The following is a 45,161-nucleotide window of genomic DNA, read 5'->3' as shown; positions in this document are numbered from 1 at the left end:
AAAGCGTAATTCATGCTGAAAATCAGCACGAAGAGGCAGGTATTACGTTGACATCACGGGAGCGTCCATATATGTCAGGATATGTCATTGCAGAACTATAGATATATCCATTGTAACAGAATCAGTTTGTTACTATATGTCTAACGATGTGGCGTCAGTTAATATCTGAACTAAAGGCTTAAGATTACCATTGTACCCATGGATATTTGCCTCAACCCATTTGTCTTTTTTGATGTTTGGCCACTCTACATTTAATCCTAAAAAGAAGAATAATTCCTCAAAGAAAAAACGCTGAGTTCTTCCGTTACCTTCACGAAATGGATGGATAATATTGAGTTCACAAAAGATATCAGCAATGACTGTTATTAACTCTTCTGTCGAATTAATATTTAGAAGCAATGGGAGTCTAGAAAATTGTTTTGTGGCTTCTTGCTCAATGCGCTGACATGTACAAAATCGAGTCAAACCTTTTGATATATCTACCGTTCTTATTTCCCCGGCCCATTCAAACACATCTTGAAAAAGGTGTTGGTGTAGCGCTTTTAGGTGAGTTAAATTGAATGAATTTATGGATGATATAGCGGAAGAATATTCGCTATATCTAACAGCGGTAAATGCTAATTCTGCATCTTCTAAAGTAGTCTCATCTAGAATATTTAATTTGTTTTTCAGTACATCGGAGTTGGGGTAACAATAATTATCCTGACTTACACCGTACTTATCGCGCATACTTTAATTGTAGTTCTTTGAGAGACTTGCCTTCATTTTCTTTTTTTAAGGATAAGCCTTCATAGCGAGAGCTTGTCTCGAAATTGCTCATCTTAGGAGTGAAAACTCGAGCTTGTTGCTCTTTAGTTTTTAAAATTGAATTGGCCATATTGTCCCCCCAGAATTTGCGTGAATTATAGCTTATTCTAAGTGTATATTCTATATGATGACATTATTAACGCAGTCCATTACCTACTTGTGTTTGAAGGAATTTAAGTCAAAACTATTAGGGATGATGGCGCGAAGGAGAATAAAAAATAGAAGAATAAAGCCATTTTAAAACATTGGTACCAAGTGCTTTTTACGCCAGCCTTTTTTCCTTCTTTGAGGTGTTTTCCTGTAATTGCTTCGAAATCGCGGATAAAGCCCTGATTACTTAACGCCAATCCTTTATTTGTGGCTTTTCTGATGTCTTCCAGTAATTTACCTTCGATCTGATTTTTAAGTACGTTTCGGTAGTTTTCTTGTCGCTCTTTTATTCTCTGACTCTATTTACTATTAGTTTTTTCACCAAAGTTTCACCTGCAATAAATTATGGTTGCTTATAAATTAGCGACATATTAAGAGGGGAACGCAATATGAGGAAAAAGATAATCAAATGGTCAGCAATAATTCTAACCAGCTTTGCAGCAATAGCCGCCACTTACTACTTTGCTGTTGCTAAACTGCCACAACAAACTATGACCCAAGCTGAGATTGTAGATAAGTATCAGTATTTTAATACTTTCAGCAATTTTAAGGTGTTAAGTGAGATCGGAAATACTCGTAGCTTTTCATTTAGAGCATTTGACGGTGAGTTGATTCATGGGCAAATACAGCTTCCTGAACAAAAACGCGACTCATATCCTGTACTTGTTGGTTTACATGCAATGGGTAGAAGTTATCCAAGGTGGTTCAAAGATGAGTTAAAGGGGCGAGCCACGGTAACAAAGGTTGATAAGCTAACAAAAATGGCATTATCAAAAGGTTATGCAGTGGTGGCCATTGACGCAAGATTTCATGGTAAGCGTAAAATTGAAGGTAAATCATTAAGGAGAATCTGGAACAATTTACATTATTTTGGAGATAAATTTGATTACCAGCAGATGATTGTAAATTCGGTAATAGACAATAGAACACTGCTTGATTGGATTGCAACACAACCAGAGCTCGATGCAAACCGAATAACATTAGCAGGCTACAGTATGGGAGGCCAAGTCGCTTTGTTAATGGGAGCCGTCGACAACAGAGTTAAACAAATCATCAGTGTTGTGCCCCCATTTATTGATAACAAAGTAGCGATTGTCTCACCGCTTAATCTTGTATCGAAGATCAATGCCGCGCGAGTACTGGTCATTTATGGCGAACATGATGACGTAGCTAGCCCAGAACAGAACCAACTCATATTCGACAACATTACTTCTACCCACAAGCAAATAGTGTCGTTTGAAGAAGACCATATATTGCCGATTGAATATGTTGAAGTAGTGGGTAATTGGCTAAAAACAGAAGAGTTATGATAAGTAAAAGAAAATAAAAGGGGGCAGGTTCGTTGAAAAACGGATTGGTTTGTTTTGAATTCTTTTGAAGAAGCATTGGTTTTATCTCTGCTTATCTCTGTTTATCTTTGGTAGCTCGGCCAATTATCAGAAATCATTTGATCTGAACAGTGATAAAATATCGGCACGTCCCCTAGGTAATCATTTATGCAACTGTTAAAAACGGCTTTTCATTCCGATGTCTCTCCTGAAGATATTTCTCCTACTAGTGAGCTAAAGCTCATTGAACGTCACGCGGCGCGAGCTATTGTGGTTAAGGGCGAGGATATTTTATTGCTTTTTACCCAGCGTTATCATGATTACAGCTTGCCTGGTGGTGGCATTGACGATGGTGAAGATGAAGTGGCGGGTTTAATTCGTGAGCTTCAGGAAGAAACAGGGGCGCAGGGGGTACGCAATGTAAAAGCTTTTGCTCGTTATGATGAATATCGTCCGTGGTATAAAGCTGATGCAGATATTATTCATATGATTTCATACTGTTATGTGTGTGAGATTGATGATGAGTTGGGCGACACTGCCTTTGAGTCACATGAAGTGAATAATGGCATGACACCTCTATGGGTGAATATTCATGAAGCAATTGCGCACAACGAAGATGTGATGGCGAACAGTGATAAAAAAGGTCTTTCGATTGAACGTGAAACGTTTTTACTGAAGAAAGTTGTTGAGACTTTGCTAGGGGTTAGCGAGTTAGTTGAGGTGGAATAGTGGGGGAATTTTCATAGTAACTGTCAGTGCTGTATCTAGATGATTTCTACTTAATACATTTATGCTAAGTTATTACCCAATTCTAACTGTTTGGATTAATCCCAATGGCATCTGGTACACATCAATATCAACAAGATCCCCGTAATGAGAATATTTTAATCAATATAAATGGTGAGTTATTCCCTCGCAGCGAAGCCAAAATTTCGGTGTTTGATAGTGGATTTATATTGGGTGATGGCGTGTGGGAAGGCATTCGGTTACACAATGGTCATCTGGCGTTTATCGAGCAACATATGCGTAGGCTTTATGATGGAGCCAAAGCCTTAGACATGGATATTGGACTAACGAAAGAGCAGTTAGTCGAACGAATTCAACACACTTGTGATGCTAATCAGATGTTTGATGGGGTTCATATTCGTTTAATGGTGACCAGAGGCATTAAAAGTACGCCTTATCAAGATCCAAGAGTGACCATTTCGGGCGCAACCATTGTGATTATTGCCGAACATAAATCGGCCATTGAACAGATAGATAATACAGGCATATCACTTTTCACCAGCCATGTAAGAAGAGGTTACCCTGATGTACAAGATCCCAAGCTTAATACTCACTCAAAACTAAATTGTATTTTTGCTTGTATTCAGGCCGCTAAGGCTCACGCTGACGAAGCCTTGATGCTTGATCCCCATGGTTTTGTGGCAACCTGTAATTCAACTCACTTTTTTATCGCACGAGATGGTGAAGTATGGACCTCTTCTGGTGACTTTTGTTTAGATGGGATCACTCGCCGTAACGTCATTAACCTATGCAAAAACAATGATATAAAAGTATTTGAGCGTAACTTCACTCTGGCCGATGTATACGGAGCTGACGAGGCGTTTATTACTGGTACTTTTGCCGGTTTGTCTGCTGTTGCTCAGGTAGATGGACGTATAATAGGTACGGGTGAAAAACCTATGTTAGCGCGACTTCAGCAGCTTTACATTCAGCTGGTCGAAACCGAAACCCAAGGCAGTGCTATATGACCCAAAGAGAGACCCATAGGATTGCTATGTGGTCTGGTCCTCGGAATATTTCTACGGCGATGATGCGTAGTTGGGAAAATCGCAGTGACTCACAAGTAGTCGATGAGCCATTTTACGGATTTTATCTGAATAAAACCCGCAGCCCACACCCGTGTTTTGATGAAGTGTTACAGAGTCAAAGCAGCAGTTATGAGCAAGTGGCGAATGAACTTGTCAACGGTGAGTGTTCAAGCAACGTGCAGTATCAAAAACATATGACACATCATATGTTAGCCGGTTTCGATTTAACCTGGGCAAAAGATCTGCAACATTGTTTTTTGATCCGTGATCCCGCTCAGGTGGTTAATTCTTATACTAATAGCCGTGGTGTCTGTTCGGTCGAAGATATAGGCATTAAAAGGCAGTTTGAGTTGTATCAAGAAATTAGTCAGGCTTCCGGTCAAGATATCCCTATTGTCGATTCTAATGATGTGCTTAAAAACCCTGAAAGAACGTTAAGATTGTTGTGCGAAAAGTTAGGTGTGCCATTTATGCCCAAAATGTTGAACTGGCCAAAAGGCGGCCGCACCAGTGATGGGGTTTGGGCAAAACATTGGTATGACAGTGTCGAAAACTCTACTGGTTTTGCGCCTTATACAGAGAAACAATTGCAGCTTAATGATGAGCAGCTTTCGGTGGTCAACCAAGTTCAGCCTTTTTATCAGCAACTCTATAATAAAAGAATTATTGCTTAGTTTTACTTATCAACTAAATGGGTGAGGCCGACGCAAAAGCCGACCTCACCAAGTTTAGCTATTCTTGACCTTTGTAACGACGTTCAACTTTTGCTAACACAGCTGGGTTGTCGATTTCCAAAATCACCACTTGATGCAAAATAATGATTCCTTTTACATCAGATGAAGCATCAATGGTTAACGTTGGGGGATTGTGCTCACGAGATTTTTCACCCCACCAACTGCTGTTATCTTGTGATTCAAATTCGATATCGCCTTCTACAACCGAGCCTTTTAGTAAGCTAATGCTGCCATTTTTAGTGGTAATATCATCACCGACTGTGGTGGACGTTAGGCTAATGTCACCATTTACAGTTGTGACATCTTCATCAACCTTTGAATTTTCACCAAATGTTATGTTGCCATTAACTGTGCTGACATCACGTTGTGCTGATAAAGAGTTTTGAGTTTGAATATCGCCATTGACGGTTGATAAATCGTTTACAGTGACGTTATTACCTATTTCGATATTACCGTTTACTGCACTAACATCACGGGCAGTGACATTGTCTTGAATGGTGATATTGCCATTGACCGATGAAAGGTCACCCACTCGTTTGTTTTCGGCAATGTCTACTCCGCCAAATACACTGCTGTATTCAATGCCGTCACTGTCATTCTTATCGTTTCCACCTACATGAATGATACAGCCAGATGTACTGACGGTTAATGCAGCTAGTAGTACCGCGGTTGTTAATTTTGAGCGTGTCATAGTTGTCCTTTATGCGTAATGTGTTATTTATTCTGGTTTCTAATTTTGGGATTGCTTAACAAGTTTGGTCTTTGGTTCAGCCACTTACTCCAGCACTTGCTCTTGCACTAGCACTTTGCTTTTGCACGTCATGTGCCAAACATGTAAGTGTTTGATAATTATGGTTATGTTGGTTTTTCTTAATGGTTAGTCGCAAATAAATGGCAAAAAGTTAGTTAAAATAACAAATAATTGGTTAATTACTTTGAGCTTGTTAAGACTGTTCTGGCATACCTTGTTTGAAACTACAGTAAGTTTACCTTAATACTGCTTTATTGTTCAGGACGTTATGCGGACAATCGGGATTATATTTACTGTTCACCTAGCAACAAAGTTACTTGAATTTTGTTTTTACATAGGCCATCTTGCTAAGCTCGTTTTAGCTTCACTTCATAGTAGTTCGAGACCTTTAAATGCTTACAACAGAACAAAAAAAATCTTACCAACAAAATGGATATTTAGTGCTTGAGCAGTGTTTTTCTGCCGAGCAGATGAGTGCGCTAAAAGATTCTGCGAATAACATAGTTGCCGAGTTTGATCCTAATTCTACTCGTGCCGTCTTTTCTACTGAGGATCATAGTAAAACCCGTGATGATTACTTTTTATCCTCAGGGGATAAAGTGCGGTGTTTTTTTGAAGAAGATGCCTTTGATCAAGCAGGTGAGCTTAAACAAGATAAGTCACTGAGTATTAATAAAATTGGCCATGCTCTACATCAATTAATACCGGAATTTAAAGACTTTAGTCATAGCGATAAAATTAGAGACATTGCATTAGATTTGGGTTTGGCCAGACCACAAATTCACCAATCCATGTACATTTTTAAACAACCTAAAATTGGCGGGGTTATTCGCTGGCATCAGGATGCCAGTTATTTCTTTACTACACCTCTTTCAGTTGTGACATTTTGGCTAGCAGTGGAAGATGCAACGTTACAAAATGGTTGTTTGCAGGTGCAGTCGGGGGGAGCGGATATCCCCTTAAAAGAGCAGTTTTTACGTTATCCCGATGACAGTACAGAATTAAAAACTTTACACCATATGCCTTGGCCTAATGATGACAGTGCTAAACCTTTAGAAGTTAACAAAGGCACCTTGGTGGTATTTAATGGACTGCTACCCCACTTTAGTGCGCCTAATTTGTCGGATAAGTCGCGCCATGCCTTTACCTTACATATTACTTGTGCGGATACCCTGTATGCTAAAGAAAATTGGCTACAAGCAACGCCAAGCCTACTTTAGCCAGATTTAAAGTAATACGCGTTTACCGCTGGCCGCTGATTCAAAGGCGGCCTGCACCACGTGGATATCACGCAGTCCTTCTTCTCCCGGCACTAATATTGGCCCTTGATTTAGAATAGCCAGTGCATCGTCGTCCATTTGTATGGCTTGTTGTAGCCCTTTGATAGGTGGGAAGCGTTTTCCATCACTTGTTAACCCAGTCACTCCACTATATTCAGACATGGGGGTTAATTGATACCAGCCTTTTTCACAATCGAGTTTAATCTGGTTAAAGCTCTTCACCATACTGGTGGCGCACTCTGCTATTAACCCTTCAGGAAACTCAAGGGTAAAATAAGTGGTTTCATCTACTTCTTTAAATATATGTGGATGTGATTTGTCATGTCTTGCTGTTATCGCTATTGGTTCAAGCCCAGTTAAAAATCTGGCACCATTTAACGGGTAGACACCCATATCGTACATGGCTCCACCGCCCATTGCCTTTTGCATCCGCCAGTTGTCGGCGGGCCTGCCATTACCTCCATAACCTGCTTGACTGATAATACTTTGGACTTTGCCATAGGGCTTTGCGTGTTTAAATTCCATCAATGCCCGTGTATTGGGTTCGTGTTGCATGCGATAGCCCACTGTCAGCTGCACTTTGTTTTTATTGCAAACATCGATTATTTGTTGGCATTGTTGGGTGGTCATCGCCATAGGTTTTTCACACCACACATGTTTGCCTGCGTTGGCCCCTATCTCACAATATTTAAGGTGCAATGAAGTAGGTACAACAACGTAAATAACGTCTATATCTGGGTTGTTGGCGATTTCGTGCATGTTGTCGTAGGAATACACATTTTTATCTGGGATCGAATAACGTTGCTGCCATTCTGGAATTTTACTGGGGGTTCCGGTGACAATACCACGCAGTTTACAGTGCTGAGTGAGCTCTAATGCAGGGGCTAACAAACCCTTGCTGTAATAACCTAATCCAACCAGTGCGACACCGATCTTCTTTTTAGGGTTACTCTGGACATTAAATGCCAAGCCAGCTGTTAGGCTGGTAGCTAACCCTGCACCTGCAAATTGTAGAAAGTGTCTACGTGATAATTTTGACATGACAACACCTTTGTTAATTGGCTTATCGTTTCGGCATATGAAATATCCTTATGCCCTATGTTTTGTTTCTGTTATCAGTGTTATTTAATGTAGTATTTGAGTCAAATTATATAGCCCTGCTATTTTAATAGAGTTGAGTGCAAGAACAGTGTTTCAATTAGAAAAATTTAGTTTAAAGGACCAAGTATCTGAGCAAGAGTGGCAAACGCGAGTTGATTTAGCTGCATGTTATCGGCTGGTGGCTGATCACGGATGGGGAGATTTAATTTATACCCATTTGTCGGCAAGAGTGCCTAATACTGAGCATTATTTGGTGAATGCATTTGGCTTAACCTTTGACGAAGTGACCGCTTCTAATTTAGTCAAAGTGGATTTGTTAGGTAATGTTTTAGATGGTTCGCCTTACCAAATAAACCCTGCGGGTTTTACCATTCATAGTGCCATTCACGAAGTGCGACATGATGCCCAATGTGTGATTCATTTGCATACCAAAGCAACCATTGCTGTGGCCACAGTACAAGGTGGATTAAAACCTTGGAGTCAATATGCGATGTTTTCATTGTCGTCGTTAAGTTATCACGGTTATGAAGGGTTGGCGGTTGATGAGAATGAAAAGGCGCGCTTGCAATCTGATCTTGGGCAGACCAATCACATGTTGCTACATAATCATGGTGGGCTCACTTTAGGGGCAACTGTGGGTGATGCGTTTATGCGTTTTTACGATTTACAAAGAGCGTGTGAGATTCAAATGGAATTAATGCAAAGTGGTCAAGACGTAATCGAAATTCCCCAAGAAATTGTTGATGGTATTTATGCACAAGCCAATATAGTGCATAGCGGTAAAACAGGTGGTCAGAAGGCTTGGCCAGCCATGTTAAGACGCGCTTACAAACTTGACCCCACTTTTTGTGAATAATCCAATTTTAGCGATTTAGCTTTCCAGAATTTAAGAATAGGAAATAAAAATGAAAATTAACCGTGTTGAAATTTTCGACATTCATTGCCCGAAACGCACCATGTGGAATCCGATTTTTGTACGAATTCATACAGATGAAGGCGTGTCAGGCGTTGGCGAAGCAGGTTTAGCCTACGATTTAGGCCATAGTGCTGCTGCGCATATGATTAAAGAAATTGCCGAAGCCATGTTGATTGGTTTTAACCCTATGAATACCGAGTTATTGTGGTCGCGTATGTTGCGAGAAAGCTTTTGGGGACTAGGTGGAGGGCCGGTTTTATATGCGGCTATGAGTGCGATTGATACCGCCTTGTGGGACATTAAAGGCAAAATATTTGGCGTGCCTGTTTATCAACTACTTGGCGGTAAAACCAACGGTAAATTACGCACTTATGCTAGCCAATTGCAGTTTGATTGGGACAAAGACATCACAAAATTAACTCATCCAGAACAATACGCAGAAGCGGCACTTAAGGCGGTAGCGGAAGGTTATGATGCGGTTAAGGTTGATCCCATAGTGTACGATGCGGATGGTAATGGTTCTTTTGACCGCACTAAATTATTTACTAAACCGCAAATGCGCTTATTTGGTGATCGCTTACGGGCTATTCGCACGGCCGTAGGGCCAGATGTAGATATTATATTTGAGTCGCACTCGTTAATGGGCGCAGCCTCGGCGATTCAAATGGGTGAAGTGGTGGAAGAAGTAGGTTGCATGATGTACGAAGAGCCAGTGAACTACTTGAATTCTGCTGTGCATAAAAAAGTGGCTGAAAATGTACGAGTACCCATTGCGGGTGGCGAACGACTTTATCATCGCTGGGATGTGCGCCCTTACTTTGAAGATCAAAGTATTGATGTTTTGCAACCCGATGTGGGGCTATGCGGCGGATTTACCGAAACTAAAAAAGTCTGTGATTACGCTGATGTATACGATATTCGAGTGCAAGCCCATGTATGTGGGGGCCCGGTGGCGACTGCTGCTAGTTTACATTTAGAAACGGCTATCCCTAATTTCTTAATTCATGAGCATCATACTTATGCGATTAAAGATTGGAATAGAGAGTTATGTATTCAAGATCCTCAGCCGGTTAATGGGTTTTTTGAAGTATCAGAAGAGCCGGGCATTGGTATTGAGCTAAACGATGAATTGGTTTATCGCTCACCGAATATGCAAGTGAAGTAATCAATTAAGACTCATTTGGTCGCTATTTTGGACAAAAAAAAACGGTATTGATAGTTATCAATACCGTTGTTGTGATATTTGCACTTAACGATTATGCGAAAAGGCAATACTGCATCACAAACTTAACTACCTTAAGCTGCGTTAGCTTGTGTTGTTTCTTTTTCGTTCACTAGCTCTAGACTGTCATCTAACAAATCCATATCAAAAGTAAACTCGTCAACACGGATAGCCAACTTACGTTTGTCGTTGTATTCAATGACTAGCGCGACTTCTTGTGCGGTTAGTTCACCAGCTTCTTGTAATTTACCTACCGCATGTTCGAAAGAAACATAGGGAACCACTGGTACTTTACGCAAGGCTTTATGGATTTTCTTAAGCTGAGGCATGACCGCATGTTTTGCTTTAAATGCCTGCTCGTTGATGTCGTTGCCATCCCCCGGGATGACTTTAACCAAATGGGTTAACTGAGCTTTAATGCTAGTGTCTTGCATTGACGCATCTGACAACTCACGTTTTAAGTCGTCTGAAATACCTTTAACGGCAGTGGTGTAGGTGTTAGTTAACACACGCATTAGGCCACGTACCGCTGTGTTGGGGAAATTAACGATAAATTCGTTGAGTGCGGTTTCGCCTTTATTCAAACACCATTGAATAGCGTATTCGAAGTAGGGTAATGCCTCATTACGGTTTTTAACACGTTGCTCATAAAAACGTACCACAGCCATAGCTGCATACATGTAGCTCATTACGTCACCAAGACGTGCAGATAACATTTCCGCTTTTTTCAAATCACCACCTAACACTAACAATGACAAGTCAGCCATTGGCGCTAGTTTGGCAGAAAGTGCATTCATACGTTTTTCGTACTTACGCACTTCTGGAAATGCAGACTCTGCACCACGTGTGAAAGGTAAGTAACTTTTAGATAAGCTACGGAATGCGTTTTTCACACTAAAGGCAACAGTTTTACCTAACACTTTATTGAATCGTGCATCAGCGTCTTTTTCAGTGCTGTGAATCAGATCAACCATTTCCTTCAAGTGCGGATGACAACGCATAGTCCCTTGGCCAAATATCATCAAACTACGTGTCAGGATATTTGCCCCTTCCACAGTAATCGCGATAGGTAAGGCAACATAGGCACTTGCTAAGGTGTTTTGTGGTCCACGTTGAATGGCTTTACCTGCTTGGATATCCATTGCAGAATTCACTACATCACGACCTAATTCAGTCATATGATATTTGGCAATAGCCGTTACCACACCAGGCTTAAGACCTAAATTAAGACCTTCAGTCGTCAATACACGCATGGCTTCAAGTACAAAGGTTTTACCTGCAATATCAGCCATCTCTTCTTGAATACCTTCAAAGCGGCCAATAGGTACACCAAACTGTTCACGCACAAATGAATATTCAGCAGTCGATTTAAATGATGTTTGCGCAGAGGCCACGCCCATAGCGGGAAGTGAAATACCACGGCCAGCACCTAAACAGGCTACTAACATCTGCCAACCACGGCCGATGTTATCTTGTCCGCCGATAACAAAGTCCATAGGAATAAATACGTCTTGTCCGCGTGTTGTGCCGTTATAAAACTTCACACCCATTGGGTCATGACGATTACCTAACTCAACACCAGGGTGTGATTTAGGGATAAGGGCACAAGTAATACCTAGTTCGACTTGATCGCCCAATAAACCATCAACATCAAATACTTTAAAGGCCAAGCCTAATACAGTGGCAATAGGTGCAAGTGTAATATAACGCTTGTCCCAAGAGACTCTAAGGCCAATGACTTCTTTACCTTCCCACATGCCTTTAGTGACGATGCCTGCGTCTGGAATAGCGCCAGCATCAGAACCAGCTTCTGGGCTAGTTAAGGCAAAACATGGGATATCCTGGCCCACAGCTAAGCGTGGTAGGTAGTGATCTTGTTGTTCAGGCGTACCGTAATGCATCAATAACTCACCTGGACCTAATGAATTAGGCACCATAACGGTTACTGCTAACGCACCACTTTTAGCTGCCAATGTAGCAACTATGGTGGAGTTGGCATAAGGCGTAAATTCTAAACCGCCAAATTTCTTAGGGATAATTAATGCAAAAAATTTGTTAACAGACAGAAAGTCTAAAATGTTTTGAGGAAGATGTTTGGCTGTTTGTAAGTCAAAGTCATCTACCATTGCCAGTACTTGTGCTACTGGACCGTCTAAAAACGCCTGCTCGTCAGCACTAAGCTTGGCACCAGGAACAGCGCGCAATGCATGCATATCAGGTTTGCCCTGATAAATAGATGATTCTAACCACACATCACCAGCTTCTAATGCTTCTTGCTCAGTAATTGAAATAGGGGGTAATACTTTTTTAAGACTTGTTCTAATACTCATAGTTAGCTCATCCTCTCATCTGACCAGTTGGGATTTATAATACTTCTTTTCACAAAAAGATCAAAATTCTTTGCTATGTTTATTAATTAATATCCAATAACAGACTACTCTTAAAGTTAAAAAGTACATATTTTTCAATGATGTATTGTAATATTTGTTGGGTATGAGAAATGTTGCTTTAAATTTGTTATTTCGAGGGTTTGGTAGCATTTATTGTATTATTTTGTGATCTCAAAGGAGATTCGAAAGGTCAGTTAGTAACATTTTGGCATTGATTTTATGCCTAACATGCTATTCTGTGAGGGTTGTTTTTTGCAGTTAGTCGTCATAATTACTGAAGGTGAATGTATTGAATTTATGTGGTTGGATAAATAAATGAATAATACTTGGTTAGACTTTTCAGTTAATCGTCCGAAAACAGTGCTTATTATTGGTTTTATGCTGATCATTGCGACTACTTTTGGTGCAAAGAACCTTTATTTTCGTGGTGATTACAAAGTGTTTTTTGAGGAAACAAATCCCCAACGAATGGCATTTGAGCAAATGCAAAAAACCTTCAGCAAAAATGATGGTGCGAGCATCATCATTGCCCCCAAGTCAGGCAACGTTTTTAATTTACAAACCTTGTCTTTGATTCACGAAATGACTGAAGACGCTGAACAAACACCATTATCTATACGTATCGATTCCTTAACTAACTTTCAGCATACCTGGGCTGAAGATGATGACATGATTGTTGAAGACCTAGTCTATGACTTGGCTGATCTTGATGAGAACAGATTTGAATATATCCGCACAATAGCCTTAAACGAACCTAATTTGCTCAACCGTATTATATCGCCTAAAGGTGATGTTGCGGTTATTAATGTGTCTGTTAACTTGCCCGATGGTGACCAAACGGCTGAAGTGGATGAGATTACAGCATCGATTAAAGCGCTAACTGATAAATATAAAACAAAATATCCAGAACATGATTTTTATCATACTGGCGTAGTCTTGATGAATTTTTCGTTTGCGGATTTTGCCAAAAAGGATTTCAGCACTATTGTACCCCTGATGTTTTTGACCGTTTTCCTAATAATGTGGTTATTGTTAAAAACCGCGGTAGGCACTTTTTCGACTGTGGTGGTGATTGCTTCGAGTATTGCCGCTACTATGGGGGTAGCCGGTTGGTTTGGCATGTTTATGAGCTCAGCAACAGTCAATGTGCCTACTATGGTGATGACACTAGCAGTGGCTGATTGTATTCATGTGATATCGACTATGTTATACGGAATGCGCTTAGGTAAAGATAAGAAGGAAGCTTTAAGATACAGCCTGTCACTTAACAAAGCGCCCATTTTTATTACCAGTGCCACTACAGGTGTTGGTTTCTTAACGCTTAACTTTGCGGCTGTGCCTATTCTCGCTGATTTAGGTAATTTAACTGCAATAGGCGTCATCTTCGCCTGTGTACTCTCTCTGACTGTTTTACCTGCACTCATCATGGTTTTGCCAATTAAACAATTACCGAAACAACTATCTAACAACAATTTAAATTATACAGAAAAGTTTGGCGAGTGGGTTATTAGGCACCATAAACGAATTTTGCCTTTTACCTTAGTGGTCACGGTAGTCGCAATTGGCTTTTCCTTTAAAAATCATTTAAATGATGTTCCGACTGCTTATTTTGATAAAAGTACCGATTTTAGGCAGTCAACTGACTTCCAACAACAACATCTCAGTGGCATGACAAATTTGGATTTTACGATTTTTACCGACCAAGACTCAGGTATTAATAAACCAGAATCACTGCAACAGATTGAAGCATTTAGTCAATGGCTTAGGATTCAACCAGAAATTGATCATGTTTCTACCATCACAGATACGTTTAAACGTTTAAACAAAAATATGCATGGTGATGATCCTAATTATTATCAGTTACCAGACGATAGAGAATTAGCTGCCCAATACTTACTGCTTTATGAAATGTCATTACCTTATGGATTGGACTTAACCAATCAACTCGACATGAACAAGTCAGCAACCCGGGTCATGACTATGGTTAAAAATGTCGGTAGTAAGGAACTCACAGCCCTTGAGATAAAAGCACAGCAATGGTTTGCAGCTAACGCGCCCAATTTAAGACTGACTGCGGCAAGTCCTGGATTAATGTTTGCGCATATAGGTGAGGCGAATATGGCGAGTATGTTAGAGGGGACTTTGGTGGCACTTATACTCATATCTGGCCTTCTGGTATTTGCACTTAAGTCTTTTAAAATGGGAGTGATAAGCCTACTGCCTAACTTATTACCTGCTGGTATCGGTTTTGGCATCTGGGGGATTTATTCTGGTGAAGTTAATCTTGGTCTTTCAATCGTACTCAGCATGACCTTGGGCATTATAGTGGATGATACAGTGCATTTTTTAAGTAAATATCGTCATGCAAGGGTTAGCGGTAATGATGCAGAACAAAGTGTACGTTATGCATTTGCTAGTGTGGGTCGAGCTTTATGGATTACCACTTTAGTATTAGCAACTGGATTTTCGATACTGATGCTGTCACCATTCGCCTTGAATTCAGAGATGGGCATGTTAACCAGCATAATAATAGTGGTTGCCTTGGCGGTTGATTTCTTGTTCTTACCGCCATTTTTAATGGCCTTTGATAGAAAAAATATTAAGCAGGAGCTTACCCATGAATAGATACCTTCTTCCTTGTGTGACAATAATTTCTCTGGTCTTGTCACTTATGACCTATTCTTTGAGTAGTCATGCACAATCCGCCCAAGAAAAAGGCTTGGTTATAGCGAAAGAACGTAAACTAAGAGATAAAGGCTGGGGTGATAGTACTGGCAACATGAGTATGATTTTACGTAATGCCCAAGGCGAAGAAGTTGAGCGTAAAATGCGTCTGAAATCTTTGGAGCAGGTTGCTGATGGTGACAAAGGCTTAACTATTTTTGATCAACCATTAGATGTAAGAGGTACTGTGTTCTTAAATTTCACTCATGCCACTGAGCCAGACGATCAATGGATGTACCTGCCTAAGTTGAGTAAAGTAAAACGTATACGTTCTCGAAATAAGTCTGGCCCGTTTATGGGCAGTGAATTTGCTTTCGAAGATATGAGTTCATTTGAAATTGAAAAGTATAAGTTTAAGTTCCTACGAGATGAGACCTACGAGGGGCAGGCCAGTTTTGTACTAGAACAGATACCTACTGATAAAAACTCTGGTTATTCAAAACAAATAGTTTGGGTCGATAAAGAACATTACAGAGCACTAAAAATAGAGTTTTATGATCGTAAAGGTAGCTTGCTAAAAGAACTCGCTAACTTCGACTTTACTTTGTATTTAGGCAAGTATTGGCGACCATTGCGTGTTGAGATGTTTAATGAACAAAACGGTAAAAGCACTGAGCTAGTTACCCATGAATTAAACTTTAACACAGGATTAACGGACAATGATTTCAACAAGGGGACTTTGAAAAACGTCCGATAATAAACACTATGCAAACGAAAAATTTTAAAGGATCAACATTGAAGACATTGCTTCCACTTATCGCACTTTTGCCAACCTTTGTATTCGCTGAAATTGAATACACCGGCAGTGCTGCTGTAGAACAGCGTTATTTTTTCCAAGACGCACTTTACCCCCAGCAGGAAAGAGCAAATTTATCAGTATATTTCGCTCCCGAAGTTTATACCTCATTTAACGATGGTAATGACAGTATATTATTTAAAGGTTTTTACCGCCTCGACCAGCAAGATGGAGAACGCACTCATGGTGATATCCGCGAGTTTAAGTGGACACATAGCGGTGATGAGTGGGAAGTTCAGACCGGCATTGGTAAAGTATTTTGGGGGCAAACAGAGTCATTACATTTAGTTGATATTATTAATCAAACTGATGCGATTGAAGCCATTGATGGTGAAGATAAATTGGGACAACCAATGGTAACCTTTTCTCTGTTTAAAGATTGGGGGAATACTACAGTGTTTGTATTACCTTATTTCAGAGAGAGAACATTTTCAGGCAATGATGGTAGATTCAGGGCAGCTTTGCCAGTAGACACCGACAATCCTATTTTTGAATCAGAAGATGAGGAAAAAAATCTTGATTGGGCTATCAGATGGCAGCATACATTAGGCGATTGGGAAGTGGGGTTATCTTATTTTGATGGTACCTCTAGAGAACCTGATTTTGTTCTCACCAGCAACGAATTGTTAGAGCCTAGCTTACGTCCATTTTATCCGCTGGTACAACAAGCAGGAATAGATGTTTTGGCTTTGTTGGGAGGCTGGACAATCAAGTTCGAAGGTGTTCAACGTAAGATCATGGACCAGGATATTAATGCTTTTGTTGGTGGTTTTGAGTATTCATTTGTTGGCTTGTTTGACAGCGCTTACGATATAAATTTGTTGATGGAGTATCAATACGACGATCGTGACAATGCGAGTAATGTCATCACACAAAACGATTTAATGATGGGTAGTCGACTGGTGCTTAACGATGTTGACGGAACAGAAATATTATTTGGTTTAGTGCAAGATCTCGATTATTCAAATGTCAGATCTGGCTTTATTGAAGCATCTAGTAGGATCAACGATAACTGGAAGTGGCGAGTCGATGCGTGGCTGTTTTCTAGTGACGAACCTGTCGAACCTAGCTATATGTTACGTCGTGATGATTATGCACAACTTAGTTTAGAGTATTATTTCTAAGTAGTTAGATGCTTGGAACCCAAAATAAAAAGGGGATAAGGGAGAAATAAAAATTCCCTTATCCCCTTTTTTATTGAATTACCTATAACTAAAGTGACTACTAATTACAAATATTTAGCGTGAAATCTCAGATGTTCCTCAATAAAGCTAGCGATAAAAAAGTAGCTGTGATCATAACCCGAGTGATAACGAAATTCGGCTTTATAACCTATCTCTAAAGCCACATCTTCTAATGGTTTAGTGAGTTTCTGAGTATGATAAAAATTATCATCTAAGCCTTGGTCCACTAACATGGGTATATGCAAAAACTGTCCTTGTTGACGCATTAAGGCGCAGCTATCGTAAGCCTCCCAGTCTTTCTTATTTTCACCTAAATAGTTATTAAAGGCTTTTTGGCCCCACTGGCAATCTGATGGATTAACAATAGGTGCAAAGGCTGAGACTGAGCAATATTGTTTCATATTGGACAGAGCAATGATTAAAGCACCATGCCCACCCATTGAATGCCCAGCTATTGCCGACTTTTCTTTTACCTTAAACTCTTTTTTAATCAGCGCGGGTAACTCTTCAACAATGTAGTCATACATTTGATAATGTTCATGCCAAGGCTCTTGAGTGGCATTGAGGTAAAACCCCGCACCTAAACCTAAGTCGTAAGCAGCATCAGAGGCGTCGGGTATGTGGTCGCCTCTGGGGCTTGTATCGGGCATTATCAGCATGATACCCAGTTCAGCCGCGATCCTTTGTGCGCCAGACTTTGCAGCAAAGTTTTCGTCTGTACAAGTAAGCCCACTAAGCCAATACATTGCAGGTAGCTTTTCGTTTGGATCAGTAATTGGCGGAATAAATACACTAAACTGCATCTCACATTTTAGTACATTTGATTTATGGCTATAACGTTTTTGCCAGCCACCAAAACACTTATTCGCACTGAGCTCTGCTAGTCCAGTTGTTTCTGCAGCTACCCCAGTCATTAGAAGTGCACCACTGTACGAATAGACTTGCCCTCATGCATCAAATCAAAGGCAGAGTTAATGTCTTCTAATGGCATAGTGTGAGTAATAAAGGTGTCTAATTCGAACTCTCCATCCATATAACGCTGTACATAATCGGGTAATTGGCTACGGCCTTTTACTCCACCAAAAGCTGTACCGCGCCAGACTCTGCCTGTTACTAGTTGGAATGGGCGAGTGGATATCTCTTGTCCAGCGCCTGCCACACCAATAATAATAGATTCGCCCCAACCTTTATGACAACACTCTAGTGCTGAGCGCATAACGTTGACGTTACCGATACATTCGAAGGAATAATCTACACCTCCCTCAGTCATATCGACTATGACTTCTTGAATGGGTTTGTCGAAATCTTTCGGGTTGACTACATCTGTCGCACCTAATTGTTTAGCGATATCGAATTTGTCTTCATTGATATCGATAGCAATAATTCTGCCTGCTTTGGCCATTTTTGCACCTATCAATACAGACAGACCAATTCCTCCTAAACCAAATACCGCAACAGTGTCGCCCGGTTGTACTTTGGCAGCATTGGTCACAGCACCCATACCCGTTGTTACCCCACAACCTAACAAACACACTTTTTCTAGTGGTGCTTCTTTAGGGATTTTGGCTAAGGCAATTTCTGGAATGACAGTATGTTCGGCGAAAGTAGAGGTGCCCATATAATGATAAATGGGTTGTCCCTTAATAGAGAAACGGCTAGTGCCATCAGGCATTACGCCCTTACCTTGGGTATTACGTATTGCCTGACACAAATTGGTTTTACCAGATAGGCAAAACTTACATTTTCCACATTCAGGCGTGTACAAAGGAATCACATGGTCGCCTACTTCTACTAAGGTAACACCTTCACCAACGGCTTCAACAATGCCCGCACCCTCATGGCCCAAAATAGCTGGAAATAAACCTTCTGGGTCTTCACCAGATAAGGTGAATGCATCAGTATGACAAACACCGGTAGCAACTATTCTGACTAACACTTCACCTTTTTGTGGTGGCGCTAAATCAACTTCTTCAATTTTTAGTGGTTCACCTGCAGCCCAAGCAACAGCTGCGCGAGTTTTAATACTTTTCATTATTTGTCCTTACTTCATTTGTCATAAAGCTAAAATTTTGGCTTGTTGTTCTAAAAGCAATATCCAAGCAAACGGATGCTATCGGCCTTCCAAAGCACATCACTGATTTCATACCCTTTAGCGCATAATTTCTCTTTAGATAATCTTATCTTTAAAGCTGCTGCAGCCTGGTCTTCTAAGTCAAGTTTGGTTTGATTGTTGGCCTGTATTGCTAATCTGTTTGGTTTCTCTTGTAAAAATCCTTGTTTCTCTCTTGGGCGTTCAATTTCTGTTCGTCCATCACGTAATAAAGATTCCTGAGAGGTGTTTTGCCACGATATGCCATAGACAAATTCAGTGATACCTTTGTCGGTTACTCGAGAGTCAAACTTTTCATCTGTCATGATAGGTGGAGTGTTACTAGCACAGGCACTCACCAACAAACTAATGCAAAAAAACTTAGAAAAAGCGTGGTTGAACAAAAGATACTCCAGATTAATGGTAATTAGGGCAGACCTTGCTTAATACTAAACAGGGTCAAAGAGGATCGCAATTTGTCATCTGCGATTATTGAAAAAATCAGTCAATCATTTAACTTTTGCCTAGTTTAAGTACAATTCTGGATATTTATACAACCGTATAAAGATATCCGGCCACTCACTCTTGCAGCATAGTATGAATGTAGTATTGTATTATTCATAGTGAGTAACATGGAATTTTAACGTGTCAAAAAAGCAGATTGGTGTACTAGTACTTAGTTGGATTCTTAGTTTGCAAACCTTAGCTGCAGATAATCTTTATACTGTATTTTCAGTAGGTTATTCAGATGTTGAGTTTGACCAAGATAGCAACAAAGGTTTGGGATATAAGATGGCCTTTGGTTATCAAATTGATCCCCAGTGGTACGTTGAAGCGGGTTACCAACAATTGATCCATGACAAATTGTACTCGACCGAATTGCCCTCAGCTGTAGATGTCGCCAATGCAGAAGTCGCACAGCAAGGCGATGCGCTGTTTTTGTCGTTCTTGGGTAAAGCATCGAGTCCAACAGGCGAGTTGTTTTATCGGTTGGGTGTGCTCAAAACAGATGTTAGAGGCCAACAACTTTTAGCCGGTGTAAGGGAGTGTGAGTTTGGTCAAGCCAACGTTTTAGCTATTACTGATTTTGGTAGTGCTACTATGTGTGATTATGATGAAAGTGGCGTAGCAGGGGTTTTTGGTATTGGTTTTGACTACTTTGTTGGTGCCCGAACTATGCTGCGAGCTGAGATAGAATATATAAAAGGGCAAGATAATTTAACGGTTACGACTGCTAATATAGGGTTGCGTTACAATTTTTGAGCCAGTCGCCAGACGATATGAACTAAAAGCGTAAAGAATTTAACCACAAAAAGCAGCGAAGTTTCAGATGTGATAGAAGTACACACCTTGTCATTTCCTGCTTTTCATTAACGATAGGGTCACTATTAAGTGATGTTGTTTTAGATCCGCTATTCAAGACGATAAAAACTCATACTGCCCTTCTGATGATTCTAAAACTAAATTTAAAGTCTACTACCTAGCCTGTAACTCATATTTGTGAAGTTTTCCTCATTTTAAAAGCTTGGGACTACCTCTTCTGTCCCAGAATAAAATCTTTAAGGATGTTCAAGATTGACACAGTCATTGGCTGCTTATATCAAACAGGCTTCGGTACTTTGAATTAAGGACGGCTAAATCAATATACAAATTTGATTGAATTATCACAGTATCTGCGTAATTTATTGGTAAATAATAAGAAAAATCAAATATCCGTGAATTAAAACAACTATGAATTGGAATGATAAAAATGAATGACAAAAATATCCATGCCTTGAATTCAGCTGCTCCACAACTGACAACTGCAATTGATCGCAGGCGCTTTATAAAACTCAGTAGCGCCATTGTTGGGGCAAGTTTGTTGCCCGGCTCACTGGCTTTTGCCGCCGCTTCACCAAGCTCAATTGGTTTACAGCTATACACTTTGCGCGACATGATGGCAGTCAGTGTTCCGGCGACCTTAAAACTGGTCTCGGCTGTAGGCTATAAAGAGGTGGAAACCGCAGGGTATTTTGACCATTCACCTAGAGAATTTCGTAAAATGTTAGACGGTGAAGGGCTAAAGGCACCTTCGGCACACATTAGATTGGATTTATTTGAGAACAGCCTGAATGAAGTCATCGACACCGCCAAAGAAATTGGTCATGACTATGTCGTTGTTCCATACCTAACAGTTGAGCAACGTGGCACTGGCATTGATGTGTATAAAAAGCTGGCCGACAAATGTAATCTGTATGGTGAAGCGTGTAAAAAAGCGGGATTAAAATTGGCTTATCATAATCATGATTTTGAATTTGAAATGCGTGATGGCTTATTACCTTATGATGTATTACTACAAAACGTTGACGCCGATTTAATGGCCATGGAAATGGACCTGTATTGGATGGCGAAGGCAAAGCAAGATCCTTTAGCCTATTTCAAACGTCATCCTGGTCGCTTTAAATTGTGGCATGTTAAAGACATGGATAAACAAGGTGCATTTGCCGATGTGGGTACTGGCGTTATCGACTTTGCCACTATTTTTGCTCACGCCGAACAAGCGGGTGTTGAGCACAAAGTTGTTGAACGAGACAGAACCGACAATATAGTTAAAACGTTGCAGCAAGGCTATAAAGCCGTTTCAGCCCTATCAAATTCTTAATGCTCTAAAATGACACCCATTGCGATTCTAGCTAATTTGTAATGGGTGTTTTTGAATTGGCATATTCCCCAGTTTTGCAGGGAGATCAGATATACCGAGTAACCAGTTTTGGTAAAACCACCAGAATTAAACCTACCAACACCAGAACAAAGGAATCATTAATAAAATACGGAAAGAGGATAAGTGTTACACCAGTGTAACGAATGACTAAACTTGCTCGTTTTTTGCCATACATAAAATAACCCATACTTATTGAGCTAAAGACTATGGTCCATAAAAGTAACGCTGTATTCATAGTGAGTTTGTAACCTCCAGCCTACTTTTTTTGCTGCATTCGATCTTTTAGATCGGCAAATGGATTGTAAGTACTGGTTTTGATTTCAGTATCTTGTGTACTGCCGTAGCGTACGAAGTTTTCAAACTTAGAATGCTCTTCATCATGACAATACAAACATAACAATTCCCAATTACTGCCATCGCTGGGATTATTGCCATGATTATGATCGACGTGGTGTACCGTTAACTCCGAGAGGTTTCTGTGGGTAAATTCACGGCGACATCGGCCACAGATCCAAGGGTATATCTTAAGTGCTTGTTCACGGTAACCCGATGCACGTTTGGCTATGTACTCTTGCTGCTGAGCGAACACTTGATCATAACTGTCTGCCCCCGTTTTTTGCTTAGACATGTATTTTTCACTTAAGATAACTGAACATCTATTAATACCACTCATACTAACAGCAAATTTGAGAACTCGAGAATGTTGATTTTCTAGCGTATCCTAGCGGAGATTTCATTCATGGTTGTTCATTATCATTAAAGTAAAAAATATTCCGGCAACAGAAGTGACATGTGCAAACTGTCAGGCATGTTGTTGTAGTTTAGAAGTGATGGTCATTTCAGAAACAGGGGTGCCTAGTCAGCATATCTCTGTTGATGAACATGGCAGTGAAACCATGTTGCGCTTGGATGATGGCTGGTGTTCAGCTTTAGATAGGGATACGTTAATGTGTTCCATCTATGAAAATCGCCCATGGATTTGTCGAGAGTTTGAAATGGGCTCTTACGAATGTATCAATGAACGATTAGAAAAATTGTAGCTTTTAGTTCAATTCAAACTGTACCAATGTTTAGCATTACTGAAGATGATGTTTTCAAAACATTGGGCACTAATATCAGGTAATTCTGCGTAAGTATTCCATAACTCTGTGTATGACATTGAGAACAAACACAAAGGGAAGTTACTGGCCAACATCACTCTTGTCTCACCTAATAATGTTAAGCAATCTTGTATCACAGTAGAGACATGCTGCGGTTGCCATGTGCGGCTCGACATTTCCCAGCCTGATAGTTTTATGGCTATGTTTTCACACTTCGCTATTTTGGCTAGATTCAGTTTCCACTGTTTTCGTGCATTAACATTGTTTTCTTCTGGTGCCCATCCAGCGTGATTAATAATGATCCCCATGGTTTTATGTTGACTGGCCAAAGCAACTAATAATTCCACCGCTCGACTGTCAACTAATGACATTTGTGCATCAAAGCTGAGTTCCAATTCTGCCAATAATGAAAAAGTGCGGTGTATCAATGGCGAACTAAGGATTGATTCAGCCTGATCATCGAGAAGGTGCCGAATGCCTGTCACTGATTGACGTTGTTTCAGCAGGTGTATATGTTCGGCAAAAGTGGCGGCGGTGATATCGGCAAAGGCCACACTTTTAAAGGGTAGGGTACAGTGTTGTTCTAACCAATCTATTTCTCGCCAGGGTTGCTGATTATCAAAGCCTGCTTCAATATGCACAAAGGCAGCCAGTTGATTGGGCGGATTCAGCATGACATCTGCTTCGATAAAGTCTTTATTGATCAGATGTTTGTCTGGCCAAAATGGTGGACTTTGCGGTTTTAACCAAAAGTAATCGCCTTTCTGCATATTGAATATGTGCAAATGGGGATCGATAATTTTATTCAGGATTTTAGTCATGATATTTGGCCGCTACTGGGTAGTGTACCCACCGTCGATCATTTGCAAACTGCCAGTAATAAATTTGGCATCATCAGAGGCTAAAAAATAGGCCAAAGCAGCGACTTCGATGGCTTTCCCTAAGCGTCCAATAGGTTGCAGAGCGGCTTCTTCAGCATGTACTTGGTCTAGATCTGCACCGGATTTGGCGACATAACTATTAATCGCTTTGTGGTATAGCGGTGTTTCGATGGTGCCAGGGCAAATTGCATTGGCTCTTATTTGGTATTTGGCATAATCCAATGCAGTGGTTTTAGCCATAGAAGCCAGCGCTGCTTTACTCATGTTATAAGCAAATGAGTTATGTTTGGCTATGACAGCTTGGTCAGAAGCCATATACAAAATCACCCCATTTTGTTGAGTTTTCATTTGGCCTAACACGGCTTTAGTCGCTGCAATGGCACCTTTTACATTTAACGCAAATACCCGTTCAAAGTCTTCTTCAGATGTGTCTTCTATGGTTGCTGAAAAGTGTATGCCTGCGTTTGAAACTAGGCAGTCTACTGAACCATATTGTTTTATAGTTTGTTGAATGGCTTGATTGACTTCAGATGCCACTGACATGTCACATTTTAGCCAGTTAATAGCTTCTGCTTGTGCCGGATTAGCTTTTATATCGAGGTTTATGACGGTGTAACCATGGGCATTAAACTTTTCGCAGACAGCATCACCTATGCCATAGCTGCCACCAGTGACAATACAAACTGGTTTACCTAATTCAAGGGGAGTTATTGGTTTTGGCATGTGAACTTATTTTTATTTAAATTATCCTACAAGGGTAATGCAACATGGGTTGTTGACCAAGTATAAATACGCATTTTGTGCAATACACTTGTACAGGCCTATTGTAGAATAGCGCGCAATTATTTTGTAATACTAGAGCTGTTGATTCTTCATAGGTCGGCTTATTTTAAAAGCGAGAAGTTTTGTCTCTTAATATCTCTTTTTCAAGAACATATTTTTTACTATCCCTATTGGTTTTTGTTTTGTTTGAAGTGCACGGAGCAGAAGTCGAGATTAAAGGCGTTGAAAATGATCTTGTGTTAAAAAATGTTCGAGCGCATATCGATAACCTAGATATGCCCACCGCAAGTTATCAATTTCGGCAATATCAAGAAAACTTGCAGTTAAAAGTGCAAGCGGCCACTCAGGTATTTGGTTATTACCAAGCAACGATAGAGATTACCCCTCCTAATCTTGGTTCCAGTAATCTAGCCAAAAATGAAAATTGGCGTTTACTGATTAAATTGGGCCCCATCACTCTAATCAGAGAATTAAAAATTCAGATTGAAGGACAGGGCGCACAAGACAAAGATCTGCAAGGGCCACTTAACGCCTATAAGCTTAAACAAGGTAAACCACTCGAACATTCGGCATACGAAAATGTTAAATATGAACTACAAAGTATCGCTTTATCAAAGGGCTATTTTGATTTTGAATTTGACGAAAGCAGCATAAAAGTATTTGAGTCGCTAAATGTCGCTGATATCACTATTCAGATTAATAGTGGTGTACGTTACAAATTTGGCGAGTTGCGTTTTGGTAAGGATGATCGTTCGCAAAAATTAGTTAAGAGTTTAACGCCTTTTAAAACGGGGGATTTATATCAAGCCGGTCAACTAGGATTACTCAATCAAAGGCTTAAACAAACTCAATACTTTCGTCATGTCATCGTTCGACCCTTAGTTGTAGATGCGCAAGATACTGCTGTGCCAATTGAGATTATTTTGACTCATAAACCAAGAGATAATTTTGATGTGGGATTAGGCTATTCGTCTAATGTTGGTCCACGTTTCACTGGGAAATGGAAACGGCCTTGGGTCAATGAAAGTGGTCATTCTATTGGAGGTGAAGTGTATGTTTCATCGCCGGAGCAATATGTGTCGGTAGATTATAAAGTACCTCTAGAAGACGCCATCCAAAATTATTTGAGTTATCAGGCGGGATTCCAAGCAGAAAATGAAAATGATACCAGAAGTCAAAAATGGTCTGTATCCGCGACTCGGCATTGGACAGTTGAGAATTCAGATTGGCAGCGTTCGGCTTTCCTTAAGCTCGAGCAAGAAACCTTTACTCAAGGGTTAGAGCCAGAACAAACCACTCGTTTGCTGACTCCGGGTTTTACCCTAAGCCGATTACGCAGTAAAGGTGGCTTAGACATCAGTTGGGGCGACAAACAAAGCTTAACAACTGAATTTGCATCAGAGTCCCTGTTGTCAGATATCAATGTGTTTCGAGTAACAGCCTCATCGAAGTGGGTTAGAAGTTTCGATCAACATCGTTTTTTATTGCGGGCTGAATTGGGTGGCATAGTCACCAATGATTTTGACCAAGTTCCATCAAGTTTGCGCTTTTTTACAGGTGGAGACCAAAGTGTACGTGGCTTTAATTACAAAACGTTATCACCTTTCGAATTAGACTCTAATGGCGAACGCGAACTGACCGGTGGGCAATACCTAGCGGTTGCCAGTATTGAATACTCGTATCCCGTTGTCGAAAGTTGGCGTGCGGCTGTCTTTGTAGATGTTGGTAATGCCACTGAAGAGTTATTTAAAGATCCCGCTATCGGTGTTGGTTTTGGCGCAATCTGGAATTCTCCAATTGGACCGGTTCGCTTGTATTTAGCCAAAGGTAAGAGTGATTTTGGTAAAACACGATATTTCCATATTTCCATGGGGCCTTCTTTATGAGCTCCGAATCGGCTGTGCAAAACGCTAGCGAAAAACAGCCCAAAAAGCCTAGCTTAATCAGCAAACTTGTTTCTGGCATATTAAAGCTTGGGTTAGTGTTGGTGACTGTTTTATGCCTGTTGATTGGGCTAACACTCACACCTTGGGGCTCACAGGCCGTTATTGGCACTGCGAATAGTTTAGTTGATGAATTGACTATTGATTATGCCAGTGGCGGTATGGGGTCAGAGTTGCACCTTTCTTCGGTGAAGTGGCAGCAAGTTGGTAGCCAAGTCGATATTTATAACCTAAGTGTATCAATACAACTGTCTTGTGTTTGGAAGTTAACTGTTTGTATTGATTCATTAAGTACCGACAAAACGGTTGTGCAAATACAACCCAGTAATGCATCACCTAAAACAGAGCCTGCAGGCGCAGCGCTAACGTTACCTATTCCAGTTAGCATCAAAAATATCAGCTTAAATAAGGTATCTCTAAAAATTAAAGATACAGCAGATATTATGTGGCAAAAACTGACAGGGAAATTGGACTTTTATCAGCGCCTTCGTATTGAAAATATGCAATTACATGGGTTTGACCTCACCACCTATGCCATACAAAATTCATCGCTGCCCACTCAAGAGCCCTTTGATTGGACTAGCTGGCAATATCAGCCCGTTATCCCAACACCTATTGTGTTACCACTCCATTTTGATGTGTTGGCTTTTAATCTGTCTGAAGCTCGATTGCAGTTGGCTGGGCAAGAAGAAATAAAGCTTGCAAAAGTCAGCCTTAAAGCAAGCGGCAGCAAGAAAAAAGTACAATTAAATGAGTTGCTAGTTGAGCATCAACAAGGCCGATTAATAGCAAAAGGTAACGTGCAGTTAAATGGTCAGTTTGAACATGTATTTTCAGTTGACGCTAATGCTTTGCTGGAAGATAAAACACCATTAAAACTAACATTACGTTCATCAGGTAATATTAATTCTTTGACTACAAAAGTTGAATTAATTGACACGACTTTATCTACAGACCCCGTACCTTCTAATGCTAAACCTTTAAAACTCACAATGGACTTTACGGCACAACCCGCTAAGAGCACCTTGCCAGTCAAAATGAGACTAGATTGGAAGCAATTGCAGTGGCCTTTAGTTTCAGCAGATTTTAAATCTGAAACGGGTGTGATTGAAATAGGGGGCAATTTAAACGCATTGAAAATGTCAATTATGACAATGGTATCTGGTAAAGATGTACCAGATACCAAAATCAACCTTAGTGCCACTGGTGCATCAACTGCGCAAAATAAGCGTTTTGAGCTGAATGAGTTGTTGCTAGAAACCCTAGGCGGGCAAATTTTGAGTCAGGGTAAGTTAACCTTTTCTGAATTTATCGATTGGCAAGGTAGTTCTACTATTAAACATATTGATCCAAGTGTTTTTTGGCCTGAATTTACGGCAGATATTAATGGTGATATTTCGACTCAAGCCTATAATAGTCAAGGTATTTGGAAAGCAAATTTAACCAAATTAGACATAAATGGACAATGGCAAGGTTATCCTTTAAGTGCATCAGGCAGTGTTGATTTTCAGCAAAATGAGGGTTTACAGTTTCAGGCTTTGTCGCTAAAAAATGCTGAAAACGTCTTATTACTAGACGGCAGAGTATCAAGGGATCAGGCATTGGATATCAAATTTACTTTAGATGCCGCAGACCTATCTACCACACTTCCACAACTTGGCGGTTCACTTAATTTAGTTGGTGATTTGAGTGGTAGTGCTGAGAAACCAGAAATTAGTTATCAGCTATCAGGCAATGATTTATTGGCTTCAGAGGTGTTTGTTCAACAAGCTATAGGTAAGGGTAACCTAAAATGGAACGAGCAAAAGCCGGTCGAGTTGAATTTAGAGTTGAAGGGTATTCAAGGTATTAGTAACCAAGTTGATAGTGCGCAGATGGTGTTAAGTGGTGATGCGAATGACCACCAATTTGAATTAACCACCAGCGGACAAAGCACTAGCGTTAATGTGAGTATTCAAGGGCAGCTTAATCAAACGTCTTGGCAGGGTAATTGGTTATCTGGCGATATTGTATCGTCCTATGCCAATTTGAGCTTAGATGAACCTTTTAAGATTGAAGCGGATTGGCACAAACAGCAATACCTTATTGCTCCTCATTGCTGGAGCCACTCGGACAATGAACTTTGCATTAAACTGGCAGAGTTTAAGGACAATGCCCTGGCTTGGGATGTGTCACTTAAAGAATTTGATTTGCTGTCAGTTGTTCGACGTGTGATGCCGGGTATACCTAAAATTCAAACCAAGAGTCGTTTAAATTTGGATATGTCCGGTGACTGGAATATCGAAAGCATGCCTAATGCTATGTTAAGTGCCAGCCTGAGTTCTGGCGAGTGGACTTTTAGCGAGCAGAATAATCTTAAACTTGCATTAAACGAAACCTTGGTAGAAGCGCAGGTTAATCAAAACAGTGTTCTGGCTAAAATTCATTTGTCTGGTAACAAAATAGGTACTGTGAGTGCCAGTATTGAGGCGCAGTCTGGTGTCTATGCTGAGCCACTAAATAGACCCCTACAAGGTGAGTTACTTATTGAGCGTTTTGATTTAGCCGCTTTCAAAGCGCTAGTCCCTGAACTAGATGTGTTACAAGGCAATATTAATGGGCAAACACAAATAAACGGCACATTTGGTAGTCCTTTGTTAACCGGTGAATTGACCTTAACTAGCGGTGCGTTAAAAGACGAATCGCTGCCTGTGGCGTTAAGTGAAATTGAACAAAGTATTAGCTTAAAAGGGCAAAATGCTGATTTCAAAGGTAGTTATAAATTGGGTAAAGGCCTAGGTGAAATGTATGGCGACATTGCTTGGGAACCAACACTCAAAGGTAATTTGCATATATCTGGTGAAGAATTGGAGTTTGATTATCAGAGCATGATCAAGGCTAAAGTCAGCCCAAATATCAGTCTAATGTTCGAACCCGATAATTTAGAGATAAAGGGCGAGGTGACTATCCCTTATGCTCGTGTCAAAGTGCGTGAGTTACCCAAGGGGTCTATTTCTCCGTCAAAAGATGTGATTTTAGTTGAGAAACAAGCCGAGCAAGAAGCCTCTCAACAAAGGTTAGCTCTGAATGTTTTATTAAAAGTTGATCCCCTGAGTAATAACCAAGTGAAATTGGATGCCTTTGGTCTTACCACCGATTTGCAAGGCCAACTGAAATTGCAAAACAATAAGAGTGAAATATTTGGTGGCGGCGAAGTGCAATTGGTTAATGGCCGCTACAAGGCATACGGGCAAAACCTGATTATTCGTGAAGGTGATATATTATTTACTAGTTCTCTTGATCGGCCATTTTTGAATATCGAAGCTGTCAGAGATCCTGATTTAACTGCCGACGGTGTAGTTGCTGGCATAAAAGTACAGGGCGTTGCACAAAACCCCACTATCAGTGTGTTTTCTGAACCTACTATGGAACAACAACAAAGCTTATCTTATATCTTAACCGGAAGAGGTTTGGGCGGTTCCAGCGGCGATAGCCAAGATGTAATGTTAAGAAATGCTTTATTGGCGCTGGGCTTAGGCCAAAGTGAAAACCTGATCAGTAAAGTAGGCAATAAATTAGGCTTTGAAGATGTGAGTTTAGATACATCTGGGCAGGGCGAAGGTACCCAGTTATCCTTAACGGGCACTTTAGCTCCGGGGGTGCAATTACGTTATAGCGTGCCGGTGTTTGACTCGGTTGCAGAAGTGGCCATTAGATACGAGTTACTACCCAAACTATATTTAGAGGCTGTCAGTGGTGGTGCGAATGCCGCAATTGATATTTATTATCAATTTAGTATTGAAGGTAAGCAAAATAAGCAGGTAAAAGATGACTAGATTACATTCGCTTGGTGACAACAGGGCTCAAGCCTATGTTTGACTCTTTAACCTATGCCTTAGACGTAACATTGCCCATTAGCCTGATTATTGGTTTAGGAATTTTGTTAAAACGTATAAATTGGATAACCGACGAATTTGCTAAAACCGGCTCAGAATTGGTTTTTAATCTCACTTTACCCTGCTTGTTGTTTGTTAATATTGCTACCACCAATCTAACCGACCATTTCCCTACATTCTTACTTGTTTTTGCTGGCAGTGTCATGACGGGGGCCTTTATTATTTTTCATTTTCTAGCATATGGCATCACTAACAAATTGGCTAGAGGCGCCTTTGTGCAAGGGGCGTGCAGAGGTAATATGGCAATTGTAGGTTTGGCCTTGTCAGTCAATGCCTTTGGTGAGTCGGCCTTAGCGATTGCTTCTATGTATCTTGCTGTACTGGTGGTGCCGTTAAACATCTTCTCTATATTGACCTTGTATTATCACCAAGAAAAAACCCCAAGAGTTAAAGAAGTGGCGCGAAGTGTGTTAACAAATCCTTTGGCTATCGCCATTTCGTTGGCAATAGTGGTGGCCTTATTACCAATTCAAGTTCCGAAGTTAATCTTAGATACCGGTAATTATTTAGCAAAAATGACCCTGCCTTTAGCTCTGCTTTGTGTGGGCGCCACCATTCGTTGGCAAGAGTTTCGTTCTTCAAACATCTTGTATTGGGCAATTGGCAGTAAAATTGTGTTTATCCCAATGGTAGCGACTGCATTGGGTTTTTATTTGGGGCTTAGGGGCGAAGAGCTTGGCGTACTCTTTATGATGACTGCTGCACCTACAGCGGCTGCAGCCTATCCAATGGTTAGAAGTATTGGTGGCGATTACCATTTAACCGCCGCTATTATCGCTGGCAGCACGCTTATGTCGATTGTTAGCTCAACACTGGGCTTGTTTGTTTTGCGTGAAATGCAATGGGTATAAGGGGTTAATCGTTAAATATTTTCTCTTTACCCATTTGTAATGTTCTGGTGGCTAGTTGTACTTCTTTTAAAAAAGTGAGTAGGGCAAAAATCAATAAAAACAGTGCAATAACAAACAGTGTGACAATCAATTGACTCAAATCAAACATCAATAGATCACCCAAAAACAAGAGCACTACAACAGCGCAAACAAATAAGGCTGAGGCGGTACATAAACCAATTGAGCGGTTGATCAATTTGATTCTACGCCATATATTTTTTAACTCGTTTTCTGACTGTTCTAAAAACTCTGGGTTTTTAATGGTAGAAACACGCCGCTCCATAATACGTGCTCTATCAACGATCCGCCCTAAACGCCCAGACATTACATTTAAAAAACCAGCAATACCGGTCAACATAAAGATAGGCGCCACCACAATTTGGATGACCTGAGCGAGATCGTTAACAGAGGTTGACATAGTTAAGTCCTTATAGGGGCTGTTTATCTTTCATATATACTCGAGACTGAGGTCATTTAATTGTATACCGAGGCGTTTTCCTTGAAGTTTAGTATTCTAAACGAAAGGTAAACAACGAAGGTAGGCGAATAAATGTCCCAGCCCGAAGGGTTTTCCTCAAAACGCCCTCACTCAGCGTTAAAATCTGTTTATTTGGGTGGCCAAACTTCACAGGTTTTGCCTTGATTGAGTACATTTTGAGGATAATCTCGGGGACATATGAAAGATAAACAGCCCCTTAATTATTCGACGATTTCGGTTTCTTCATCGTCAGCTACTTTTACTGCCCATAAGTCGTATTCGTTACTATGAATGACTTGTGCCCAAATAATATCCCCAGGCTCTACATCAAATTCATCAGTTAAATGCACATTGCCATCAATCTCAGGTGCATCGGCATAACAACGGCCAACCGCGCCTTCTGGTGTGACCTCATCAATAATCACTTGATACTCTAAGCCAATTTTTTCTTTTAGCTTAGCAGTGCTGATCAGTGATTGTTTTTGCATAAAGCGGTCGTAACGTTGTTGTTTGATATCTTCGCTTACCGGATCGGGCAAGTCGTTGGCTTTTGCGCCATCTACATCTGAATATTTAAAACAACCTACACGGTCGAGTTGGGCTTCATCTAAAAAGTCTAACAACATCTGAAAATCTTCTTCAGTTTCACCGGGGAAACCCACAATAAAGGTCGAACGAATAACGATATTCGGACACACCTCACGCCATGCATTGATACGCGCCATAGTGCGCTCGGCAGCAGCAGGACGTTTCATTAGTTTAAGAATACGCGGGCTGGCATGTTGAAAAGGAATATCCAAATAAGGCAAAATTTTACCTTCAGCCATCAGTGGCATAATTTTGTCTACTGAAGGGTAGGGGTAAACATAATGCAGTCGCACCCAAATACCCATTTCACCGAGCTTTTCACACAAAGATTTCATGTCGGTTTTCACCGGCATACCATCCCAAAAATCAGTTTTGCTTTTGACGTCTACGCCATACGCACTGGTATCTTGAGAAATAACCAATAACTCTTTTACCCCAGCATTTTTCAAACGTTTTGCTTCGTCTAAAATGCTACCAATAGGACGGCTGACTAAGTCGCCACGCATAGACGGGATGATACAAAAGGTGCACCTATGGTTACAGCCTTCAGATATTTTCAAATAGGCATAATGCCTAGGCGTAAGCTTTACGCCAATATCTGGCACTAAGTTTAAATAAGGATTATGTTCAGGTTGCGGTAAATGTTCATGTACCTGATTCACCACTTCTTCATAGGCATGGGGGCCAGTAATAGCTAATACATTTGGATGTACTTCACGAATTTCATCTTCTTTAATACCCAAACAACCTGTAACTATCACTTTACCGTTTTCGGCCAACGCTTCACCAATAGTATCCAAAGACTCCTGCACCGCCGAATCAATAAAGCCACAAGTGTTCACAATCACTAAATCAGAATCGTTATAAGTAGGCACTACGTCGTAACCTTCAGTGCGCAGCTGAGTTAAAATACGCTCTGAGTCGACTAAATTCTTAGGGCAGCCCAAGCTGACAAAGCCAATTTTAGTACCATTGGTTTTTTGTACAGGCGAGTCTTCTAAAATTTTGACTGGCGTTTCTAAGGTGGTGGTTTTGTTTGGGGTAAATTGTTCTACTGTCATGGTGGTATCTTAAGCAAGGTAATTACGGCGATTATACGATAGTTTTGCTGCTAGACGAATCTTAAATATTCAGTAACAAGTGTGATTGATATTGACTGTAGTACCTTGTAGCTCTAAGTAGCTTTACATTGGTCATATTTTGAATGAGGTTACGCACTTGACAGCAAAGGTTATTGACTAGCTATCTACCGTGACTTTATCCACATTTACCGGGGTATATGCCTGAATATCAAAGGAAAACACTGCCGCTGAAAATAACAGATGTTTTTTTAATCTGTCATCGTGAAATTCAATCATCCAGTTTACCTTCCATTTTCATGTCTAATAACCCACTTATCTGACATACCAAATAATCTGCGAACACAATCTGTTTGAAAAATGATTGCACACACTAAGATGGATTTTAAGAGGGGAAGTGGTTTTTGTGGTTAAATTAATGACCCAAATAAAATATTGCTTTTTCTTTAACGGCAACTCGATGGTAAACCTATAACACTAGTTCCGTTGATTAAAACAGGTAATAGAATGAAATTGTTTGGATTTATTCTAATCGCATTGGTTTTTAGCTCTACACTTTCTGCAGAAGAAATCACGACCGAGGAAATAATAAAAATGTTACAACAGGGCGGTTACATTCTTTATGTTCGTCATGGAGCAACTGATCTTAGCCAAGCCGATAGTGACTTCTCCGATTTACGAAACTGCAACAAACAACGGAATTTATCAGAGCAAGGTATTAAGGACTCACGAAAATTAGGCGAAGCGATTCGAAAATTTAATATTCAGGTTGATAGGGTTATTTCGAGTCCGTATTGCAGATGTGTTGATACCGCAATCTTTGCATTCAACAAAGTTGAAATTGATAATCAACTTAGGGCTATTCTTAATGAAAATGCCGAAGTGACACAGAAATTAATTGATAGTTTGTCGGTAAAATTAAAAGCACTTCCGCCCCCTGGCTCAAATACTGTTCTAGTCTCACACACCGCGAATCTTCGAGAAGTAACTAACATATGGCCAAAACCGGAAGGTGTAGTGCATATTTTTAAGCCAAGTGGTGATAATTACCAACATATTGGTAGAATAACGCCGGTTCAATGGCAGCAACATTTAACACAAGATAAGTAGTACGGATATTGTATGTCTCTTAAGTGGAAGTTTATGTTTGCGCCAATTATGGCGCTATTTACTATTCTTATTCTAATTGGAATTTTTTATTACATCATCGATAAACAAAGCGACATTCTTGAATATTCACAAACAGAGCAACAAGCAACTTCCTACAGATACACATCCATTGCTAATCAATTAGCGATTAATCACACCGATATATTTTCACTTCTGCGAGATGCCCCAAAAATTAATGACGAAGGCATATTCTATGATCTAGGTCGGAGTTATTTGCTTAAAATTCATCGTATTGAGTCACAATTTGCTGAAACCAACTTAGAAGGGGCTATTCCTCAGGCGATTAAAGATAAATTGATTCAATATCGAGCAACGACCGCGAATGTAATTCTTACCGCTTCAGTCGATTTAGATCTGGCGTTTGGCATCATGAACGATTCAACGACTATGTTTAATCAGCTTAATAATCAATTGCTTACTTTAAGTGAAAACACCCAAAAAACAATTCAATCGACTATGGTTCTGAAACGAGAAGAGTTAAAAAAAGAAGCCAACCTGTTTATTGTATTTGCCTTGTTGCTGATTATTATTTCAACCAGCATCAGTATTTTGTTTTCATCACAGCTGTCAAAGAAACTGCGATATTTAATTGGTTATCTGCGGAAAATATTGGTCAAAAGTGAGTTGGGCGAGAAAAAAATTGACGTTGAAAACAACGAAATACAAACACTGAGCTTGGTTGCTGAACAAGTTAAAGAAGCAATTAAACAACTGGAATTAGAAGTTAGTAGCCGTATAAAAGCCGAAGAAAGTGCACTCCAGCTCAATAACGAATTAGAAAGTCGGGTAGCAAGCAGAACTGAGGATTTACAGAAGAGCAATGATGATCTTATTAGCGCTTTGGAAGAACTTAAGCAGACGCAGAAAAAGTTAATTGAGAACGATAAAATGGCGGCGTTAGGCGGACTGGTTGCCGGTATAGCACATGAGCTCAATACGCCCATTGGCACAGCATTAATGAGCATCACTGTAATTCAACACAAAATTAAAGATATCCTGCGTGATTTAGCTGAAGACAACTTAACCAAACGAAAACTAACAGATGGATTAGTTGCCATTGATGAAAGTTACTCGATTTCACTCACAAGTGTGCAACGAGCAGCAGAACAAATCAGAAGTTTTAAACTGGTGGCAGTCGACACCACTGTCGATGAAATACGACAAGTGAATTTAAAATCCTATCTGGAAGACATTCTAATGTCGCTAAAACCACGGATTAAAAAAGCCGGGCACAATATTATTGTCAATTGTCCCACACAAACCGTTATAAACAGTTATCCCGGCGCGCTTATTCAAATTTCCACCAACTTGATCATGAATAGTTTGACTCATGCTTTTGCCAATAATAGTGAGGGAACCATAAAAATTGTGGTGACTGAATTAGATAATCATGTACAACTTTTATACTGCGACAATGGAAAAGGAATCTCTAGCGACATTAAAAAGTGATATTCGAACCTTTCTTTACTACTAATCGACAGGCGGGAGGCAGCGACCTCGGCACGCATATCATTTATAATTTAGTCACCCAGCAATTGAAGGGTGAAATTACAATTGTAGATAACACCGGACTCGGTCTGTGTTTTAGTATTTCCGTGCCTAAGCTCAATCATTAGATTGTTGAGTCCCATTAAGTTAGCCAATTGTTTGCCGACTCAGTTAATATCTACCTTAAATCAATCATTGAGAGCATAAATGAACTTAGATAAGTCACAAAAACGTATTAGTAAACGAGTGAAACGAGGGTTTCATGGTTACCCGATGATTAGTATTCAATATTTTGGTCCTAGTGAAGCAATAGCTACAAAAGTTGAAGTAGGTTTTATCGAACAAGAAAATGCCGAGCCTATGTTAGAAACCTTTAATAGCGAAACGGATATTCGTCAGGATAAGACGGTACAAACGACTATCATTAAAATCATCGACAGGGTGGATGCGAAAACGGTCACTCTGGACGATAGCGTTAATATAAAATCTTGATAAGATCAGTTTGGCGGGTTCTTAGGTTTTGTAAGCTGCTAAACGGAACATCACACCAAGCAAAAAAATTGCGAACACTGAAGTGTTCGCACATTTAAGGTTTTTTTGGCAGGTTACTCTTGCAAACATATTTCAGTGAATTACAACTGCAATGCCTTTTCAATATCATTCATCAAAGCTTCATCTGTAGGTTTGACTGCAGAAGCGTAAGCATTAACAATATTGCCATTTTTATCCATTAAGTACTTAAAGAAGTTCCACTTTGGCGCTTGCCCAGATTTATTGGCTAGCATTCGATACAGTGGGTCGACGTCTTCGCCTTTCACCGACATCGCCTCAAACATGGGAAATTTAACCCCGTAAGTTAATCGGCATATTTGTCCTGTTTTGACTTCACTTTTGTCCTCTTGGTTGAAGTCATGAGAAGGGAAGCCTAGGACCACAAACCCTTTATCGTTATATTGGCTATACAAGGCTTCAAGACCTTCAAACTGAGGAGTAAAGCCACAGTAACTGGCTGTATTCACAAATAGGATTGTTTTACCGTGATAAGCCTCACACATATTAACTGTATCTTGGGAGTTAAGTTTACGTTTTACAAACTTGAGCAAATCTGGACAGTCGCTTGCATTGGCACTTATTGACGTAACCGACAGTAATGCAACGGTAACCAGTATCTTAGCCTTGGTTAAAAATTTCATGATTTTGTGCCTTATTTCATTAGACCAATAATAATAGCGGATTGTATTGGCGTTTAATTAGTGTGGTTGTGTATTTACCTTAGTACTTAGTGATTAAAGCCGCCTAATGGATCACTTTCAATTATTTATTAGGCAATAAAAAGCCGGCAAAAGCCGGCTTAAAAAATCTAACTAAATGGGCACAAATTAAAAACGTTTTTTAACTGTCACACCAAAAGTAGTAGGCTCAGCCATATACGCATTCAACTTACCTGTTTGTAGTGGTGCGTTGAAGTTAGTGCGGTTAATGTATTCTTCGTCAAGAAGGTTACGGGCCCAAACTACTACATCCATATCCATGTCTTCAAAGTTCATGAAGAGTCTTAGGTTAACGATGTTATATGCATCTTGAATAGCATAAGGGTCGTTACTGCCATCAAGGATAATTTCGCTTGTATGGCTGAAATCACCTTGTATGTAACTATATATATCATCGGCTAACTCGAAGTCTTTTTTCACACTGATTACAGCATAGTTCTTCGGCTCGCCACCTGGTCTGTCGCCTGAACGATCACAGAACTGGTCAGTTGCATTTTGGCGACCTGGATCGTCAATGCCAGTATGGAATGTATAAGCTACCCAGCAATTTCCTCCTGTGAACGTCTTATATTCAGCGTCCACAAATGCCCAAGCTAAGTTCACTTCAAGGTCGTCCATAGGTACCCAAGTCGCTTCAACTTCGAAGCCAGAAATTTCATAATCTCCAGCGTTTTGCAAGTTAAAACCATTACCTGTAAAGGTATTCGCTTGGAAATCTTCAACTGTGGTGTAGTGAGCTGCTGCATTTATACGTAAATCATAATCGCGTAAGTCTTTCTTAATACCAAGTTCGAAAGATTCAGATGTTTCAGCATCAAACAAAGGCGCAAAACCATTTGCAATACGGTCTGTATTTGTTCCACCAGACTTGTAACCTGTACCAAATGAACCATAAACCAACGTATCTCGGTTTGGTTGCCAGCTTAATTTAACGGTACCGGTAATCTGGTCATCAGATAATTCTTCTACAATGTTAGGACGAGCAGCTGTTGTAGCGCCTAATGCATTAAATCCCCAACCTATTGTTTGAAAAGGTCGAATAGCTTCTAAATCAGCAGCTGATGGAGCTTGTCCCGAGAGCAATGCGGCACCAATGTTTTGCAATGCTGCGCCTGCTAAGCCTCCTCCAATTGCTAGCTCTGTAGTATTAGAAAAGAAGGTAGGGAAGTCTTCGCCGCTTGGCAAATTCTCAGTAAACTCAGTGGCTAAGTCTTTTGACTCATCTGTATATCGAATACCGGCTGTTAGAGTTAACTCATCTGTAAACTGATAATCAAACTGTGCGAAAAGTGCGTAACTCTCGTGTTCTTGCGCTGCAACATGATCGAACCCTGTACCTGCTGGCGCAGCTACCGCTGTTGGAGCAATAAATCCGCCTGTTAAGGCGCTTATTTCATCCAACCCTGCAAAAAGTGGGTCAAATGCACCTTCAAATTGAGATAAGAAAAAGGAATTAAACAGTGAATCAGTATAGAGACTGTATTCTAAATCTAATTCTTGGGTGAAGTAGTAGGCACCTAAAATATAATTCACTTTATCGCCTGTGTAATCTAGACGAAGTTCTTGTGAGAATGATTTTTGTGCTGATAGGTTACTTGTTCCAAACAAATCCGCATCGGTAAAATCAGTATCGATATTATCGAAAGATTCAAAGTTACGATAAGCTGAGATAGAGACTAAAGTATAGTTGTCATCAATGTCCCAGTTAAGCTCAGCAGACAAACCTTTGTCTGTCATGGTTGACTCAGGTAAAAACGACAAGGCTACTTCTCTGTCGTAAAACGCATCACCACCTGTGAATACAGTACCGCCTAGACTAGGTAACGCTGCATCTGAGCCAAACGTTCCAGGAAGTTCAAGAGCTTGAACGTTACTTAACTGTACTGGTGCACCACAGCATATCTCATCGATATCGGAATAATCAGCGATAATTCTTAGCGACACATCGTCACCAGGTGTATACAAAGCTTGTAAACGCGCACCCCAGCGATTTCTATCATTCAGGGTATCTTCACCTAAATTCACATCGCTAATTGTGCCGTCTCTTGAACTACTGAAAGCAGTTGCTCTGAAAGCCAATACATCTTCAATGGCCGAGAATGACATGGCGCCAGACAAATTGACTAATCCGTAATTACCAACAGTTGCCTCAACAAAACCATCATCACCGTCATGACTAGGCTTAGCAGTGCTAACTAAGATTGCACCAGAAGGCGTGTTTTTACCAAAAAGTGTACCTTGAGGACCACGTAATACTTCTACTGCTGCCACATCGACTAAGTTATTGATCATTGAGTTTTGACGCGCACGGTATACACCGTCCACATACAAACCTACAGAAGACTCAAGTCCAAAGTTTTGTGATGAAGTCCCTACGCCTCGAATAGAAAAGCTTGAGTTGGTTGCGCTTTGGCTTTGAAAAGCACCTAAACCAGGTACGTTTGTTTGTAAGTCGTACATGTCTTTGATGACCGCTTCAGCCATTTCATCACCGGTAAATGCAGTAACAGAGACGGGTACTTCTTGAAGATTTTGTGCTCTTTTTTGTGCGGTAACAGTGATGGTTTCTAAGCGGCCTTCATCTTCGGCTTCTTGAGCAAAAGACATAGAACTAGATAGTGCAAGTGATAATGCAACTATGCTTGATAGAGCGGAGGGTTTAAAACGTATTGGCAGTGTCTGTTTCATTGTATGTTCTCTTTTTGCTAGCGTCGCTAGTCTATTTTTTGGGTTTTAAAATCGTTTTGGTGAAAATGAATCTTTGTGTTTATTTACAACTTGCAAAAACCCACTCATCAGACCTGTTACTTTATCAATAAAATTAGTTAAAAGTAAACGTTTGGTTTGTTAAATGTTAATAGGCTGGTGGTGTTATAACGGAACATCTAACAATCTTGCCATTTAGCGATGGTTATAATTGCTTCAATCGCGTCTAGATACTTTAGGTTTACTGGGCTAGGTAGAAAAATCCTTATAAAAGTAAAAGCAGTTCTAACCTCACCCAGAAGGAGTGGCAGATACGCTTCCAAATGGGTAAATAGCGAGATGGACTGTTTAATCCTATTAGCCGATATAAATTTACTAAATGTAATTTTATTAAAATAATAAATTCAACTAATAGATCTATTGAGAATACTATCAATAAAGTTAAAAAATTAACGGTGAATACGTGTCTGAGTTCTATTTAGTCCGTCATGGACAAGCTTCATTTGGAGCAAAAAATTACGACAAGTTAAGTGATTTGGGTCATCAACAGGCGCGTTGGTTGGGCGATTATTTTACTTCACGTGACATTTCCTTTTCACAGGCATTTATGGGTGATTTGGTTCGGCATCAAGAAACCACCCAAGGCATTGTCGATGGTTTAGCTCACTCTCCTGAAGTGACTATAGACTCGGGTTTTAACGAATTTAATTTTCAAAATATTGGTAAAAGTTTTTTGGCATTAAATCCACAACATACTTTACCCACAACCCCTAAACCCGCTGATTTTTATCGGTTATTAAAACTAGCCATGTATGCATGGTCTGAGGACTTGTTGCCTGAGTCTGAATTAGATGAGAGCTGGCTAGGATTTAGAAATAGAGTACAACGTTCCCTCAATATTGTTTGCCAACAAGATAGCGATAAGCCTATTTTGATTGTGAGCTCGGGGGGCGCTATATCCATGTTAATGAGCCTGGTTTTAGGATTTGATGCTAAACAGGTGATTGAAATGAACATGCAAGTCCGTAATACCAGTATCAGCCATTTTTACTTCAACAAAAATAATATACGTTTAGCCAGTTTTAATAATGTTCCACATTTAGATAGTCCAGATAGACTGGACTCCATCACCTTTAGCTAAAGGAAATACAAGCATGAATTTTGATTACTCCGACAAATCGCAAAAACTTATTGACCGTTTACAAGCTTTTATGGATGAGCATATTTACCCTGTTGAACAGGAGTATATTGATGCAGTTCATAATAGTGCTGATCGTTGGGCTACGCCTCCCATTATGGAAGAGCTTAAGCAAAAGGCTAAAGATGCAGGTTTATGGAACTTGTTTTTACCAGAAGACTACCTGCCTTATGGAGCAGGCCTAACGAATTTGGAATATGCGCCTTTATGCGAACTTATGGGCCGTGTGATGTGGAGTGGTGAAGTTTTTAACTGTAGCGCGCCTGATACCGGCAATATGGAAGTATTGGCACGTTATGGCTCAGAAGAAGATAAGAAGAAATGGCTAGTGCCATTGTTAGAAGGAGAAATTCGTTCTGCATTTGCTATGACAGAGCCTGCCGTTGCTTCATCAGATGCGACTAATATCGAAACTTCCATTGTGCGCGATGGTGACGAATATGTGATTAATGGGCTTAAGTGGTATACCAGTGGTGCAATGAATGCCAACTGTAAAATTATGGTAGTCATGGGTAAAACTGATACATCTGCCCCTCGTCATCAGCAACAATCACAAATTTTGGTGCCTTTAGATACTAAGGGTGTAACAGTGGTTCGTCCCATGGCCGCGATGGGGCATTTTGATGAACCCATTGGACACGCAGAAGTATCATTCGACAATGTCCGAGTGCCAGCGGCTAATTTATTGGTCGGTGAGGGTGAAGGTTTTGCTATCGCACAAGGTCGTTTAGGGCCGGGTAGAATTCATCATTGTATGCGTTTAATTGGTTGTGCTCAGCGTGCTTTAGACTTGGCTTGTGAACGAGTCGAAACACGTATTGCTTTTGGCCAACCTTTGAGTAAACAGCAGTCTATTCGCGAACGAATTGCGCAAATGCATTGTGATATTGAACAGGCACGTTTGTTAACTTTGAAAGCGGCTGACAGTATGGACAGATACGGCAACAAAGTGAGTCGTGATATTATTGCTGCAATTAAAATTGTGGCACCAAAAATGGCATGTAATGTTATCGACCAAGCTATCCAAATGCATGGCGCTGCAGGTACTAGCCAAGACTTTATTCTGTCTGCCACCTATGCTTATGCTCGTACTATCCGTTTAGCTGATGGTCCTGATGAAGTGCACATGATGCAATTAGGTCGTAATCTAATAAAAGATAAAAATGCCTAATAAACACATGATAGAGAGGAAAATGTTATGACTGATAGAGGCTCAGTTGATCAATTAGACGAGCAGCTTTTGGCAGACTACTTAACCCAGCATGTTGCCGGTTTTGAAGGGCCTGTCACGGCAACTAAATTTGCAGGTGGCCAATCAAACCCCACCTTTAAGTTGCAGACTGCCAATCAGTCTTATGTTTTACGTCGCCAACCTCCGGGTAAGTTACTTAAGTCTGCCCATGCTGTTGACCGAGAATATAAAGTATTGGCCGCACTCGAAAACTCTTCTGTACCAGTGGCCAAGGTTTACCATCTTTGTGAAGACACAAGCCTAATTGGTAGCATGTTTTATATTATGGAATATGTTGAGGGACGAGTTTTTTGGGACAGTGCTTTACCAGAAATTTCCGACAATCAAGTTCGCAGCCAAATGTATCAAAATATGGTTGAGGTCATGGCTGCGTTGCATAGTGTGGACATCGAAAAAGTTGGTTTGAGTGATTACGGTAAGCCCGGTAACTATTACGAACGCCAATTTAGTCGTTGGAGTAAACAATACAAGTTGTCCGAGACCCAAGATATCCCTGAAATGGACCAATTAATTGCCTGGCTCGAAAAACATTTGCCAGAAGATGACGGTAAGATATCCCTAGTACACGGTGATTATCGTATGGACAACTTAATGTTCCATCCATCAGAGCCTAGAATATTGGCTGTATTGGACTGGGAGTTATCTACCTTAGGTCACCCTTATGCGGATTTAGCTTATCAGTGTATGCAATTACGTTTACCTGAAAATGTTGGCAAAGCGACTGGCCTTGGCGGTATTGAAAGGGCACCACTGGGGATCCCAGAAGAGCAAGAATATGTGGATGCTTACTGTAAATTAGTAGGTATCGACAAAATCGACAATTGGAATTTCTATTTAGCCTTTAGTTTTTTCCGCTTGGGCGCTATTGCTCAAGGTGTGGCAAAACGTGCAGAGGACGGCAATGCGTCTAATAAAGAAGCGCAAGCGGTAGGTGCCATTGTTAAACCTTTAGCCCAATACGCGTTAAAACTAACCAAATAGTATAAAAATAAAACCTTTGGTTTTGTTTGAATATCAGACAGTTAATGGAGAATGTAATGAAAGCCATAGTATGTGAAGAATTTGCCCCAGTTGAAAAACTGCAATATAAAGATGTGCCTGATCCGGTGGCTAAAAAAGGCCATGTAGTGGTCGATGTAACAGCATGTGGGGTTAATTTTCCAGATGGATTATTGGTACAAGGTTTGTATCAGATGAAACCTCCTTTTCCTTTTGTACCAGGTAATGAAGTCGCTGGTGTCATCAGCGAGGTAGGCGAGGGTGTTCCTTATCTTAAAGTGGGTATGCGCGTCATAGCTATGGTGATGTTAGGTGGTTACGCTGAAAAAGTGTTATGTCCTGCTTCGCACATTATGCCTATTCCCGATGAAATTCCTGATGAAGAAGCAGCTGCATTAGTAACTGCCCATGCAACAGCTCATCACGCACTTAAACAGCGTGCTCAAATCCAGCCTGGTGAAACGTTATTAGTAACGGGTGCTGCTGGTGGAACTGGCTTAGCTGCGGTGCAAATTGGTAAAGAAATGGGCGCTACTGTTATTGCCGTTTGTTCTACTCAAGAAAAGTTAGATATGGCCAAAGCTAATGGCGCAGACATTCTAATAAACTACACAGAAACCGATTTAAAAACAGCCATTAAAGAAGTGACTGATGGCAAAGGTGTTGATGTGGTTTACGAATGTGTGGGCGGCGATACCTTTCACGCCTGTTCAAGAAGCATGGCTTGGAATGGCAGATTGTTAGTCGTTGGTTTTGCTGGTGGCACTATTCCTGAATTTCCTGTCAACCTAGCATTGGTAAAAGGTTACTCGGTTATGGGGGTCTTTTGGGGCTCATTTACCCAACATCAACCCAAGGATTTTGCCGACAACATGAAAGAGTTATTAAAGTGGTATGTACAAGGTAAAGTCAAAGTGGTGGTTGATGAAGTGGTACCTTTGCAATATGCCAAAGACGCCTTAAATAAGGTTATGAACCGAGAGGTGAAGGGAAAGATGACCTTACGACCTTAACAACTAAAGGTGTCGGTCTTTGATTTTTCAACTTTATAAGACCGGTATTGTGTTTATTGGTGGACGGCCATAGGTCGTCCTACCTAAACAGAGAAATGTTTACATTTATATCTAGATGACTTGTTTTAATACATTCGATTACCCCTCAACAAGTAAATAGGTACTTCAAAAATTCAATCTGCCAACCATTCCATTAAATATTTTTTTACTAGTTACTGAAAAGAACGAACTCACTGACGTCATTTTGAAACACTATATTGATCTTCCCCTAAATCTGTAGACACTTTTTACTTAGAAACCGAAGTAAGGTAAAAAGTGTTATGAATAAAAAATATCCCGATGAATTTAAACAAGAAGCCGTTCGCCAAGTGGTTGAAAAAGGCTATTCCGTTCCTGATGT

General features: G+C 40.4%; 38 protein-coding genes. 23 read left to right on the top strand and 15 right to left on the bottom strand.

Annotation, left to right across the window (positions count from 1 at the left end; all coding sequences use genetic code 11):
- Positions 1-132: 132 nt before the first annotated feature.
- Entirely contained in the window at positions 133-729 is a 597-nt protein-coding gene (locus QZ488_RS07940; RefSeq protein ID WP_293747330.1) for a Fic family protein, read from the bottom strand.
- A 617-nt stretch (positions 730-1,346) separates the two neighbouring features.
- Here QZ488_RS07940 and QZ488_RS07935 point away from each other — a divergent pair.
- From QZ488_RS07935 to QZ488_RS07920, 4 genes are all read left to right on the top strand, one after another.
- Complete coding sequence (locus QZ488_RS07935) at positions 1,347-2,267, top strand: alpha/beta fold hydrolase (protein WP_293747328.1); 921 nt, start codon at positions 1,347-1,349, stop codon at positions 2,265-2,267.
- Between the two features lie 186 nt (positions 2,268-2,453).
- Positions 2,454-3,014 carry an NUDIX hydrolase gene (locus tag QZ488_RS07930; RefSeq protein WP_293747326.1) on the top strand — a complete coding sequence of 187 codons (561 nt, stop codon included), beginning with the start codon at positions 2,454-2,456 and terminating at the stop codon, positions 3,012-3,014.
- Positions 3,015-3,118: 104 nt separating this feature from the next.
- On the top strand, positions 3,119-4,039 hold the full coding sequence (locus QZ488_RS07925; RefSeq protein WP_293747324.1) for an aminotransferase class IV: 921 nt from the start codon (positions 3,119-3,121) through the stop codon (positions 4,037-4,039).
- Positions 4,036-4,773 carry an HAD family hydrolase gene (locus QZ488_RS07920; RefSeq protein ID WP_293747322.1) on the top strand — a complete coding sequence of 246 codons (738 nt, stop codon included), beginning with the start codon at positions 4,036-4,038 and terminating at the stop codon, positions 4,771-4,773. Before QZ488_RS07925 ends, QZ488_RS07920 begins: the two co-directional genes overlap by 4 nt.
- Before the next feature lie 58 nt (positions 4,774-4,831).
- Here the strand turns inward: QZ488_RS07920 and QZ488_RS07915 are convergent, their stop codons facing one another.
- Positions 4,832-5,524, bottom strand: coding sequence for a hypothetical protein (locus QZ488_RS07915; RefSeq protein ID WP_293747320.1), 693 nt, complete (start codon positions 5,522-5,524; stop codon positions 4,832-4,834).
- A gap of 452 nt (positions 5,525-5,976) precedes the next feature.
- Here QZ488_RS07915 and QZ488_RS07910 point away from each other — a divergent pair, with 452 nt between their 5' ends.
- Entirely contained in the window at positions 5,977-6,804 is an 828-nt protein-coding gene (locus tag QZ488_RS07910; protein ID WP_293747318.1) for a phytanoyl-CoA dioxygenase family protein, read from the top strand.
- Positions 6,805-6,810: 6 nt separating this feature from the next.
- On the opposite strand, the gene QZ488_RS07905 is transcribed toward QZ488_RS07910, so the two are convergent.
- Positions 6,811-7,905: a Gfo/Idh/MocA family oxidoreductase gene (locus tag QZ488_RS07905; protein WP_293747316.1), complete on the bottom strand. Its 1,095-nt coding sequence runs from the start codon at positions 7,903-7,905 to the stop codon at positions 6,811-6,813.
- Positions 7,906-8,053: 148 nt separating this feature from the next.
- Here QZ488_RS07905 and QZ488_RS07900 point away from each other — a divergent pair, with 148 nt between their 5' ends.
- Both QZ488_RS07900 and QZ488_RS07895 read left to right on the top strand, forming a co-directional pair.
- Positions 8,054-8,821, top strand: coding sequence for a class II aldolase/adducin family protein (locus QZ488_RS07900; RefSeq protein ID WP_293747315.1), 768 nt, complete (start codon positions 8,054-8,056; stop codon positions 8,819-8,821).
- Positions 8,822-8,870: 49 nt separating this feature from the next.
- A complete protein-coding gene (locus tag QZ488_RS07895) occupies positions 8,871-10,046 on the top strand; it encodes a mandelate racemase/muconate lactonizing enzyme family protein (protein WP_293747314.1) in 1,176 nt (391 codons plus the stop codon).
- A gap of 131 nt (positions 10,047-10,177) precedes the next feature.
- Here the strand turns inward: QZ488_RS07895 and QZ488_RS07890 are convergent, their stop codons facing one another.
- The gene (locus QZ488_RS07890) at positions 10,178-12,433 is read right to left on the bottom strand and encodes an acyl-CoA dehydrogenase (protein WP_293747313.1); all 2,256 of its coding nucleotides are present in this window, start codon (positions 12,431-12,433) and stop codon (positions 10,178-10,180) included.
- 375 nt (positions 12,434-12,808) lie between these two features.
- Between QZ488_RS07890 and QZ488_RS07885 the strand changes: the two genes are divergently transcribed.
- The 3 genes from QZ488_RS07885 to QZ488_RS07875 are packed head-to-tail and all read left to right on the top strand — an operon-like array spanning position 12,809 to position 17,137.
- The gene (locus QZ488_RS07885) at positions 12,809-15,118 is read left to right on the top strand and encodes an MMPL family transporter (protein WP_293747312.1); all 2,310 of its coding nucleotides are present in this window, start codon (positions 12,809-12,811) and stop codon (positions 15,116-15,118) included.
- A gap of 46 nt (positions 15,119-15,164) precedes the next feature.
- Complete coding sequence (locus tag QZ488_RS07880) at positions 15,165-15,914, top strand: outer membrane lipoprotein-sorting protein (RefSeq protein WP_293747336.1); 750 nt, start codon at positions 15,165-15,167, stop codon at positions 15,912-15,914.
- Between the two features lie 38 nt (positions 15,915-15,952).
- The gene (locus QZ488_RS07875; protein WP_293747310.1) at positions 15,953-17,137 is read left to right on the top strand and encodes a hypothetical protein; all 1,185 of its coding nucleotides are present in this window, start codon (positions 15,953-15,955) and stop codon (positions 17,135-17,137) included.
- A 104-nt stretch (positions 17,138-17,241) separates the two neighbouring features.
- Here the strand turns inward: QZ488_RS07875 and fghA are convergent, their stop codons facing one another.
- The 3 genes from fghA to QZ488_RS07860 are packed head-to-tail and all read right to left on the bottom strand — an operon-like array spanning position 17,242 to position 19,690.
- Positions 17,242-18,111, bottom strand: a complete 870-nt coding sequence (gene fghA, locus QZ488_RS07870; protein ID WP_293747308.1) for an S-formylglutathione hydrolase — start codon at positions 18,109-18,111, stop codon at positions 17,242-17,244.
- Positions 18,111-19,229, bottom strand: coding sequence for an S-(hydroxymethyl)glutathione dehydrogenase/class III alcohol dehydrogenase (locus tag QZ488_RS07865; RefSeq protein ID WP_293747306.1), 1,119 nt, complete (start codon positions 19,227-19,229; stop codon positions 18,111-18,113). The genes fghA and QZ488_RS07865 overlap by 1 nt, the downstream gene beginning before the upstream one ends.
- Before the next feature lie 50 nt (positions 19,230-19,279).
- Positions 19,280-19,690, bottom strand: coding sequence for a hypothetical protein (locus QZ488_RS07860; protein ID WP_293747305.1), 411 nt, complete (start codon positions 19,688-19,690; stop codon positions 19,280-19,282).
- A 241-nt stretch (positions 19,691-19,931) separates the two neighbouring features.
- On the opposite strand from QZ488_RS07860, the gene QZ488_RS07855 reads away from it, so the two are divergent.
- A complete protein-coding gene (locus QZ488_RS07855) occupies positions 19,932-20,549 on the top strand; it encodes an outer membrane beta-barrel protein (protein WP_293747303.1) in 618 nt (205 codons plus the stop codon).
- A gap of 487 nt (positions 20,550-21,036) precedes the next feature.
- A complete protein-coding gene (locus QZ488_RS07850; protein WP_293747301.1) occupies positions 21,037-21,927 on the top strand; it encodes a sugar phosphate isomerase/epimerase in 891 nt (296 codons plus the stop codon).
- An 85-nt stretch (positions 21,928-22,012) separates the two neighbouring features.
- Here QZ488_RS07850 and QZ488_RS07845 read toward each other — a convergent pair whose 3' ends face one another.
- Both QZ488_RS07845 and QZ488_RS07840 read right to left on the bottom strand, forming a co-directional pair.
- Positions 22,013-22,222: a hypothetical protein gene (locus tag QZ488_RS07845; RefSeq protein WP_293747299.1), complete on the bottom strand. Its 210-nt coding sequence runs from the start codon at positions 22,220-22,222 to the stop codon at positions 22,013-22,015.
- Positions 22,223-22,243: 21 nt separating this feature from the next.
- Positions 22,244-22,615 carry a YajD family HNH nuclease gene (locus QZ488_RS07840; RefSeq protein ID WP_293747298.1) on the bottom strand — a complete coding sequence of 124 codons (372 nt, stop codon included), beginning with the start codon at positions 22,613-22,615 and terminating at the stop codon, positions 22,244-22,246.
- 121 nt (positions 22,616-22,736) lie between these two features.
- On the opposite strand from QZ488_RS07840, the gene QZ488_RS07835 reads away from it, so the two are divergent.
- The gene (locus tag QZ488_RS07835; RefSeq protein WP_293747334.1) at positions 22,737-23,027 is read left to right on the top strand and encodes a YkgJ family cysteine cluster protein; all 291 of its coding nucleotides are present in this window, start codon (positions 22,737-22,739) and stop codon (positions 23,025-23,027) included.
- Between the two features lie 8 nt (positions 23,028-23,035).
- Here QZ488_RS07835 and QZ488_RS07830 read toward each other — a convergent pair whose 3' ends face one another.
- Together QZ488_RS07830 and QZ488_RS07825 are read right to left on the bottom strand one after the other, a co-directional pair.
- Positions 23,036-23,908 carry an amidohydrolase family protein gene (locus QZ488_RS07830; RefSeq protein WP_293747297.1) on the bottom strand — a complete coding sequence of 291 codons (873 nt, stop codon included), beginning with the start codon at positions 23,906-23,908 and terminating at the stop codon, positions 23,036-23,038.
- Between the two features lie 12 nt (positions 23,909-23,920).
- Positions 23,921-24,691 (bottom strand): SDR family oxidoreductase, encoded by a 771-nt coding sequence (locus QZ488_RS07825; RefSeq protein ID WP_293747296.1) that lies wholly within the window; start codon positions 24,689-24,691, stop codon positions 23,921-23,923.
- A gap of 251 nt (positions 24,692-24,942) precedes the next feature.
- Here QZ488_RS07825 and QZ488_RS07820 point away from each other — a divergent pair, with 251 nt between their 5' ends.
- From QZ488_RS07820 to QZ488_RS07810, 3 genes are read left to right on the top strand one after another with little or no spacing between them, the layout of a single operon-like run.
- Positions 24,943-26,637 (top strand): autotransporter assembly complex family protein, encoded by a 1,695-nt coding sequence (locus QZ488_RS07820; RefSeq protein ID WP_293747332.1) that lies wholly within the window; start codon positions 24,943-24,945, stop codon positions 26,635-26,637.
- Positions 26,634-30,509, top strand: coding sequence for a translocation/assembly module TamB domain-containing protein (locus QZ488_RS07815; RefSeq protein ID WP_293747295.1), 3,876 nt, complete (start codon positions 26,634-26,636; stop codon positions 30,507-30,509). Before QZ488_RS07820 ends, QZ488_RS07815 begins: the two co-directional genes overlap by 4 nt.
- A 35-nt stretch (positions 30,510-30,544) precedes the next feature.
- Entirely contained in the window at positions 30,545-31,480 is a 936-nt protein-coding gene (locus tag QZ488_RS07810) for an AEC family transporter (RefSeq protein ID WP_293747294.1), read from the top strand.
- A gap of 4 nt (positions 31,481-31,484) precedes the next feature.
- On the opposite strand, the gene QZ488_RS07805 is transcribed toward QZ488_RS07810, so the two are convergent.
- The gene (locus QZ488_RS07805; RefSeq protein ID WP_293747293.1) at positions 31,485-31,937 is read right to left on the bottom strand and encodes a DUF2721 domain-containing protein; all 453 of its coding nucleotides are present in this window, start codon (positions 31,935-31,937) and stop codon (positions 31,485-31,487) included.
- Positions 31,938-32,218: 281 nt separating this feature from the next.
- Complete coding sequence (gene rimO, locus QZ488_RS07800) at positions 32,219-33,646, bottom strand: 30S ribosomal protein S12 methylthiotransferase RimO (RefSeq protein ID WP_293747291.1); 1,428 nt, start codon at positions 33,644-33,646, stop codon at positions 32,219-32,221.
- Positions 33,647-34,171: 525 nt separating this feature from the next.
- Between rimO and QZ488_RS07795 the strand changes: the two genes are divergently transcribed.
- From QZ488_RS07795 to QZ488_RS07785, 3 genes are all read left to right on the top strand, one after another.
- On the top strand, positions 34,172-34,774 hold the full coding sequence (locus QZ488_RS07795; protein ID WP_293747289.1) for a histidine phosphatase family protein: 603 nt from the start codon (positions 34,172-34,174) through the stop codon (positions 34,772-34,774).
- A gap of 12 nt (positions 34,775-34,786) precedes the next feature.
- Entirely contained in the window at positions 34,787-36,283 is a 1,497-nt protein-coding gene (locus QZ488_RS07790) for a hypothetical protein (RefSeq protein ID WP_293747287.1), read from the top strand.
- Between the two features lie 246 nt (positions 36,284-36,529).
- On the top strand, positions 36,530-36,814 hold the full coding sequence (locus QZ488_RS07785) for a hypothetical protein (RefSeq protein WP_293747285.1): 285 nt from the start codon (positions 36,530-36,532) through the stop codon (positions 36,812-36,814).
- Between the two features lie 140 nt (positions 36,815-36,954).
- Here the strand turns inward: QZ488_RS07785 and QZ488_RS07780 are convergent, their stop codons facing one another.
- Positions 36,955-37,515 (bottom strand): glutathione peroxidase, encoded by a 561-nt coding sequence (locus QZ488_RS07780; protein ID WP_293747283.1) that lies wholly within the window; start codon positions 37,513-37,515, stop codon positions 36,955-36,957.
- A gap of 186 nt (positions 37,516-37,701) precedes the next feature.
- Positions 37,702-40,281 (bottom strand): TonB-dependent receptor, encoded by a 2,580-nt coding sequence (locus tag QZ488_RS07775; RefSeq protein ID WP_293747281.1) that lies wholly within the window; start codon positions 40,279-40,281, stop codon positions 37,702-37,704.
- Positions 40,282-40,762: 481 nt separating this feature from the next.
- Here QZ488_RS07775 and QZ488_RS07770 point away from each other — a divergent pair, with 481 nt between their 5' ends.
- Genes QZ488_RS07770 through QZ488_RS07755 form a run of 4 tightly spaced genes read left to right on the top strand, consistent with a single transcriptional unit; the run spans position 40,763 to position 44,761 of the window.
- Positions 40,763-41,440: a histidine phosphatase family protein gene (locus QZ488_RS07770; RefSeq protein WP_293747279.1), complete on the top strand. Its 678-nt coding sequence runs from the start codon at positions 40,763-40,765 to the stop codon at positions 41,438-41,440.
- Between the two features lie 13 nt (positions 41,441-41,453).
- Positions 41,454-42,668, top strand: coding sequence for an acyl-CoA dehydrogenase family protein (locus QZ488_RS07765; RefSeq protein ID WP_293747277.1), 1,215 nt, complete (start codon positions 41,454-41,456; stop codon positions 42,666-42,668).
- Between the two features lie 27 nt (positions 42,669-42,695).
- Positions 42,696-43,730, top strand: a complete 1,035-nt coding sequence (locus tag QZ488_RS07760) for a phosphotransferase (RefSeq protein ID WP_293747275.1) — start codon at positions 42,696-42,698, stop codon at positions 43,728-43,730.
- A gap of 56 nt (positions 43,731-43,786) precedes the next feature.
- Positions 43,787-44,761: an NADPH:quinone oxidoreductase family protein gene (locus tag QZ488_RS07755; RefSeq protein WP_293747273.1), complete on the top strand. Its 975-nt coding sequence runs from the start codon at positions 43,787-43,789 to the stop codon at positions 44,759-44,761.
- Positions 44,762-45,161 lie beyond the last annotated feature (400 nt).

The organism is uncultured Paraglaciecola sp., assembly GCF_913020055.1.
In the GTDB taxonomy this organism is placed as follows: domain Bacteria; phylum Pseudomonadota; class Gammaproteobacteria; order Enterobacterales; family Alteromonadaceae; genus Paraglaciecola.
Note: the sequence above shows the minus strand (reverse complement) of the source record. Positions and strands in the feature narration are given on the sequence as shown.

Excerpts from the sequence above, each read along its gene's own strand:
- QZ488_RS07825 (WP_293747296.1), bottom strand. The coding sequence starts at position 24,691 with ATGCCAAAACCAATAACTCCCCTTGAATTAGGTAAACCAGTTTGTATT.
- QZ488_RS07865 (WP_293747306.1), bottom strand. The coding sequence starts at position 19,229 with ATGAAAAGTATTAAAACTCGCGCAGCTGTTGCTTGGGCTGCAGGTGAA.
- QZ488_RS07845 (WP_293747299.1), bottom strand. The coding sequence starts at position 22,222 with ATGAATACAGCGTTACTTTTATGGACCATAGTCTTTAGCTCAATAAGT.
- QZ488_RS07805 (WP_293747293.1), bottom strand. The coding sequence starts at position 31,937 with ATGTCAACCTCTGTTAACGATCTCGCTCAGGTCATCCAAATTGTGGTG.
- QZ488_RS07925 (WP_293747324.1), top strand. The coding sequence starts at position 3,119 with ATGGCATCTGGTACACATCAATATCAACAAGATCCCCGTAATGAGAAT.
- QZ488_RS07920 (WP_293747322.1), top strand. The coding sequence starts at position 4,036 with ATGACCCAAAGAGAGACCCATAGGATTGCTATGTGGTCTGGTCCTCGG.
- QZ488_RS07910 (WP_293747318.1), top strand. The coding sequence starts at position 5,977 with ATGCTTACAACAGAACAAAAAAAATCTTACCAACAAAATGGATATTTA.
- QZ488_RS07840 (WP_293747298.1), bottom strand. The coding sequence starts at position 22,615 with ATGTCTAAGCAAAAAACGGGGGCAGACAGTTATGATCAAGTGTTCGCT.
- QZ488_RS07775 (WP_293747281.1), bottom strand. The coding sequence starts at position 40,281 with ATGAAACAGACACTGCCAATACGTTTTAAACCCTCCGCTCTATCAAGC.
- QZ488_RS07785 (WP_293747285.1), top strand. The coding sequence starts at position 36,530 with ATGAACTTAGATAAGTCACAAAAACGTATTAGTAAACGAGTGAAACGA.
- QZ488_RS07880 (WP_293747336.1), top strand. The coding sequence starts at position 15,165 with ATGACCTATTCTTTGAGTAGTCATGCACAATCCGCCCAAGAAAAAGGC.
- rimO (WP_293747291.1), bottom strand. The coding sequence starts at position 33,646 with ATGACAGTAGAACAATTTACCCCAAACAAAACCACCACCTTAGAAACG.
- QZ488_RS07765 (WP_293747277.1), top strand. The coding sequence starts at position 41,454 with ATGAATTTTGATTACTCCGACAAATCGCAAAAACTTATTGACCGTTTA.
- QZ488_RS07890 (WP_293747313.1), bottom strand. The coding sequence starts at position 12,433 with ATGAGTATTAGAACAAGTCTTAAAAAAGTATTACCCCCTATTTCAATT.
- QZ488_RS07815 (WP_293747295.1), top strand. The coding sequence starts at position 26,634 with ATGAGCTCCGAATCGGCTGTGCAAAACGCTAGCGAAAAACAGCCCAAA.
- QZ488_RS07850 (WP_293747301.1), top strand. The coding sequence starts at position 21,037 with ATGAATGACAAAAATATCCATGCCTTGAATTCAGCTGCTCCACAACTG.
- QZ488_RS07795 (WP_293747289.1), top strand. The coding sequence starts at position 34,172 with ATGAAATTGTTTGGATTTATTCTAATCGCATTGGTTTTTAGCTCTACA.
- QZ488_RS07760 (WP_293747275.1), top strand. The coding sequence starts at position 42,696 with ATGACTGATAGAGGCTCAGTTGATCAATTAGACGAGCAGCTTTTGGCA.
- fghA (WP_293747308.1), bottom strand. The coding sequence starts at position 18,111 with ATGACTGGGGTAGCTGCAGAAACAACTGGACTAGCAGAGCTCAGTGCG.
- QZ488_RS07895 (WP_293747314.1), top strand. The coding sequence starts at position 8,871 with ATGAAAATTAACCGTGTTGAAATTTTCGACATTCATTGCCCGAAACGC.
- QZ488_RS07810 (WP_293747294.1), top strand. The coding sequence starts at position 30,545 with ATGTTTGACTCTTTAACCTATGCCTTAGACGTAACATTGCCCATTAGC.
- QZ488_RS07905 (WP_293747316.1), bottom strand. The coding sequence starts at position 7,905 with ATGTCAAAATTATCACGTAGACACTTTCTACAATTTGCAGGTGCAGGG.
- QZ488_RS07930 (WP_293747326.1), top strand. The coding sequence starts at position 2,454 with ATGCAACTGTTAAAAACGGCTTTTCATTCCGATGTCTCTCCTGAAGAT.
- QZ488_RS07755 (WP_293747273.1), top strand. The coding sequence starts at position 43,787 with ATGAAAGCCATAGTATGTGAAGAATTTGCCCCAGTTGAAAAACTGCAA.
- QZ488_RS07790 (WP_293747287.1), top strand. The coding sequence starts at position 34,787 with ATGTCTCTTAAGTGGAAGTTTATGTTTGCGCCAATTATGGCGCTATTT.
- QZ488_RS07885 (WP_293747312.1), top strand. The coding sequence starts at position 12,809 with ATGAATAATACTTGGTTAGACTTTTCAGTTAATCGTCCGAAAACAGTG.
- QZ488_RS07780 (WP_293747283.1), bottom strand. The coding sequence starts at position 37,515 with ATGAAATTTTTAACCAAGGCTAAGATACTGGTTACCGTTGCATTACTG.
- QZ488_RS07830 (WP_293747297.1), bottom strand. The coding sequence starts at position 23,908 with ATGACTAAAATCCTGAATAAAATTATCGATCCCCATTTGCACATATTC.
- QZ488_RS07940 (WP_293747330.1), bottom strand. The coding sequence starts at position 729 with ATGCGCGATAAGTACGGTGTAAGTCAGGATAATTATTGTTACCCCAAC.
- QZ488_RS07935 (WP_293747328.1), top strand. The coding sequence starts at position 1,347 with ATGAGGAAAAAGATAATCAAATGGTCAGCAATAATTCTAACCAGCTTT.
- QZ488_RS07915 (WP_293747320.1), bottom strand. The coding sequence starts at position 5,524 with ATGACACGCTCAAAATTAACAACCGCGGTACTACTAGCTGCATTAACC.